Below are 56,661 nucleotides of genomic sequence, written 5' to 3'. Positions count from 1 at the left end.
CGCCGGGCCACGGAACGCACGGGATGCCGGCCGGCCCCGGCTGGAACGCCGCCCCGGACCCGGGCGCGTCGCGCAGGAGCGGTGACGGCCGGGTCCTCGCCGGCATCCTGGCCGGCGTGCTGCTGCTGGCCTGCGTCGGCGGCGGCGGTCTGCTCGCCGCCCACTCGGCCGGCGCGTTCGGCGACGCCGAGGGTGACCGCACCGCCACGCCCACGTCGGACGCGCCGGCGCCGGAGCCGTCCGCGGACGTGCCCGCGTTCACGCTGCCGGCCGGCGACCCGCTGATCGCGGACGCGCTGACCAGCGCCGGGCAGTGGAACGGCACGTACATCGTGGACGAGGAGGACTCGAACTGCGACGTGCGGGACGGCGCGTTGCGCGTGCAGCGGGTCACGCCGGGGTCGTACATCTGCGCCGGCCCGGAGGAGAAGGTCGACGGCGACCACACGATCGCGGTCACCGGCACGATCGAGAAGCCCGGTTCCTGCCTCGGCATCTGGCTGTTCTGGGAGATCCCGCGCAGCTACCGGCTGACCGCCTGCGAGTCCGCGTTCCGGTTCGAGGTGGACCGCGAGGACGGCAGCGGGTACTCGATCCGCGAGGTGCGGCTGGACCGCGCGCTACCGCGCAACGAGCCGGTGCGCCTGCAGGTCGTGGTCGAGGACGGCACGGTCCGGTTCGGCCACGACGGCGTGCTGATCGGCGAGGCCGACCTGCCGGAGGACGACATCACCGAGGGCGTCGCGGCCGCGATCGGCATGATCAGCGCCCCGGGCGACGAGAACCCGCCGTACGGCGCCCACTTCAACGACGTCGAGGTGCGCACGCTGGAGGACTGATCAGCGGCGCACCCGGCAGCGCTGGGTGGCCGTCACGGCCGGGTCGCTCTCGGACGTGGCGTTCAGGAACACCTCGGCGGTACGGGCGGCGCCGCGCGCCGGGTCGATCGCGACCGTGACCGTGGTCCGGGCCCCGGACCGGGCGACCGCGAGCGCGTTCGGCAGTTCGGCGCGCCAGCCGCGGCCGTCGACCGAGGCGGAGAGCCGGTACACGTCGGCGCCGAGGTAGGCGGTCGCGTCCTCGGGGTGGGCGCCGCCCGGCACGTACCGCCCGGTGTTGGTCAGGGTGAAGGTGCACGTGGCGGGCGTGGTCTGCCGGCCCGGGGAGAGCGACGCGCCACGCGCCGACGCGCCGGGCCCGTCGAGCGAGCGGACCGCCACCGTGTAGGACAGCACGCGGCCGGCGGACCGCTGGATGTCGAGCACGTAGAAGTGCAGCCGGTTCGCCTCGTCGACGTACTCGTAGGCGGAGCCGGACCGCGTACCGGCGTGGAACAGGGCGTCGGAGAGCTGCCGGTAGTCGCCCATCGTGATCATCTGCGGGGTGCCGTCCGGCCGGACGAAGTCGACCATGCCGATGTCCTCCGGGTGCGCGTCGACCACCCACTGGAACGGTGCCCGGTCCTCGTCCTTGGTCTTGCTGATCAGGACGCCGTGGTCGGGCGTGAACGAGTCCGCGCCCATCCGGTCGACCACCTCGACCGTGTAGTTGTCGTAGCCACCGCCGTCGCACAGCACGTCGGCGGCGACCGAGCAGGCGGGCGAACGGTCGGTGCCGAGCGCGATGTGCAGCCCGTTCAGGCCGGGCGTGGCCACGGCGCGGGCGGTGACCCGCGCGACCACCGGACCGGACGCGGCCAGTTCCGCCCCGGACAGCCGCAGCACCTGGTCCTCGCCGATCAGCTCGATCTTGAGCTTGTCGCGGATCGTGTGCAGCGAACCCATCGCGCCGCCGTTGACCGGCGGGATCTGCCAGCGCGTGTGCGGGCCGCCGGGCCCGTTGAACGAGCCGCGGGACATCATGCTCCACGGTCCCGTGTAGGCGCGCCGCAGCGGCGTACCGTACGGGTTGTTGTAGTTGTCGCCGATGCTCAGCAGGTGACTCAGCTCGTGGGCGTAGACGGCCTGGCCGGAGCTCTCCGCCTGGGTCGACGATCCGCCGCCCGCGTTCGGCCAGATCGTGGCCGCGGACGCCCAGGACGTCCACGGTACGTAGCGGGTCGCGGCCGAGTTCGGCAGCGCCGGATCGGGCGGCCCGAGGTCCTCGGTGACCGCCGCCGGCCCGGCGAACCGCATCTGGCCGAACTCCTGCCAGGTGGACGACTCGTCCTGCCCGGCGGAGAGGATGAAGACCAGCTCGTACCCGTCGGCCACGGCGCCCACGTCCGCGCGCCACGCACCCAGCCCGTCCGTGCGCAGGTTGCGGTTGCAGGTCTCGCCGGCCGGGCACGCGCCCGGGTTCATGTCGTTCGTGATCCCGTACTGGTGGGCGGGATGTGGCATCTCGTACGGCCCGAACGCGGTCAGGTCCACGCCGTACCGGCCGTACGAGTCCTCCATCCAGTACTCGTGCAGCGTGTGCCCGTGGTTGAGCGGGCCGGGCGTGTTGAGGAAGTCACGGTAGAACGCGGGCACGTCCGCGCGGGCGACGCCGGCCGCGCTCGGCTGCGGGTTGCCGAAGACGGTGGAGTGCGGCGCCTGGGTGACCACGAACGGCTGGTCCGGATAGTCCAGCGTGACCAGCGCGATCCGGAAGTTGCGGACCGAGCCGGTGGCCGGCCGGTCCGCGCCCGGCACCGGCACGTAGTCGTCCCACGTCATGTGGTCCGGGTTCTCCCAGCGCGGCGGGTCGATGATCCGGAACGGGTCGGCGGGCGCGGCCCGGACGGCGGTGGCGGGCACGACGATCAGTGACAGGGCCAGGGCCGCGACGATCGCACCGGCCGTCCGGGAACGCCTCATCCGCTTCCTCTTTCCACCCGATCGGACCTCTACCTGATCGAACGATCAGTCAGGCGGCGGGTTGCAGGGCCGGTACGGATTCCCGGCTGCGCCGGGTGAGGAGCGCGTCCAGCGAGTACGGCCCGGGGCCGAGCACCGCGATCAGGAAGAACGACCAGCAGAACAGCGCGGCGGACTCGCCACCGTTCGCGACCGGTGCGAGCGCGTCCGGCTGGTGCACCACGAAGTAGGCGTAGGCCATCGAGCCGGAGCAGAGCAGCGCCGCGACCCGGGTGCCGAGTCCGACGACGACCAGCGTGCCCGCGACGAGCTGGATGACCCCGGCGTACCAGCCGGGCCAGGTGCCGGCCGCGACGGCCTCGCCGGTGCCGCGGCTGCCGCCGAAGAGTCCCAACACGGTAGCGGCACCGTGCACCGCGAAGATCAGCCCGACGACGACCCGAAACAATGTCGTAACGGGTACGGACAGTCGCTCGAACATCATCACTCCCTAGCATGAGAACGGTTACCCACCGCGATCTCCACAGGGTGCCATAGATATAGATACAAGTCGATATGATGAATGCCATGCGGGGAACCGGGATCCGCGCGCGTCCACTGTGACTCGGCGCGGCGGGTCCCGAGCCGGGCCTACCGTTCGGCGCCGGCCGGGAGCAGATACTCCCCGCCGCACGACTCCGCCAGCGACGGGCCGAACAGCGCCGCCGGGGTGTGGGCGCCCGGCCGCCCCTCGCCCGCCAGCAGCCGCCGCGCCACCTCGGCCGGGATCGCACCGGTGTATCCCTGCGCCTCACCCACCCGCAACCAGCCCTCCCGTACGGTGCCGTCCGCCCAGCGCACCCGCGCGTAGCCCCACGAGTGCGCGCGCGGCCGCGGCCGGTCCGGGAACCGCACGCGGGCCAGCCGCCGGACCGCGAACCGGCGCAGCGCCGCGGACTCCAGCAGCACGGACGCCACCGGCAGGACGTGCCGCAGCGCCGCCATCTCGCTGGACGCGGCGGTCACGTCCGGCGCCCCGCTGGCCCGCTGCGCCGCGACCAGCTCGCCGAGCGGCACGCTCACGGTGCGCACCACGGTCCCGTCCGGCAGCGTGAGCCGGGTGGCGTCGCCGCCGAGCCGCGCGGGTGCCAGCCGCCCGCCCCGGAACCTGCGCCCCTGGAACCGGCGCCCGCCACCGACGCCCGGCAGCCCGTCGAGCATCGTGGCGGCCAGCGCCGCACCGACCGCGCCGGCCTCGATCGCCAGCGACGGGATCATGTGCACGCGCACCTCGGCCGGCACGGGACGCCCCGCGCACAGCGCGACCACCACGCTCTCGGTCGCGGTCACGCCGAAGCCGGCACCGGTCACCACGGTCCGCCCGGCCGCCGTCGCCGTGTCGTCGAGGTCCAGCACCGCGGAGAGCGACGCCACCTCGTTCGCCAGGTCGACGTAGTGCGCGCCGGCCGACAGGCAGGCCCGCGCGATCGGCACCGCAGTCGCGCGGAACGGCCCGACCGTGCTCACCACCACGGCCGGCCGCTGCCGCCGGATCTGCGCGATCGCCGCCTCGACCGTGCCGGCGACCACCGTGCGGGCGCCACCGCCGACCCGCTCGGCGGCCCGCTCGAGGCGTGCCGCGTCCCGGCCGACCAGCACCGGCGTGATTCCGCGAGCCGGCAGTTCGGCCGCGATCGCCCGGCCGCTGCGGCCGGTCCCGCCCAGGATCCAGGTCTCCACGCGCGTCTCCGTTCCTTGATGACATGACGTGTCATCAAGGTAGCGCGCGATGACACGTCATGTCATCACTAGGATCGGAGGCGTGGGACGATGGGAACCGGACGCACGGCAACGGCTGGAGCAGGCGGCGCTCGAACTCTTCGCCGAGCAGGGCTTCGCCGCGACGACCGTGCCCGAGATCACCGCGCGGGCCGGCCTGACCACCCGCACGTTCTTCCGCCACTTCGCCGACAAGCGCGAGGTGCTGTTCGCCGAGGACCAGGCCGCCGAGGCCGCCGAACGCCTGCTGACCACGGCACCACCGGACGCCGCCCCGCTGACGCTGATCCTCGACGGCCTGCGCGCGGTCGCCACCGAACGCTTCGAGCCCAAGCGCGAACACCTCCGCGCGCTGCGCGCCATCATCCGCACCGACGACGGCCTCCGCGAACGCGAGCTGCACAAACACGCCGCCCTCCGGGAAGCGGTCCGCACCGGCCTCCTGGCCCGTGGCCTCCCCTCCACCACCGCCGCGCTGCTCGCCGAAATCTGCACCACGCTGCTCTTCGTCTCCGTCGACGAATGGCTCGACCGCGACGACGACCGCCCCCTCGCCGACATCATCGGCGACACCCTCACCGCACTCCGCGCGGTGCTGAAGATCTGACCACCGGCGATCCCGCGGTACGACGGCGTCCGCCACGGAAGCCGGACGTAGCGACACTCGGACGGCACACCAGGAAATGCTGGCCGTCCGGCCGAGTGATTCCGGCTCCGAATCCAATAGCAATACGTATGCTGTTGGTCACCTTTTGAGACGGTCGCGCTGCGGAGGCCTCCTTTGACAGACCGGCTGGCGGTCCTGATCGGCGTGCCGTCGTGTGATCGTGATCTGTTCCCGGCCATCCCCCACGTCGTCGCGGCGGACGTAGCGCGGATGAGTGAGGCCCTCGCGTCGTCCGGCTACACGATCCGCCACTGCGGTGCCGGTGACGCCTCGGAGGCGGTGCCGAGCCGGAACCGGATCCGGGGCGCCATCCTGGAGGCCTGCGACCAGGTAGCCGACGGCGGCATCCTGTTGCTGTACTTCTCCGGTCACGGCGTGGTGATCGATGGCAAGAGCTATCTGGTACCGCAGGATCCCATCGCTCATCGCGACGGATCTCTCGATCCGGGCAGTCTCGTGCCGATCATGCCGCCCGGCATCGAATACTGCCGAGCCAAGATGGTCGTCTTCTGCGTGGACGCGTGCCGGGAGGATGCGGCCGGGTTGGTCGTACCGCCGCGGGACGAGCTGCCGCTACCGGCGAGCGGTGACTTCGCACTCGTCAGCAGCTGTGCGGCCGGGCAGTTCAGTGGTTACACGGACACCGGTAGCCACTTCACCCAGGCACTCGCGGACGTGCTCGGCCGCAGAAATCCCGCTCGGACGGTCGACGAGGTGTTCGATCGGGTGGTGCGGCGGCTCGCGACGACCGGCCTTCCGGAGGAGGACGGTCCGCAGACACCGAGAATGGCCATGACCCGGCGTGGTGGGCCGGGCAACAGGCCGCCGGGCACCGTCGTGATCTGCGAGGGCGAGCGGGTCAGTGAGCAGTGGCGTACCGCCGTCGCGTCCAGCACCCTGTGGAATCGGGTGACGTGCCGGCCCGAGGTGCGTGAACAGGCTCGGGACCTCGTCGTACGGGCCGTCGAAGCGGCCGCCGTGACCTGGCTCGACGCACACGCGCATTTCGCGTCGGTGGTGGGGTTCGACGATCCGTGGGCACCCTACGAGGTGCCCGTCCGGGTTCTCGCCTGCGCTGAACAGTGCCTACCGGACACCACCACGTTCACGTCGGTGGAGGTCGCTATGGTGGTGGCGGCACCCTTCCTGCGCGAGGTGGCCTACAGCGCAGGCATCCGTCTCGCCGCCGAGGTCGAGCCCACCGCGTTTCATCGCACCTACGCCGAGACCGTGCGGTACGACCTGGAGATCACCCACCAGGTGCACGAACATGTGTGCCGACGGGCCGAAGGTCTGGCCAAGCGCGGCCACGAGGAGCTGCGCAACGCGCTCGCGATGTGGCTGGTGCATCGTTGGCTCGGTGGCCGCGCGGCACTGTGGGACGAGCCTGCGGCCACCCATGCCTGCGACCAGTTGGCGGCAGCGCTTGCGCCGCTGGCGGGCGATCGCCTGAAGCCGGGTGAGCGTGCCACACTGCTGAAGGTGCTCGCCCGCTGCGCGGGCGCCGAGCCGGACGATCCCAGGCTCGTCGGCCGGCTCGGATACCGAGATTTCACCGAGACCAGCCGCCTCTTGGCGGCCGTCCTCTGGCTGGGCGGGTCGATGGCGGCCGATCCCCGGCGCATGCCGCCGGTCATCGTCGATCACCTGGGGGTCGGCTCGGACCTGACGGTGCCCGGGGTCCATGACGCCGCCCGGTCGACCCGCTGGGACCGCACCGTGAACGCGATGGAGCTGGGAGCGATCTGCGATCATCCCGCGATCCATGACGCCTTGACCGACGTCGTGTCCCGCGCCCAGTTCGTCAGGGAAAGGTTGGCGTCGGCCCTGGACGTCGCGGCGGAACTGCCGGGGCGTTTCGGCGACGCGGGCCTGCGCGCGGAGCTGTGTGACGGCGTCCCGGTCTACGTCACGCCGTTGCTGCGCTTCCAGCTGTCCGAGGACAAGGTCCGCGAGCTGCTGATGGGCCGGCAGCTCTACGGCGAGCCGGAGTTGGCGATCCGCGAGCTGTACCAGAACGCGCTGGACGCATGTCGCTACCGCAGCGTCCGACGCACGTTTCTCCGCAGCACCAACCACCGGCCCGGCGAGTGGCAGGGCCTGATCGAGTTCAGCCAGGGCCGGACGCCGGAGGGACGCGACTACATCGAGTGCACGGACAACGGTGTCGGGATGGACCGGGAGACGCTGGAGAAGACCTTCGCGAACGCGGGTGAGCGATTCATCTACCGGGCCGCGTTCCGGCAGGAGCAGGCGGACTGGCAGGAGCTCACCCCGCCCCTCCGCCTCGTACCCAACAGCCAGTTCGGGGTCGGCGTCTTCAGCTACTTCATGCTGGCCGAGGAGATCGAGATCTTCACCCGCCCGGTGACCCGGGACGACCTTCCGATGCCCACCGGATTCCGGGTCAGTATCGCCAGCAGCGGCAGCCTCTTCCGGATCACCGAGACCACCGACGCGGGTCCGGGCGGCACCCGCGTGCGCCTGTACCTGACCGGCGAGGACGACGTGTCGGTGCTACGGACGATGCGCGATCTCCTGCGCGTGGCCGAGTTCCGCGTCGACGTCGAACACGACGGCATCGGGCGGGACACCTGGCACCCGGACGAGTTGCACCACACCGACTCCGGGTTGCAGCCGCTGAAGGTGGGCGACGATTTCTGGTGGGTGCCCGGTGAAGGGTGTCTGGCCGCCGACGGTATCGCCACCGGCGAGAAGCGTTACGGCTTTCTGGTGAACCTACGTGAGGCGCGGCAACCGCAGTTCACCGTCGACCGCAAGAGCCTGCGCCGCTGGGACCGCGAGTGGGTGGCCGAGCGGGTGCGGTCGGCGCTGCCCGAACTGATGAACTGGCCGGGTCTCACCCTTTCCTGGCTGTGGGAGGTGGCGAAGCGGACGCCCGACGTCGCGAACGACATCTTCCAACGGCTGCGCCAGGACGGCCGAGAGCTTCCGGTGGAAGGTGCGGTCGGTCATGGCGTCCTGGCGCCGCTCTCCAGGGTCGGATGCCTCCCACTGGATGCCCAGCTGCTCAGCGGCGAGTTGTTCCGATACGGCGGGGACGACTGGCTCGTGCGCTGGCGCCTCGGCGTATGGCGCGATCATATTCAGCTGCCTCGCTGGTGGCAGGCCTCACCGCCCGAGCGGACCGACGGTCTCCCCGTCGTGGACCCCTTCGAGGCAGAGGTGATCGAAGCACTCTACGAAGGAATGCCGATCAGGGGCCGGGACGCACCCTTACCGGCTGAACTGCTCGCGGTCGCCGCAGCGGTCGAGCAGGCTCCCGCCGCCAGGCTGGCGCGGCTCCGTCGCTTCGCGATCGTCGGCATGGATCTGAGGGCCGCCCGAGATCTCCCACACATCGATCGCGCTCTGAGCAAGGAGGACCTCGCCCTGCTCCCGGCGGTGGCCGCATGGGCACGTCCCGGCGAACCACCCCGCGAGGCAGTCGGCGGACCTCTCGCAGCCGTTTCTCAGGCCATGCGGGCACCACTGCGCACGGTGATCGATCGAGCAGGCCGGTTGGTGCCCGCCGGCTGGGTGGCACCGCGTGTCGGATCCGAGACGCTCCATGACTACGTCTTCGCCGCAGGCGATGTGCGGCTCTTTCACGAGTCAGGCTTCCCCTACGCCCCCACGATCGGGGCGACCGTTTCACCGTCGCATGTCGCGGCACTGGCCACGGCGCTCAATCAGCCGGTAAACGAGATCCTGCAACGGTTCGACCGGTTCGCGGCACTCGGCTATCACGTAGAGGCACGCGACGCCTATCCAGAAGACGTCACGGCGACCGAGCTCGAGACGTTACGAGACGTCTTCACAGCCGGGCGAGAACTCACGCCTTTCGACATGTTTTTTCTCGCCGGCCGACGAAGCTGCACCGTGCGGAAGCTCAGAGAGGATCTGTCCCGCCTTGCGGACAGCGGACTGATCCGCCTGCCCGAGGTCGATCCGGTACCCGACCAGGTGCCGACATCGGACCAGATCGACGCGATGCGACAGGCTGCACAGGGCCAGTACAACGTCTGGAGCGGTGGATATCGCAAACCCGACGAGTCACGTGTATTCGTCTCCCTCATCAATCGCCTGCCCGCGCTCGACGATCATCGGTTCGCCGACGAGCTGGCCATAATGCGGCCATTGCTCGAAATCATCTGCGCCGGCCGGCGGATGACACCGCCGGAGATGGTGAGCGTCGCGTACCGCTACGAGTACTCGCTAGCGGATACAGTTGATTTCCTGGCCAAGGTGTTACCCGGTTCCGATGTGCTCAGTGGCCTGTCGGCCAACTTGCGCGGGTCATCAATCAGACTCAAGCGCTATGACGAGCGGCTCGCCCTGCTCGGAAGTCAGTACGGCATGGTTCTGGAAGGGCGGCCGATCGACTGGTGCCTGGACGCTCACAACCTGGTGCAGGCCGCGCTAGCCGGCCGGCAAACGGTTCCGGAGATCATCGACCGGATCGCGCCCTTCGGCGAGTTCGGTGCTCCGGTGCCGCACCTCGACGACGCCGAACGGGCGGCCATGCTCGCCATACCGGTGACGCCGCACGACTCCGAGATGCTCGTGCAGCGGGATGGGCACGGCGATGAGGTGCCGATCACCGAGTTCTGGCCGTTCGACCTGGTCCGCATCGCGGGCCGTTACGGCTGGACGGTGCAGCATGCCGACACGCGCCTGCGTCGTTTTGCACCGCTCGGCTTGACGCTGCACTTCGACACCGACGACTGCGCCGATCAGCTCGTGCACTGGCAGGACCTGCTTGCACTGACCACGTACCTCGACGGGCAGCCACCGACCCTGTCCGGCCCGGTGACCGACGACCACCTCGCCGCCGCCGCGGATGCGGTGGGCGAACCGACCGTACGCATCCGGGAACGGCTACGGCCGTACGCGAACCTGATCGGCTTCACCGTGCCGGACATCGCTTCCGAGGAGACACCGGATGCCTGACGACACTCCACCCGTGCAGCACCGGCCGATCCCCTGGACCCGACATGATCATGCCGTCCCGGACGGTTTCACCGTCACGCCGATCGCGGAGAACAAGGGATTCGAAGTGAACGGTGTCTGCCCGGGCTGCGGCGGACGCATCCGACGGGAGTGGCGATACGGCTCCGGCAACGGCTACAAGGGCATCTTCAAACACCGTCAGCCGCCCCGGCCGAAGCCCGGCCCGCGGACCGTACGCTGCTGTTGCGGTCACTTCCACGCCGACCGGCCGGCCGAGGAGACGCTGGAGGGCTGCGGGGCCTACTGGATGGTCAACCTGCCGTGAGCGATCCGAGACTGCGGTGGGACGCGCTCGCTGACGACCTGGCCTTCAACCAGCTCCCGTCGACCCGGAAGCAGGCCGAGACGTGGCGGACCGGTCTGGCGGGTCTGACGAGCCTGCTCGGGGCGGTGCTGATCGTGAAGGGCCGGGACACCATCGCCGACCTGGCCCAGGAGCGCAAGGTACTGGTCATCGTGCTGCTGGCGTCGGCCTTCGCGGTTCTGGTGACCGCGACCCTGTCGGCGTTGCGCGCGGCATCGGGCAACCCTGGCGACGACACATTGCTCACCGGAGAAGATCTCCGGGACTGGACCGAGAGGGAAGTCGGAAAGGCACGGCGGGCCATCCGCCTGGCCCGGGCTCTGACATTGGGCGGCATCGTGCTGGTGGCCCTCGCCGTCGGGGTCGCCTGGCTGAGCCCCACCGCCAAGCCGGGACAGGCGCTCGTGCTGATCCAGTCGGCATCCGGCACGGTGTGTGGTGCGTTGGACTCCTCCCTCACCGTCGGCCACCTGAGTGTCGTCGTGAGCGAGAAGCCGCGTCTGACGACCACCGTGGCGTTGACCGCGACCACCCGGGTGACGCCGGTCGAGGCCTGCCCGTGACCGCGGATGCCGGAGTGGTCAGTGGAGGACGAGGAGGGCGCCGGCGCCGAGGGTGGCGAGGGCGTGAAGGGTGGCGAACTTGGTGCGCTGGGGCACCGGCCAGCGGCCGAACCAGATCCGGAGCAGGACCAGCCCGAATATCGCGGCGAGTACGGCGAACGGCCATGGGCGGAACGCCGGTGCGGCCCACCGCTGCTGGCCGAGGGTCGTCCAGAAGACCGCGAGCAGGCCCGCCGAGGCCAGGTTTCCGGGGTGGCGTTCGAGCAGCAGCGGCAGCACCTGTCCGCCGACGATCAGCGGGACCATGACCGCCAGGAACGACAGGAGCGGGTGGTACGGGTTTCCGGGCACCCACATCGGCAGGAGACCGCCGATCACGAGCCCGGTCAGGCCGGCGACCAGAATCTCCACCAGCGCCTCGGCGGACCCGGCCACGATGCCGGTGAACACCGCCCCGCTGATCAGCAGCAGCGCGTCGAGCCGCGGCACCACCGCGTCGAGCATGGTGTTCAGCACCACCACCTGGACCAGCAGCGCCAGGGCGATCGACTGGAGCGCCACGCGTCCCAGCGACCGTTGCAGGTTCACGTCGTCCTCGCGGGCGCGGCGCAGCCACAGTCCGAAGACGAGTCCGGCACCGGCGATCCCGGCGACGACCGACAGGTCGTACTGCGGGCGCCAGCCCAGGACCGGCAGGCTGCACACGGCCCCGACCACGCCGAGCAGCAGCGCGGTGGCGGTCCACCCGCGGAGCGTCTCCGGATCGGTCTCCGCGGCCTGCGTCTGGTCGTCCAGCGAGCCGTCGTCCGGGTTCATCGCTCCACGGTGACGCGCGCCGGGCCGGCCGGCCAGTCCCTGCTCAGGGGACAGTGGACCGGTCAGGAACAGTGGACCGGTCAGCCGGCCAGGGCGGCGTAGCGGCCGTTGCGGGCGAGCAGGGAGGTGTGGGTGCCGGACTCGATGACGCGGCCGTGGTCTATCACCGCGATCTGGTCCGCGTCGCGGACGGTGGACAGGCGGTGCGCGATGGTGATGGTGGTGCGGCCCTCGGCGAGCGTGTCGAAGGCGCGCTGGACCGCGCGTTCGGTGGACGTGTCGAGGGCGGAGGTGGCCTCGTCGAGGACCAGGACGCGGGGGTCGCGGAGCAGCGTGCGGGCGATCGCGATGCGCTGCTGTTCGCCGCCGGAGAAGCGGTAGCCGCGGGAGCCGACGACCGTGTCGTACCCGTCGGGCAGGGTCTGGATGTGGTCGTGGATCTGGGCGGCCCGGGCGGCGGCCTCGAGCTCGGCGTCGGTGGCGTCCGGTTTCGCGTAGCGCAGGTTCTCCCGGATCGTGGTGTGCAGCAGGTAGGTCTCCTGGCTGACGACGCCGATGATGCCGGCCAGGTCGTCGAGGCGCAGGTCGCGCAGGTCGACGCCGTCGATGGTGACGCGGCCGGAGTCGGGGTCGTGCAGGCGGGAGATCAGCGCGGCGAGCGTGCTCTTGCCGGAGCCGGTCTCGCCGACCAACGCGAGACTGCTGCCCGCGGGCACGTCGAGCGTCACGCCGGCCACGGCCGCGGTGTCGCTGCCCGGGTACGCGTAGGTGACGTCCTCGAGGCGCAGGTGGCCGCGCGGCGCGGTCAGCGTCACCGGGCGGGCCGGGTCGGCCACCTCGACCGGCAGGTCCAGGTATTCGAAGATGCGGGCGAACAACGCGAGTGACGCGGTGATCTGCACGCCCACGCTGAGCAGGCCCATCAGCGGGCGGAACAGGCCGTTCTGCAGCGCGGTGAACGCGACGAGCGTGCCGATGCTGACCGCGCCGGCGCTGCCCGGCAGTCCGGCGGAGAGGTAGATGAGCGCGGGGATCGCGGCGAAGATGATGCTCATCGTGGCCATCCGCCAGCGGCCGGCCAGTTCGGAGCGCAGTTCGAGGTCGATCAGGCGGGCGGACGAGCCGGTGAACCGGGCGATCTGGTGGCTTCCGGCGCCCATCGTCTTGCTGAGCCGGACGCCGCTGACGGACAGGCCCTCCTCGATGGTGACGTTCAGGTCGGCGAGCTCGCGCTGGCGTTCGGCGACGATCTCCCGGCGCATGCCGGCGACCTTGCGGGTGAAGTAGATCGCGGGCGGCAGCACGACCAGGGACGCGAGCGACAGCTGCCAGGACAGCGCGACCATCGCGACGATCGTGGCGACCGCGGTGGTCAGGTTCGCCGCGATGCCGGCCGCGGTGTTGGTCACCACGGTCTCCATGCCGCCGATGTCGTTGGTGATCCGGGACTGCACCTCGCCGGTGCGGGTGCGGGTGAAGAACCCGACGGACTGCCGTTGCAGGTGGGTGAAGACGTCGACGCGCAGCCGGTGCATGACCTCCTGGCCGACGCGGGTGGAGATCCAGGTCTGCACGACGCCGAGCGCCGCGGTCACGGCCGCGACCGCGATCATGCCGCCGACCAGCCAGGACAGCAGCGTCAGGTCCTGCCGGGGAAGCGCTGTGTCGATGACCTCGCGGAGCAGGAACGGTGACGCCATCCCGGCCGCGGCGGAGACCACGATGATCGCGGTGACGACCGTCAGGGACGCGCGGTGCGGGGCGAACAGTGCGGTGATGCGGCGCAGCGACACGGCGCGCGCCTGGGCCTTCTCGGCCTCGGAGGGTTTCTGTCGGTCTCGTGGCAACGCGTTCTCCTTTTACTGAGGTTACCTCATCATGAGGCTGCAACCCCATCACCCGCCACCGTTATTCCGGCTCGGCGCGCGCTTCTCGGCGGTCGGCACCGGGATGGCAAGCTGTCCCCCGTGTCCTCACCGTCGCCCGACTCGCTTCCTGAACTGTTCTGGGCCGTCGCCCGCCGGCTGCGGCACGCCAGCCGGGAGACGCTCGCGCCGTTCTCGATCACGCCCAGTCAGTCGCGGGCGCTCGGCGTGCTGTCCCACCACGGCCCGTTGCGGCTCAGCGCGGTCGCGGAACACCTGCACATCGCGCCCCGGTCCGCGACCGAGGTGATCGACGGTCTGGAGACGCTGGGGTACGCGGCCCGGCACCCCGACCCGGACGACCGGCGCGCCACGCTGGTCTCGCTGACCGACGCCGGCGCCGCGGCCGGTGAGGCGATCAAGGCGGCCCGCCGCGCCGAGGCCGACCGGCTCTTCGGCGCGCTCCCGGACGACGACCGCGCCGCGCTCGACCGGATCCTGCGTACGCTGCTCTGACCCGCTCTTGAGCATGTGCTCAAAACCTCGTACGCTCCGTTGAGCAACTGCTCAAACGGGGAGGCCGGCGTGCGTTCGATCTACGTGGAAGCGGTGATCTCGGCACCGCTCGACGACGTCTGGGCGGCGACTCAGGACCCGGTGCGGCACTGCCGGTGGGACGTGCGCTTCGGGCGCATCGACCCGGTCCCGGGCACCGCGCCGGCCGAGTTCCGCTATGTGACCACCGTGCTGCCCGGCGTCGAGATCGGCGGCTACGGCGTGCACGCCGGGCAGCGCGACCGGCCGGACGGCACCCGCACGTCCGCGCTGCGCTTCGGCTCCGCCGACCCGCGGTCGCCGATCGGGGACGGCCGCGGCTACTGGCGCTACGTGCCGGTCGCCGGCGGCGTGCGGTTCCTCACCGGGTACACGTACACGCCGCGGTGGCCCTTGATCGATCTGGTCTTCCGCCCGGTCTTCGGCTGGGCCACCGCGTGGTCGTTCGACCGGCTGCGGCTGTGGCTGGAACGCGGTGTCCCACCCGGGCGCGCGCTGCGCAACGCCTGGCTGGAGGTGATCGTGCGGGTCGCCGTCGTGGCCGGTGCCGCCGCTCTCGGCCCGCACCCGCTGATCGTCGCGCTGACCGCGCTCGCCGCCCTGCTGCTGCCGCCCGGCCGGGACACCCCGGCCGCCCGCCGCTGCCTCCGCCACCCGTCCGACCGCCGCGCCGCCACCGCGCCCACCCTGCTGGAGACACTGTGACCGACATCTTCGCCCGCGCGCTCGGCGCCGACTTCGACCGCCTGCACCCGCGCCTGCGGGAACGGTTCGGTGCGGCCCGCGGCTGCGTCGGCACCGGCGTGATGGACCGCGTCTGGCGCGGCCCCGCGTTCGTCACGCCGTTCCTGCACCTGGGCACGGCCCGGCACGTGCTCTTCCCGGAGACCGGCACCGACATCCCGTTCACCATCGAGAACTACGCCTACGCCGACTCGTACGGCCGGCCCACGCTCACGTTCGTGCGCACGTTCGAGGTCGCGGCCGCCCGCCGGCGCCGGTTCGACGCCACCATGGTCTTCAGCGAGCGCCGGCAGGTGCTCGTCGACTACCTGGGCACCCACCAGCACATCGCGGTCGACCTGCACCTGACCGTGGACGCGGCCGGTGGCCTGCACATCCGCAGCGGGCAGCAGCGCTTCCGCGGCGGTGTCCGCTGCCCGCGCCTGTTCAGCGGGGAGGCCGGACTGCACGAGTGGTACGACGAGGACGCCGGCCGCTTCCGGATCGAGGTCACCGTGGCGAACCGCCGCTTCGGCCCGATCTTCGGCTACTCCGGCAGCTTCACCACGCAGTACGTCGACGAGCACGCGCCGGTCCCGGCCGCGGTCCGCCCGCTCCGCGAGAATCCACGAGAATGAGGTGCCCGCTTCCGGCCCGGGCGCGTCACGGTGCTCCCGCGGGCACCGGTCGGCCGCGGGCGGCCTCCCTGCCGGTCAGCGCCGCCGGTCACCACGAACCGGCGCGGGCTACCGCTTGCGGGCGACCGCGCCGTACATGGCGATGTCCCGGTCCGCGACGCCCGCGTCCCCGCCGCCGTCCGGGCGCCACTTGTGCACCTGGACCAGGCCCGGCTCGACCAGGTCGAGGCCGTCGAAGAAGCCCAGCGCGGTCGCCCGGTCGCGGAAGACCAACGTCTCACCGAGCCGGTTGTACTCCCGCCGCACCTCGGCCAGCGGCACCGGGTCGAACTCGTCCGTGGCGATCGACATCGCCAGGTAGCTGCCGGACGGCAGCACGTCCAGCACCTGCCGGACGACGCGCAGCGCCTCCGCGTCGTCCTCGATGAAGTGCACGATCGCGATCAGCAGCAGTCCGACCGGCTCGTTCAGGTCCAGCGTCGCCCGGAACTCCGGCGCGGACAGGATCGTCCGCGGGTCCCGCATGTCCGCGTCGACGTAGGCGGTGCGCCCCCGCGCGGTGCCGGACATCAGCGCCCGCGCGTGCGCCAGCACCAGCGGGTCGTTGTCCGTGTAGACCACCCGCGCGGCCGGGTCGACCCGCTGCGCGATCTCGTGCAGGTTCGGCGACGTCGGCAGCCCGGTGCCGATGTCCAGGAACTGCCGGATCCCGCACTCGGCCGCCAGGTAGCGAACCACGCGGTGCATGAAGTCCCGGTTGGCCCGCATGTGCGGCCGCAGCGCCGGCCAGATCCGCAGCGAGTTCTCCGCGGCCTCCCGGTCGACCGCGAAGTTGTCGCCGCCACCCAGGATGTAATCGTAGATCCGCGCACCGTGCGCCCGGTCCGTCTGCAGATCCTCACCACGACGTTCCACCGCGAACCTCCGAAGCCGGCGTCCCCGCGACCTTACACCGATCTTCGGCTCCACTGTGGACGCCGTACCCTGTGGACCATGGGTTCGAAGACCGCGCTGCTCGCGTTCAGTGCCGGAGATCCGCGTCCCGCCCTGCGCGGCGCCGCCCGGCCGGATCCGGCGCAGGTCGTCGCCCGGGTACGCGAGCTGCACCCGGAATACGACGTGACCCCGCTCGGCACCGGCTCGCTGCCCTACTGGGCCGGCGAGCACCCGGTGCGATCGACGGTCACGGGTGAGCCGTACCCACTGCCGTTCCACCCGCTGGAGCTCGGCGGCGGCCCGGTGCTGCGCGCGCTGTTCGGCTTCGCCGAGGAGGGCGCCCCCGCGGCCGGCGACATCGACCCGTTCGGCGTGCCGCTGCTCGCGTTCCGCGTCGCCGACCCGAGCGGGCGCGAGCGGGCCGACCGGCAGGCCGCCATGGAACGGCTGGTCGCGCTGATGGACCCGCCCCGCCGTTACCGATTCGCGCCGGACGGCACGCTCCGGGAGACCACCGACGGCGGTTCCTGAAGCGGCTGGAATCCGATCGCCCGGGGCGGTGGTGCGGCGGTAGCGTCGGGGCGTGGTGGAGCACGAGGTGTTGCAGGCGGACGCGCACCGGCGGGTGGTGCGGATCGGGGACACCGTGCGGCGGCCGATGCATCCGTGGTCGGCGTCCGTGCACGAGGTCCTGGGGTATCTGGCCGACGTGGGGTTCCCGTTCGCGCCGCGGGTGCTCGGGATCGACGACCAGGGCCGGGAAGTGCTGTCCTATGTCAACGGTGACTCCGGCGGTGACGGCTGGGCGCGGGTGGTGGACGAGTCCGGGCTGCGGGCGATGGCGCGGCTGCTGCGCGACTACCACGACGCGATCGCGGGCTTCCGTCCCCGTACCGACGCGGTCTGGTCCTCGGGTTCGGCGCCGCCGCGGCCCGGCGAGCTGGTCTGTCACGGTGACTTCGGACCGTGGAACCTGGTGTGGCGCGGCACCCGGCCGGTCGGCGTCCTCGACTGGGACCATGCGGGGCCGCGCCGCCCGATCTTCGACGTGGCCTACGCGCTGGAGTACGTGGCGCCGTTCCGCGACGACGCGGAGAGCATGCGGTCGATGCACCACCCGAGTCCGCCGGACCGGCGTCGCCGCCTGGAGATCTTCGCCGCCGGGTACGGCTTGACCTCGCTGGACGGCCTGGCCGACGAGGTGATCGACCAGCAGCGGCAGGTGCTCGCGCTCGTCCGGCGGCTCGCCGCGGCCGGGCAGCAGCCGCAGGCGTCCTGGCTGACGGACGGCACGGTCGCGGCGACCGAGGCGCACATCGCGTGGAGCGTCCGCCACCGGGACCTGTTCGGCGGGTGAGCGGTCAGTCGAGGCGGGCCCGGGTGAGCGCCTCGACATACACGATCACGTCGTCGACCACGTCCAGCACGAACGTCCCGTCCCGCTCCGGCGTGACGGTGACGCACCGGTGACCCGGACCGTACGGCCCGTCCGGCGGTGGCGCGGTGTGAAAGCTCCGGCAGAAGTCGTCGCCGCAGTCGCACTCCCGCACGACACGCAGGCCGGCCACCTGATCCGCCAGCCGCCCGTCGCCCCGCGCCCGCAGTGCGGCCGCCAGCTCGGCCGCGAACCGCGGAAACCTGCTGCCCACCGCCTCGGCGTCACCATCATGTGCCATCACCGCCGAGGGTAACCGGTGACCGGCCCCGCGCTCAGGCCAGATCGAGCGTACGGCCGGCACCGGCCACGTCGACCGACCCGGTGAACTCCGCGGTGGCGGTGGCGGTGGCGAGCGCCGCGGTGGGGTCGGTGCCGGGCATCAGGTGGGTGAGCAGCAGCCGGCCGGCACCGGCCCGGGCCGCCCGGCGGGCCGCGATCCGGGCGCTTGACAGGCAGCAGCGCGCGTCGCCGGGCACGTCGTCCGCGTAGGAGGCCTCGGCGATCAGCAGGTCGGCGTCGCGGGCGAGGGCGGCGACCTCCGGCGACGGGCCGCCTATTGTCCGACGCGGCCGTCGATGCGTTCGCGGAGGAGGTCGGCGTGGCCGGCGTGGCGGGCGTATTCGTAGACGGTGCCGATCAGGACGTCGCGCAGGGACAGCGAGCCGCCGCCGCTGCCGTGCCGGTTGTCCGGGTCGTCGGCGGTGATGTCGAGGCTGGGCGCCGCGGCCACCAGACGGTCGGCGAACTCGATCTCCGATCGCCACGCCGACCACGCCTGCGTGACCACCGCCGGGTCCGCGACCGCGCCGTCGAAGTCGCCGTCCCGGTCGCCGGGCGTGCTGAACAGCGGCGGTGCGTCCTGGCCGGCCAGCAGGACGCGGAAGGTGGCGCGTTCGACGTCGGCGAGGTGCCGGATCAGCCCGAGCAGCGACATCGTCGACGGCGGGACGCTGCGCCGGGCCATCGCGGCCGCGTCCAGCCCGGCGCACTTCATCTCCACCGTCAGCCGCGCCACCCGCAACGATTCCATCAGCGTGGTGCGCTCGTCCGCCATGGTCGGCCCGTGCTCCCGCGGGTCGTCGTCGGACGGCCGCCCGTCCGCGGTGAACATGTCGGCACGTCGTGTCGTCCCCATCCCCGCATCATCGGCGGCACCGGCCGGCGGGACAAACCATTTCCGGTGTGGACGGTGCCGCACCGCGTAACACGGCTGAAACTGCTGGTTGATCCGGGTTTTCGGACAAAAACCATGTACAGCCGCACAACCTATCGAGAGCGGACGTTATAGTGCATCGGTGATCGATTTCGGAGGTACGGGCCGCGGCACCGGAGCTGTCTACGCGGCGAGCGTCTCCCGGGCGCCGTCGGGTGCGCCCGGCGACCATCCCCGGCCGGACGCCGAGGCCATGCGGATCGTGCAGCGGACCGCCGCGTCGGTGGCCGAGCGGCCGGTCGCGCTGGCGGAGGCGTTCTACCGGCACCTGTTCGCGATGGCTCCCGGGGTGCGGGCGATGTTCCCGGACGACATGACGGCGCAGAACGAGAAGCTGTGCCGGGCGCTGCTCGACGGCATCCGCGCGCTCGTGGAGCCGGAGCGGTACGCGGTGCAGATGGAGCGGTCGCTGCACCGGCTCGGCGCGCACCACGCGGACCGGTACGGCGTGCTGCCGGAGCACTACCCGTACGTCGGGCATGCGCTGGTCCGCGCGGTCGGCGACGTCTCCGACGACTGGTCGTCGTCGACCAGCGCGGCGTGGATCTGGGTCTACGACTGGATGGCCGCGCACATGCTGGGTCAGGCCGGGCACGGCGCCCGGTCATGAGTGCAGCGGCATGCTCGCCCGGGCGTGGCCGTACCGGGCGAGCAGCCGCGCCTCCTCGTCGAGGTAGAAGTTGGGGCGCTGGTCGGCCTCGTGGTAGTAGCGGTGGAAGACCGGCGTGGCCGCGCCGGACATCGGCGGCACGATCCAGCTCCAGTCGGCCGGCACCTCGCGGCCGGCCCGCTGTTCGCGGCGCACGTGCTCGAGGAACCGGGCGGCCTCGGTGTGATGGTCGGTGATCTTCACGCCGGCCCGCTCGTACGAGTGCAGCACCGCCCGGTTCAGCTCGACCAGCGCCCGGTCCCGCCACAGCGTGGTCTCGGAGCTCATGTCCAGGCCGAGCCGCTGCGCGACGACCGGGAGCAGGTCGTAACGGTCGGTGTCGGCCAGGTTGCGGGCGCCTATCTCGGTGCCCATGTACCAGCCGTTGAACGGCGCCAGCGGGTAGTCGACGCCGCCGATCCGGAGCCGCTGGTTCGCGATGGCCGGCACCGCGTACCAGCGCAGGCCCAGCTCGGCGAACCAGCCGTGGTCCGGGTGGGTCAGCGGGACCTCGAGGACCACGTTCTCCGGCAGGTCGTACATGTGCAGGCCGTGTTCGGGTGTCTCCACCATCAGCGGCAGCACGTCGAACGGCGTCTTCTCGCCCTTCCAGCCGAGCAGCTCCATCGACTCGGTGAAGTCCACCTGCGCCGGGTCGCCGAGCGTGGTGCCGTCCGGCATGCGGTATCCGGCGTACCGGATGAGCTGGTCGTTCCACACCCGGGCGTACGGCCGGCCGGGCTTCGCGGGGGCGAACACGCTGAGCACCGGCCGGATCGCGCCCTGGCGAACCGCGCGGGCGCCGGGGCGGACGTCGGTGCCGCTGGCTATCTCCAGGTGCCGCACCAGGCCGGCGTAGATCTCGTGCGGCGTGCGGGCCGAGCGCCGGTCCAGCACGTGCAGGCTGCGCCAGTAGAGCCGGCCGATGCACCGGCTGGCGTTGCGCCAGGCCAGCTTCGCGCCGTAGGTGACCTCGTCCAGCGTGTGCTCGTAGGTGCCGGTGGCCGCGATCTCCGTGCGGACCTCGGCCAGCCGGGCCGCCACGTCGCCCACGCCGGGGTTCTCGGCGTGGTACTGCACCAGGAACTCCTCGGCCTCCGCCACGTCGATCGGCGCGTCCGGATCCCAGTCAGCAACGGGATGGTCCCGATAGCCGGGTGTACCCACGTTTGTCCCACCGTCTCGCACTAGATCGTGTTAAGAGCGATGAGGATCGTAAATTTCCGACACATTACCGTCAAGCGGACCGACACCGCCCAGCCCGCCCGAAGCGGCCCCCGGGGCAGGTCAAGGTCCATTTCGACCAGGTTACGAAACGCGACGCAGATTCCGCACCAGCAGCGCGCCGGTCGCCTCGAGGTGGGCGTGCATCGCGGTGAAGGCGGCGTCGCCGTCCCGGGCCAGGACCGCGGCGACGACCGGCTGGTGCTCGGCGTGGATCTGGGCGAGGGTGCGCCCGCTCGCCGTGGTGGGCGGGCCGAGCAGCGCGGTGGTGGAGCGCAGCCCGTCGACGATCGCGGCGGTGCGCGGCTTGCCGGCGGCGCGCAGCAGCAGGTCGTGCAGCGCGCGGTCGGCGGCCCAGAACGCGGCCTCGTCGTCGTGCGCGGCCGCGCCGGCCATCTGGTCCAGCGCGGTCGCGACGGCCGCGTGCTGCGCGTCCGTGCCGTCGGACGCGGCCCGGCGTGCCGCGTCCGGCTCCAGCGCGAGCCGGATGCCGATGATCTCCTCGACGTCCGCGACCCGCGGTGGCAGCACCCGGAAGCCCCGGTTGCGGCGGATCTCGATCAGCCCGGCCTCGGCGAGCCGGAGCAGGCCCTCGCGGACCGGGCTGCGGGACACGCCGAGCAGCTCGGCCAGCTGGTAGACGGAGTAGGTGGTGTCCGGCACGAGCTGGCCGGCGGCGACGCCGTCACGGACCGCGCGGGCGACCGCGTCGGCGAGGGTGGGGGCCTCTGGCGGCAGGCTGAGCTGGGGCACGAGTAACATGTTACCTATGACTGATGTAGTGGCGGCGCTGGAGCGGGCCGGGCTCGAGGTGCGTGCCGACGCCGGCACGCGTGGCATGTACGCGTCCGACGCCTCGCTCTACCGCATCCCGCCGCTGGCCGTGGTCCGCCCGCGGCACACCGACGAGGTCGCGGCCGCGCTCGAGGTGGCCCGGGCGGCCGGCGTGCCGCTGACCAGCCGGGGCGCCGGCACGTCCGTCGCCGGCAACGCGGTCGGCCGCGGCATCGTGCTCGACTTCTCCCGGCACCTCAACCGGGTGCTCGGCGTCGACCCGGAGGCGCGGACCGCGGTGGTCGAGCCCGGCACCGTGCACGCGGTCCTGCAGAAGGCCGCGACGCCGCACGGGGTGCGCTTCGGCCCGGACCCGTCCACCCATCCGCGCTGCACGATCGGCGGCATGATCGGCAACAACGCGTGCGGCTCGCGGTCGCTGGCCTACGGCCGCACCTCCGACAACGTGGCCGGCCTCGAGCTGCTGACGGCCGGCGGTCAAAAGCTGATCACCGGGTACGACGGGAGCGGCGCGTTCGCCCGCGGTGCCGACGCGGTGCTCGGCGCGGTGCGGCAGACCATGAACCGGCACCTCGCCACCGCGCGCACCGAGTTCGACCGGTTCGGCCGGCAGGTCTCCGGCTACGCCGTGCAGCACCTGCTGCCGGAGCGCTTCGACCTGACCCGCGCGCTGGTCGGCTCCGAGGGCACGCTCGCGGTGATCACGCAGGCGACCGTGCGGCTGGTCGTGGACGCGCCGGTCCGGGTGGTGGTCGTGCTCGGCTTCCCGGACATCGTCGCGGCCGGTGAGGCCTCCCCCGCCGTGGTCGCGCACGGCCCGACGTCGTGCGAGGGCCTCGACTCCCGGTTGCTGGACGTGCTGCGCGCCCGCCGCGGGCCGGACGCGGTGCCGCCGCTGCCGTCCGGTGCCGCCTGGCTCTTCGTGGAGCTGGCCGGCGACGACGCCGGCGAGGTCGAGTCGCGCGCCCGCACGCTCGCGGCGGACGGCATCGGCGAGTCCAGCCTGGTCGTCACGGACCCGGCCGTCCAGGCCCGGCTGTGGCGCATCCGGGAGGACGGCGCGGGCCTGGCCGGGCGCGCCCCGTCCGACAAGCCGGCCTGGCCCGGCTGGGAGGACGCGGCCGTCCCGCCGGAGCGGCTCGGCGCGTACCTGGCCCGGTTCGACGAGCTGGTCGCGTCGTACGACATGACCTCGGCGCCGTTCGGGCACTTCGGCGACGGCTGCATGCACGTGCGCCTGGACCTGCCGCTGGACCAGCCCGGCGGTACGAAGATCATGCGGGAGTTCCTGACCGACGCGGCGAAGCTGGTCGGCGAGTTCGGCGGGTCGCTGTCCGGTGAGCACGGCGACGGCCGGGCCCGCTCCGAGCTGCTGCCGCACATGTACTCCGCGGACGCGATCGCGCTGTTCGCCGGCGTGAAGGCCGCGTTCGACCCGGACAACCTGCTCAACCCGGGCGTGCTGGTCGACCCGGACCCGATCGACGCGGACGTGCGCCCGGCCGGCCGGTTCCCGCTGACGACGCTCGCGATGGCGTACCCGCACGACGACGGTGACCTCGGCCAGGCCGTGCACCGCTGCACCGGCGTCGGCAAGTGCCGGGCGGACAACTCCGCGGCCGGTGGCGTGATGTGCCCGTCCTACCTCGCCACCCGCGAGGAGAAGGACTCCACCCGCGGGCGGGCCCGGGTGCTGCAGGAGGTGGTGCGCGGCGAGCTGGCCTGGTCGCACCCGTCCGTGCACGACGCGATGGACCTGTGCCTGTCCTGCAAGGGCTGCGCGTCGGACTGCCCGACCGGCATCGACATGGCCACGTACAAGTCCGAGGTGCTGCACCAGACGTACCGGGGGAAGATCCGGCCCCGGTCGCACTACACGCTCGGCAAGCTGCCGTTCTGGGCGCGGCTGGCCGGGTGGGTGCCGCGGCTGGCGAACCTCGGCGTGCGACTGCCCGGCGTCGGGCGGCTCGCGCTGTGGCTGGCCGGGGTCGACGGGCGGCGGTCCGTGCCCGCGTTCGCCCGCAAGCCGTTCCGGCGCACGTTCCGGCCGGCGGAGACGGACCGGAAACCGGTCGTGCTGTTCGCGGACTCGTTCTCGGACGCGTTCTCCCCCGAGGTCGCGGACGCCACGGTACGGGTGCTGCGCGCCGCCGGGTACGAGCCGCGGCTGCCGTCCGGGTCGGTGTGCTGCGGCCTGACCTGGATCACCACCGGCCAGCTCGACTCGGCGAAGAAGATCCTCGGCCGTACCGTGGCGGCGCTGGCCCCGGACGCCCGGGCCGGCGTGCCGATCGTCGGCATCGAGCCGTCCTGCACCGCGGTGCTGCGCTCCGACGTGCGCGAGCTGCTGCCCGGCGACCCGGACGCGGAGGCCGTGGCCGGCTCGGTGCGCACGCTGGCCGAGCTGCTGTCGCAGACGCCCGGCTGGACGCCGCCGGACCTGTCCGACGTGGAGGTGGTCGCGCAGCCGCACTGTCACCACCACGCGGTGATCGGCTGGAAGACCGACGCGGACCTGCTCGCCACGACCGGCGCCCGGGTGACCCGGCTGGCCGGCTGCTGCGGCCTGGCCGGCAACTTCGGCGTGGAGATCGGCCACTACGAGGTCTCGGTCGCGGTCGCGGAGCAGAACCTGCTGCCCGCGCTGGACGCCGCCCCCGGCGCCGTGGTCCTGGCCGACGGCTTCTCCTGCCGCACCCAGGTCGCCGACCTGCGCGACCGCCCCGCCGTCCACCTGGCCCAGCTGCTGGACCGCTGACCCCGGCCGGTGGGTCGCGCCACCGTTCGGAAGCGACCGCAACAGCCGAGCCCGACGCGCGCTCGCCCGGGTACAGGCGATCGCGCGCCGGGCGTACCCGGAGCCCTGACGCGCTCGACGCGCGGCAAGGTCACCGTTGGTAGCAGCGCGGCGTTCGGAACGGTAATTCCGACAAAACCATGGACCCGCACACCGTGCCGGACCGGATACTCGCTCAGGTGCCGGCCAATCCGCACGGATTCCCCGCCGTCCATGATGGACGCCCGCGACGTTCCGAGCCGATGGCCGGGTCCGTCCTCAGTAGACCCAGACCCGGGTGCCGACCGGCATCTCGCCGCTGCTCCACACCCAGTCCATCGCCGCGATCGACAACCGCGCGCAGCCGTGCGACGCCGGGTAGGGCGGGATGTCGTGCGCGCCGTGCACCGCGATCCCGCCGTTGAAGTACTTCGGCCGGTAGAGCGGGCCGAGCGGACCGTACCGCCAGCCGTCGATCTGCCGGCCGACCGTGAACCGCCCGGCCGGCGTGTCCGCGAGGTAGCGCCGCCCCCGGTGGCGGTAGTACTCGTCCGACCCGGTCGAGGTGTTGAGGATCCGGGTGACCGCGCCGTCGTCGACCAGCATCAGCAGCTGCCGCTCCAGGTCGATCTCGACCTTGTGCCCGCTGCGGCTCCGCGCGACCGGCCGCACGCCACCGGCCAGCGCCGCGAGCGTCTCGGCGTCGGCCCGCCCGGTGCGCGCGATCCCGGCCGCCTTCTGCACCGCGTACACCGCCTGCAGCGTGAGCGCGCCGAACCGCCCGTCGGCCGGCCCGTTCCAGTAGCCGAGCGCGTCCAGCCGCCGCTGCAGCGCCACGATCTCCGGCCCGCTCTCGCCCCGCTTCAGCACCCCGTCGCCGCCCGCGGTGGGCGTGCCGCTCGGCGTGCCCCCGGGCGCCGGTGTCGCCGTCTGCCCCGGCACGGGCATCCCGGGCGGCACCGGGGTTCCGGTCGGCACGGGCATCCCGGGCCACACCGGGGTTCCGGTCGGCGCCAGGGTGCCGGTCGACGCCGGGACACCGGTCGGCCAGGCGGTGCCGCCCGGTGTCGCGGCCGGGAGGGAGGGAGCGGCGGAACCTGCCGGCGGCCGGACCGGCGTGGGCGCACCGGTGAACCGCGGCGGGCCGCTCGGCCACGCCTGCGGGCCGGCCGTGGCGCCCGGCTGCGCGACCGGCGCCCCCGGCCCGCCGCCGCATCCCGCGGCCATCGCGACCGCGAGGCCGAGCACCGCCGACCGCCGCATCCCCCGCCGCACCGTCATCCCGTCATTCTCGCTGATCAGGGCACATTTCAGACCCGAACACCCCGAAACCGGCACCGGTACGGCGGACCCGCTCGCCACCGCGCCCGCACTCCCCCGGCCCGCTGCTCGACGCGCGCGTCAGCGATCATCACGTAGGGTGGCTGCGGACACGGGAGGCGGGGCACATGGGTTTCCGGCGGCATCGACGGCCGATCACGATCGAGGTGGCCGGCGCCGGCCCCGCCGAGGTGATCGCCGCCGTCCGCGAGCGGGGCGCCGTCGTGGTGGGCGGCACGCGCGTGTCGTTCCACGTCTCCGACGCGGGCCGGGTGCGCGCCCGGCTGCCGGTGCCCTCGCCGACCCACATGGCGCCGCACCTCACCGCGCGGCTCGTCGCCGCCGACCGCGGCACGGTGCTGACCGGCCAGATCCGCGAGTCCTACCTGGAGGTGGCCTACTCCTACCTCTACTACGGCCTCGCCGGGCTGCTCGCGCTGGCCGTGCTGCCGATCCTGGCGTTCGAGGGCGGCCCGCGCAATCCCGGTCTCTACGTGTGCGGGGTGGGCGCGCTGCTGCTCGGCCACGTCGGCTTCCTGACCACCCGCCACCGTCGCGTGGCGTTCGCGGCGAACGCCCCCGACCTGGACCGCGCGGCTCACCTCCTGCTCGCCCTCCGCGACCGCCCCCGGCCCGGCGGCCACCCGGAGCCCACCCCGCCGCTCCCCACCGGGCCGTCACCCGACGGTCCGCCGGCACCGCCCGACGGTCCGGCACCACCCGACGGTCCGCCGCGCGACGCACGCGAGCATGCGGCGGCGCCGGGCGACCCGGCACCGGGGCGTCCGCGCCCGTCCGGCCTGCGTCCCGCGACGCCGGAGTGACCGCTCGCCCGGACGGGCCTCGACCGCGGCGCACCGACGGCGGGCGCACGGCGGCGGCGCCACCGGCAGCGGTGTCGTAGGGTGGCGGGACGATCGAGGGGGCGGCGAGGGTGAGTGTCCGGCGAATACGGCGGGCCGTCGAGATCACGGTCCGCGGCGCGACGCCCGCGGAGACGATCGCCACCGTCCGGGAGCGTTCGGCTCGGCTCCGGGAGAGCACGGGGCTGTCGTCCCGGGTCTCCGACTCCGGCCGGGTCCGCGCGCGGATGCCGGCGAACTCGTCGACCCACCCGTCGCCGTACCTGACGGCGCACATCGGCCCCCGCGCGCGGAGCACGGTCGTGACCGGCCGGATCGTCGAGTCCTGGTACCCGCTGTTCTACGGGCACATGTACTACGTCCTCGCCGCGATGGTCGGGCTGCCGACACTCCCGCTGCTGGCCTTCGTGACCGGCTTCGGCAACCCGGTCCCGTACCTCGCGCTGGCGCTGGCGGCGGTGCTCGGCTGGTGCGGTGTCGGGATGACCCGGCAGCGTCACCTGTCGTTCGCGCGCGAGGCCGACGAGCTGGAACGGGCGCTGCGCCCGCTGTTCGCCCCACCGGGGCAGCGCCCGCGCGACGATCCGTCCCGCCACCGTCCCCGCCGTCCCGAGCGCCCCGCCGCCGCTCCGTGACCACGGCGCCGCTCACGTAGCCACGGGCGCCGCCCATGTGACCACGGGCTCAGGCGACCACGGCGCCGTTCACGTCGCACCGGCGACGTGAACGGGCGCCGCGGGGTCGCGGGGGCGGTTCGCTAGCCGGCCGCGGCGGCCGCGAGTTCGTCGCGCAGGACCAGGCGGTGCTTGCGGCGGATCTCCGCGAGGTGGAACGCGTGCCGTTCCTCGTCCGTGGTCAGTTCCAGCGGCGGGACCGGGCGGGGCCTGCCCCGGTCGTCGACCGCGACCATGACCAGATGCGCGGTCGCGACCACGGTCGGCGGCACCGCGCGGTCCCAGCGGTCCGCGGTGCAGCGCACCGCGACCTCCATCGAACTGCGCCCGGCCCAGGTGATCCGCGCCCGCACGTGCACCACGTCGCCGACGCGCACGGCCTGCAGGAACGCGGTCTCGTCGATCGCGGCCGTGACCGCGGGGCCGTCGGAGTGGCGGGCCGCGACCACACCGGCCACGGAGTCGATCAGGTTGAGGATGCGCCCGCCGTGGACCGTACCCATCAGGTTGGTGTGGTGTTGGTCCATGATCTGCGAGAGCGTGAGCTCGGACGCGGACGGCGGTCGGCCGGCGAGGTCCGGGAGGGTCATCGAAGAGTCCGTTCCGTTGTGCAGACGTGCCACGTGCCCCTTGATCGTCTCAAAGGGCACGTGGCGGCCGCATCAGAAGTCGTCGTCGAACGCGACGGAGCCGGTCACGCCGACCTGGTACGCCGAGACCCGGCGTTCGAAGAAGTTGGACAGCTCCTGCACGTCCTGCAACTCCATGAACGCGAACGGGTTCGCCGACCCGTACATCGGCGCGATGCCGAGCAGCGCGAGCCGGCGGTCCGCGACGTGCTGCAGGTACTCCCGCATGTCGCCCGGTGACATGCCGGACACGCCCTGGTCGAGCAGGTCGGCCGCGAACTGCACCTCGCACTCGACCGCCTCGGCGAGCATGTCGCGCACCTGCCGCTCCATCTCCGCGTCGAACAGCTCCGGCTCCTCCGCGCGGACCGTGTCGACCACGTCGAACGCGAACGCCATGTGCATCGACTCGTCGCGGAACACCCAGTTGGTGCCGGACGCGAGGCCGTGCAGCAGACCGCGCGAGCGCAGGAAGTAGACGTACGCGAACGCGCCGTAGAAGAACAGGCCCTCGATGCAGGCGGCGAAGCAGATCAGGTTGAGCAGGAACTTCCGGCGGTCGTCCCGGGTGCGCAGCTCGCGCAGTTCGAAGACCGAGTCGATCCACCGGAAGCAGAACTCGGCCTTGCGGGCGATCGACGGGATGTTCTCCACCGCCGCGAACGCCGCGAACCGCTCCTTCTCGTCCGGCACGTAGGTGTCGAGCAGGTTCAGGTAGAACTGGACGTGCACGGCCTCCTCGAACAGCTGCCGGGACAGGTAGAGGCGGCCCTCCGGCGAGTTGACGTGCTGGTAGAGATTGAGCACCAGGTTGTTCGCCACGATGGTGTCACCGGTCGCGAAGAACGCGACGAGCCGCGACACCAGGTGCTGTTCCGCGGGCGACAGCTTCGCGAGGTCGGCGAGGTCGGAGTGGAGGTCGACCTCCTCGACCGTCCACGTGTTCTTGATGGCGTCCTTGAAGCGGTCGAAGAAGTGCGGGTACTTCATCGGCCGCAGGGTCAGGTCCATTCCAGGATCCAGGAGCATTCTGCAAGTCCTTCGGGGGTACGGCGGGCGGGCGCTACTGGCAGGCTTCGCAGGACTCGGGGTTCTCCAGCGAGCAGGCGAGCGCCTCCGGGTCGGCAACCGCGACGGCCGGCGCCGCGACGGCCGGCGCCGTGACCGCCGGCGCCGTGACCGCGACGGTCGCCTGCTGGATCCGCGTCGCCGGTCGCGAGCGCAGGTAGTAGCTGGTCTTCAGCCCGGACTTCCAGGCGTGGAGGTACATCGAGGAGAGCTTGCCGATCGTCGGCGCGCTCATGAACAGGTTCAGCGACTGCGACTGGTCGACGTACGGCGCACGGGCCGCGGCCAGGTCGATCAGCGCCCGCTGCGGCAGCTCCCACGCGGTCCGGAACAGCTCCCGCACGTCCGCGGGCAGCTCCGTGATGCCCTGCACCGAGCCCTCGGCGCGCTTGATCCGCTCCCGGATCGGCGCGGTCCACAGCCCGCGGGCCTTCAGTTCCCGTACCAGATAGGTGTTGATCTGAAGGAACTCACCGGACATCGTCTCGCGTTTGAACAGGTTGGACACCTGCGGCTCGATGCACTCGTAGGCGCCGGCGATCGACGCGATCGTGGCGGTCGGCGCGATCGCCACCAGCAGCGAGTTGCGCAGCCCGGTCGCGGCGACCCGGGCCCGGACGGCGGCCCAGCGCGCGGTCTGCACCGGCGTGGCGCCCCACAGGTCCGGGTGCAGATCGCCGCGGGCGGCCCGGGTCTCCGGGAACGCCGGATGCGCGCCGTGCTCCTCGGCCAGCCCGGCGGAGGTCTCCAGCGCGGTCAGCAGGATCTCCTCCTGCACCCGGGTGGACAGCTCCCGCGCCTCGGCCGAGTCGAACGGCAGCCGGAGCGTGAAGAACGCGTCCTGCAGACCCATCAGCCCGAGCCCGACCGGCCGCCAGCGCGGGTTCGACGCGGCCGCCTGCGCCGACGGGTAGTAGTTGATGTCGATGACCCGGTCCAGGAAGACGACCGCCGTCCGTACCGTGGCGCGCAGCCGTGCCCAGTCGACGCCGGCCGCGGTCACGTGCGCGCCCAGGTTGACCGAGCCCAGGTTGCAGACCGCGGTCTCGTCGTCGGAGTTCACCTCGAGGATCTCGGTGCACAGGTTGGACAGGTGGATGGTGTTGCCGGGCGCGCCGGTCTGGTTGGACAGCCGGTTGGCCGGGTCCTTGAACGTCATCCACCCGTTGCCGGTCTGCGCGAGCGTGCGCATCATCCGGCCGTACAGGTCACGGGCCCGGACGGTCCGGACCGCCTTCCTCTCCGCCGCGCGGTACGCCTCGTCGAACGCCGCGCCGTACAGGTCCGGCAGCTCGGGCGCGTCGGACGGGTCGATCAGCGACCAGTCCGCGTCCGCCTCGACCCGGCGCATGAACTCGTCCGGGATCCAGTTGGCCAGGTTCAGGTTGTGGGTGCGGCGGGACTCCTCGCCGGTGTTGTCCCGCAGCTCCAGGAACTCCTCCACGTCCGGGTGCCACGGCTCCAGGTAGACGCAGGCCGCGCCCTTGCGCCGGCCGCCCTGGTTGACCGCGGCCACGCCCGCGTCCAGCGTCTTCAAAAACGGCACGATCCCGTTCGACCGGCCGTTCGTGCCGCGGATCAGCGCGCCCCGGCCGCGTACCCGGGACCAGGAGATGCCGATCCCGCCGGAGAACTTCGACAGCTTCGCGACCTGGTGGTAGCGCTCGTAGATCGAGTCCAGTTCGTCGCGCGGCGAGTCGACCAGGAAGCACGACGACATCTGGGTGTGCCGGGTGCCGGAGTTGAACAGCGTCGGCGAGCTGGGCAGGTAGGCCAGGCCGGCCATCAGGCGGTAGAACCCGATCGCCTCGTCCACCGTCCGGGACAGGCCGCAGGCGACGCGCAGCAGCCAGTACTGCGGTGTCTCGACGACCCTGCGGGTGTGCGGGTGGCGCAGCAGGTAGCGGTCCGCGACCGTGCGCACCCCGAAGTACTCGAACCGCAGGTCGTTGGTCCTGTCGACGGCGGCGTCGAGCCGGTCCCGGTGCGCCGCCACGAACGCGGCGGTGGCGTCGCCGATCAGGCCCAGCGCGTGCCCCCGGCCGATCGACTCGGCGAACGTGCCGATGTCCTGCCCGGCGACCTCCTCCTCGACCGCCGTGATCAGCAGCCGGGCCGCGAGCCGGGAGTACTGCGGCTCCTCGCCGATCAGCTCCGCCGCGGTCCGGATCACGAGCTCGCCCAGCTCGTCCGTGGTCGCGCCGTCGTACAGGCCGCCGATCGTCCTGGTCGCCACGCGCAGCGGGTCGACCTCCCCCAGGTCCGCGACCCACCGCGCGACCGCCCGCACGATCCGGTCGGCGTCGACGGGTTCGAGCGCGCCGTCGCGCGTGCGTACCCGCGTCGGTGTTGGTGTTCGTGTGGTCCGCGCCGGTACCGCGGTCTCGGTGGCCGTCATCCTCATTCGCTCCTCGCGAGTCCGAATCCCTCGACAGGGTCCGGGGCCGCGCGGGCGCAGGCCACCACCGGGCACGCGTGGATCGCGGCCGCAGCGGCTGGTCGGCGTCGGCCGTCCCGCGCGGCCTCGGACCACCGCGCCTCCCCCGAGGGGCGACGCGGTGCGCTGGCAGGTCTTCGGACTCGCGGGCGTGACCGTGCCGGTCGCCTACCGGCCGTCGCTTCCCAGGCGCCTGTGACGACACCCAGTGCTTGTGACGGCTTTCGTTCCCACTCACCGCTGCGGGGCAGTCCCGGACTCACACCGGGTTCCCTCTTGCCTCGGACGCCACGTTTCCACGCCGCCCGAACCAGCTGCGTGCAACACCATATCTGGGTACGCGTCCCACGCAACCCACTAGATCTCGTGTCGGCGTGTCGGCAACAACACAGCCGATCACTCCGCGTCGACCGCCGTCCCCATCGCGGCGGCCGGAAGTGCTCTCATGAGCGACGGCCGGCACAGCGCGGCACCGGACAAGTTCGACGCGGTCCACCCGATGGCGGTGCGGGACGGGTTCATCGGCGTGACGCCGCCGTGGGTGGGGCGGCGGATGCGCTGCGGGCGGGCCGGGTTCGAGGTGATGTCCGTCGAGACGACGGACATCACCTCCGCGATCCGGGGCCGGCTCCGGCGGCCGATCGCGTCGCTCGAGCCGGCCTGGCGGCTGGACATGCCGATGGTCAGCGGGTGAAGCGCTCCCGGCGCACGGACGGGCGGCGGCCGCGGATGAAGCTGTGCTGCAGCGCGTCGATGATCATCTCGGCGGCCGACTCCGGCACCTCGACCAGGGAGAACCGGTCGGTGATCTGGATGGCGCCGATCTCGCGGGAGCTGATGCCGGACTCGCCGGCGATCGCGCCGACCAGGTCCTGCGGGCGCAGCCCGGCGCGCCGGCCGAGGCCGACGAACAGCCGGGTCACGCCGGCGTCCGACGAGGAGTCGCGCGCGGGCCGGCCGCCCTCCCGGCCGCCCGGCTGACCGTCGCGGTCCCGGCCGTGACCGCCGGTGCGGCCGTCCCGGTCCCAGTCCCGGCCACCGGCGCGGCCGTCCCGGTCACGGCCGCCCGGGCGGCCGTCGCGGTCGCGGGGGGTGCGCTCGCGCAGCGGCACCGGCGACGGGATCTCCTCCTCGTCCTCGTCGCCGCCGGCCGCCTCGTGCAGCAGCTTGATCGCGGCGAGCGCGACGTTCTCCACGTCGTGTTCGCCGGTCAGCGACTCGAGGACGACCCGGAACCGCTCGAAGTCGTCCGCCTCCAGCCCGGCCTCCAGCGACGCGCGGGTCAGCTCCAGCCGCCGGGCGCGCAGGTCGGTCACGGTCGGCAGCTTCTCCACCGCTATCCGCTGGCCGGTGAGCCGCTCGATCGCCTTCAGCATGCGCTGCTCGCGCGGCTCCGCCAGGGTGATCGCGCAGCCCTCGCGGCCGGCCCGGCCGACCCGGCCGATGCGGTGCACGTACGCCTCCGGCGCGACCGGCACGTTGAAGTTGATCACGTGGGTGAGCTGCTCCACGTCCAGGCCGCGGGCGGCCACGTCCGTCGCCACCAGCAGCTCGGTGGTGCCGGCCCGCAACCGGTTCATCACCCGGTCGCGCTGGTCCTGGCTCATCCCGCCGTGCAGCGCCTCGGCCCGGTACCCGCGCCCGTTCAGCGTCTCGGTGACCTGGTCGACCTCTTCCCGGGTCCGGCAGAAGACGATCGCCGCGGTCGGCGCCTCCACGTCCAGGATCCGGCCGAGCGCGGCCGCCCGGTGCGGCCGGGCGACCATGTAGGCGCTCTGCCGGACCAGCGGCATCTCGCCCGGCTCGACGGTCTTGCGGCCCATCGTGATCCGGACCGGCTCGCGCAGGTGCCGGCGGGCGATCGCGTCGATCCGGGGCGGCATCGTGGCGGAGAACAGCACGGTCTGCCGCTCCGCCGGCGTCTCCGCCAGGATCGCCTCGATGTCCTCGGCGAACCCCATGTCCAGCATCTCGTCGGCCTCGTCGAGCACGACCGTGCGCACGTCACCGAGCTGCAGCGTGCCCCGGTCGATGTGGTCGAGGACGCGGCCGGGCGTGCCGACGACCACGTCGACGCCGCGGGCGAGGGCCTGCAGCTGCCGGCCGATCGGCTGCCCGCCGTACACCGGGAGGACACGGACGCCCAGGTCACGGCCGTAGCGGTGGACGGCCTGGGAGACCTGCTCGGCGAGCTCGCGGGTGGGGACGAGCACCAGCGCGCACGGTTCGTTCTCCCGCCGGTTCGCGTCCAGCCCCTGCAGCAGCGGCAGCGAGAACGCGGCGGTCTTGCCGGTGCCGGTCGCGGCCTGGCCGACCAGGTCGTGACCGGCGACGAGCGGCGGGATCGCCTCCCGCTGGATCGGGGTCGGCTCCTCGTAGCCGAGGGTGGTCAGCGCGCGGAGCAGTTCCGCGCGCAGACCCAGCCCGGAGAAGCCTGCCTCGGTGTCCAACGGTTCGTGTTCCATGAGGTCAACGATAGGAGACCTGCCGGGCCGTACCCGCGATGGGGTGTTTGTCAGTTCTTGAAGGTGTTCAGGAACGTCAGCAGGTCGCTGTTGAGCCGGTCCTTGTGCGTGTCGGTGATGCCGTGCGGCGCGCCCGGGTAGACGATCAGCTCCGCGTCCTTGATCAGCGCGGCGGACGCCTTCCCGCCCACCTCGAACGGCACGACCTGGTCGTCGTCGCCGTGCACGACCAGCGTCGGCACGTCGAACGCGGCCAGGTCGGGGCGGAAGTCGGTGGCCGAGAACGCGGCGATGCACTCGTACGCGTTACGGTGACCGGACGCCATGCCCTGCAGCCAGAACGAGTCCCGCATGCCCTGCGACACGGTCGCGCCGGGCCGGTTGTTGCCGAAGAACGGGCCGTCCGCGAGGTCCCGGTAGAGCTGCGACCGGTCGGCCAGCGAGCCGGCCCGCAGACCGTCGAAGACCTCCAGCGGTACGCCGCCCGGGTTGTCGTCGGTCCGGAGCATCAGCGGCGGGACCGCGGAGACCAGCACGGCCTGCGCGACGCGGGCGGTGCCGTGCCGGCCGATGTAGCGGGCCACCTCGCCACCGCCGGTGGAGAAGCCGATCAGCGTCACGTCGCGCAGGTCGAAGGCCTCGATCACGGCGGCGAGGTCGTCGGCGTACGTGTCCATCTCGTTGCCGTGCCAGGTCTGGGTGGACCGGCCGTGGCCGCGGCGGTCGTGCGCGATCACCCGGTAGCCGTTCGCGGCGAGGTGCAGCGCCTGCGACTCCCAGCTGTCCGAGTTGAGCGGCCAGCCGTGGCTGAGCACGACCGGGCGCCCGGCACCCCAGTCCTTGACGTAGATCTGGGTGCCGTCGGGCGTGGTCACGTAGGTCATGATGCTCCCTGAGTGCGTGGTGCGACTGCGTCCATGCAATCAGCGGTACGGTCCGGCAGTCCACGCAGGAAGTTACGCAGAAAGCTCCGCGCGGGCCATCGCCTCGTACTTGTGGTACCCGGCGATGTCCATGTGCTCCAGCGCGCGGTGCAGGTCGTCCCGGCCGTCCGTGCCGAGCGCGTTGCGGGCCCGGCCGCGCACCAGGTGGACGATGCTGAGCATGCTGTTCCCGCCGAACTCGGTGGCGAGCGGCAGCGCCCGTTCCGCCTCGCGCAGCGCCTCCGGCCAGCGGCCCGCCTCGGCGAGCGCGAGCGCGGCGAACGTGTGCGCGCCGGTCCGGGCGCCGAGCGCGGGCCCGGGTGCGACCGGGCGGCGGTCCAGCTCCCGCAACGTGGTCCGGAACGAGTCGAGTGCCTCGTCGTACCGGCCGAGGTCCATCAGGGCCACGCCGATCCGCTGGAAGAGCTGCACGTACGAGTCGTGGTCACCGGCGGCGTCGGCCAGCGGCAGCGCGCGGCGGACCGTCTCCAGCGACCGCGCGGGCTGACCGCCGTGCCGCCACGACTCGGCCGCGTACTGCAGCGCCCACGCCTGCTCACGCAGGTCGCCGAGCGTCACCGCGAGGTCGTACGCCGCCATCGCCAGGCGGGCGCCCTCGTCCGTGCGGTGCACGCAGGTCACGGCCGCCCACGCGAGATAGTTGAGGTGGGTGACCTCCTGGCGGCGGTCCGGCAGCCGGGCGGCCGCGGCCCGGGACAGGGCGTACACCTCGTACCAGCCGGTCCAGACGTGGGTGCGGTCGGAGTACCAGTGCATCGCCTCGGCCGTGTCCACGACGAGCTGGTCGTCGCCGGCCGCGGCCATCACGCGCAACGCGCCGAACCAGTTCTCCGTCTCCAGGTGCAGCCAGGCGGCCGCGTCGTCCTGGGACGGCAGCGGAACCAGCCCGGTCCAGCCGTCCGGCGGCGCGCCGTAGCCGGGCTCGAACCAGCGGCCGGCGACGATCGCGGTGTCCAGCAGCCGCCGGGACATGGCCTGCTCGGTGGCGGCCCGGGCACCGGCCGGCTCCTCCCGGCGCAGCCGGTCGCGGGCGAACAGCCGGATCAGGTCGTGGAACCGGTAGCGGTCCGGGCCCGCGTCCTCGATCAGGCCCATCTCCACCAGCTCGTCCAACGCGGCCAGCGGGTCGGCGCGGGACTGCCGGGCGGGGTCCCGGCTCGGATCGCTGCCGGGTTCGCGGGCCGGATCGCGGGCCGGATCGCTGCCGGGTTCGTCGATGAGCAGGGCGGCGATCGGCACGCCGAAGTCGGGGCCGGGCACGTGGCCGAGGCGGCGGAACAGTGCCCGCCCGGCCGGGGAGACCTGGGCGTGCGACAACGCGAACGCGGCCTCGACCGAGGTGTCGCCCGCGGTCAGCGTGGCCAGCCGCCGGTCCTCGTCGGCGAGCCGCGCGACCAGGTGCCCGACGGTCCAGGACGGGCGGCTGGCGAGCCGGGTCCCGGCGATGCGCAGCGCGAGCGGCAGGTGGCCGCAGAGCGCCGCCACGGTGTCGACGTCGGCGGCGCAGGCGGGGTCCGCGGCCTGCCCGGCGATCCGGGCGAGCAGCGCGGCCGACTCGGCCGGGGCCAGCGGCGCGAGCGGGATCCGCAGCACGCCCTCCAGGCCGGCCAGCGCGCGCCGGCTGGTGACCAGCGTGAGGCTCGGGCCGTCCGCGGGCAGCAGCGGGCGGATCTGGGCCTCGTCCGCCGCGTCGTCCAGCACCAGCAGGCATCGGCGGTCGCGCAGCACGTCCCGGAGCTGGCCGGCGCGCTCGTCGTCGTCACCGGCGATCCGGCGCGGCGCGACGTCCAGCGCGCGCAGCACCCGCACCAGCGCCTCACCCGGCGGCAGCGGCTCGGTGCCGGCACCGCGCAGGCCGATGTGGAAGCGGCCGTCCGGGTACTCGCCGGCCAGCTCCCCCGCGACGTGCAGCGCGAGCGCGGTCTTGCCGAGGCCGCCCTGGCCGTGCACCACCACGACGGGCGCGGGCCCGGTCCCGGCGGTGGCCGCGTGCGCGCGTACCCGCCGGATCTCGTCGTCCCGGCCGACGAAGTCGGTGATCGCGCGGGGCAGGTCGTGCGCGCGGGGGCGGCCGTCGGTCCGGGCCGGCAGGTCGCCGGCGAGCGCGTCCGCACCGGCACCGAGCGCGGCAGCCAGCGCGGCGCGGGTGCGGGCCTGCGGCGCGCGGCTGTGCCCGCGTTCCATGTCGCTGATCGCTCGCGCGCTGACCCCGGACGCCTCCGCCAGCTGCTCCATGGTCAGCCCGGCCGTCCGCCGCAGCGCGCGTAACCGGGTCCCGAACGATTGATCCGGCACCTCGCTGTTCTAGCAGACGCCGCCTCCCCGGGCGGACACCGGTCACGTCACCCGCTGCCGTTCCCGGCCGACGCCGGCCCGGCCGGACGCGGACGTTTCGGCGGACGTCCGGCACGCCACACGCCGCCGGGAGATCGGGTACCACCGGGTGTCCGCGCCGCGCACGACCGCGTCCGCCTCCACCCGCGGGTCGGCCGCCTGCTCCTCCGTGTCAGCGGTGCGCGCCCGGACACCGTTCGCGCTGTCTCGTCAGGACGCCGCGTACCGGTGCCTCGTCGTGGTCAGGGCAGCCACTCGACCGTGGTGAGTGCCAGCGAGCTGTCCGTGTCGTCCGCCGGGAGCCAGTACCCGGACGAGACCCGGTACCGGCCGGCGGGGAGGGCGACCGGCAGGCCGTCCCCGTCGTGCACGCCCCGGCCGCACCGAGCCGAGTCGAAGAGCAGCCCCGGCCCGCCGCACGACCACTCGGTGACGCGGGCAGGTTCCAGCCGGGGCAGCACCTCGCGCGCCCGGTCGAGCGGCGGGGTACGGCCGCCGTGCGCCAGCACCTGGACCAGCAGCCCGAGGTCGGCCATGAAGGCGGTGGGCGCCCGGCCGTTGGCCAGCACCAGCGCCTGCACCCCGGCCGCGTCCACCGGTTCCGCGTAGTCCCGCACCAGCTCACTGACCCGCCAGTACTCGGTCTCCTCCTCGTCCACCTCGTCCTCGCCGCCGGGCCCGCAGGACCCGGTCCACGACCGGACCGCGTCGTACGGCAGCAGGATCAGCGGTCCGCCGAGGGACTGCACGCTGCGCATCGAATTCTCCCGTCCCGTGCCCGCGGCGCCCGGCCGCCCGGGTGTCGCACCGTTCAGGTCGCCGTCACGGTGAGCCGGAACGGCACACCCTGGTCCTCGTGCATCAGGTTGATCCCGGCCGATCCGGCGCCGAGATGCCATCGCGCGGCCTCGACGGCCTCGGCCTCCTCCGCCGGGAAGCCGTCGTCGCCCCAGACCCCGCGGAAGTCGGCCGGGCCGAGATGTTCCTCGGCCGCGGCCAGCCGGTCCGGCAGCGCGGCCGGTCCGGGCAGGCGCGCCACCTCGGCGAGGCTCCGCAGCACGGCGATCGGCCCCATGTCGTCCTTTCCGCTCGCTATTGCTTCGGACGCTTCTTCCGGCCGGCGAATTGATGCCGGTAATAGCTTCGGCGGGCGGAATCGGATTCGACCGTCTCGGCGATCGCCTCCGCCTCCTCATGGTTCTTGCCGAATCCCTCCCGCGGCGGCAGCCAGATGCCCTCACGCATCAGCGCCCGGAGCATGGCCGGCACGTGCGTCTCCGCCGTACCGGCCGCACAGCCACAGCGGAATCGACCCCGGTCGTGCCGGTCCAGTTCCGCCAGCGCCAATGTCCCGGCACTCATTCATCACGCTTCTTTGCGTCAGTGGAGAACGCCGGACACGAAATTACCTTCGTCGAACATGCCCTGGCAAACGGGTCAGACCTCCTTGTCCTGCACCACCTTGCCAAACCCGTCCTTGAGGTCCTGGCGCCGCAACGCACGGGTGAGGATGACGTGGTCGGACTTCCAGCCGAGGCCGGCCCGGCCCTGCTCGCCTGCCTGAAGCCGGCCACCTGACCCGCGTCCCGGCACGGCGCCGGCCACCGGGACGCCCGGCGGCGGCCGACCGCCATTCGGCCGACCGCCCCGCGCCACCGGCCGGCCGCTCGCGTTACCGGCCGGCCGCGACCGGCTGGAGCAGCCGGTTCCGGGCGGCGATCGCCTGCGCGGTGGGCGGCACCAGGAGCGCGCCGCCGCCCTCGACCGTGCCCTGGGCGAACGTGACGTAGGGCCGCTGGCGGGCCTCGTAGCGCGGGAACGCCGTGACGTGGTCGCCGTCCGCGCGCTCCAGTTCCTCGGCGAGGAATTGCGCCCCGGTCAGCGCCAGCGACGTGCCCCGGCCCGCGAGGGGCGACGCGCAGTGCGCGGCGTCGCCCACCAGCGCGACCCGGCCCCGGTGCCACCCGGGCAGGTGGATCTGACTGATCGAGTCGAAGTAGACGTCGGGGTCGGCGCGCACCGCGTCGAGGATCGCCGGCACCTTCCACGCCCGGCAGTCGCCGAACCGGTCGGCCAGGATCGCCTTCTGCGCATCCACGTCGCGGTGGTCGTAGTCGATCGGGTCCGACGCGAACATCAGCAGACCGATCGCCCGGTCCTTGAACCGGGCGACGCCGGCCAGGTGCCCCGGATAGCTGTACATCGGATTGATCCGCTCGGCGCCGGCGTCGGCCTCACCCGGCATGTCGGCGATGGCGACGTAGAGCCCGAGATGCCGGATCCAGTCGCGCTCCGGGCCGAACACGAGCCGCCGCACCGCCGAGTGCACGCCGTCGGCCCCGAGGACGAGGTCGAAGCGCTCCGCGGTGCCGGAGGCGAACCCGACGTCCACGCGGTCGTCGTGCGCGGCGATCGAGGTGACCGACTCGCCGAGGCGCAGGCGTACCGTCTCGGGCTGCGCGTCGGCCAGGATCCGGGACAGGTCCTCGCGGGCGATCTCGAGGTCGTCGGGCGAATCGCCGATGTCGGCGGGGAGCCGGCCGACGGCCACGCCGTTCTCGTCGACGAAGTGCACCTGCTCGGTCATCCGGATCCGCGCGTCGCGCACCGCGGGGAGGATGCCCATCCTCCCCGCGACCTCGATCGCGTCCCCGCGGATGTCGATGGGCGACCCGTTGCCCCGGAGCCGGCCGGCCCGCTCGACGACGGTGACGTGGTGGCCGCTCGTGCCGAGCACGCGTCCGAGAGCGAGACCGGCGACGCCCGCGCCGGAGACCAGAATTTTCATGCGTACCCCACAAACGGTGACGACGAGCCGGGAGCTACCGCGCCGGCTGCGATGGACGGGCGAGCACGACGTCGCGGGCGGACGGCCCGCCGAAGCCCGACCGCCCCGTACGCCGTTAAAGAGAATTTATGTCTCTTTAAGGCTAGGGCGGATCCACCGTGGTGTCCAGAGCGAGCGCGGTGTGAGAATCAGGGGCGTGCCGGAGAACGCGGGGATCGCTGGGACGGACGACGCCGGTGCACGGCAGGCGGCGCGGCCGGGCGGCCGCAACGCGCGGGTCCGGTCGCAGATCCTCGCGGCGACGACCGAGCTCGTCGCCCGCGACGGCGTGGCCGGCCTGCGCTACGAGGAGGTCGCCGAGCTCGCCGGGGTCAACCGGAACAGCGTCTACCGCAACTGGCCGGACCGCGCCGAGCTCGTCAGCGCCGCACTGTCGCAGTACGCGGACGACGCCGCGCCGCTGCGTGACTCCGGCGATCTGCGCCGGGACCTGGTCGACTTCCTGCTGCTGTTCGCCGAGCGCCTGGCGAGCCCGGTCGACCGGGCCCTGTTCCAGGCCACCGTCTCCGCTCCCGGGAACGCGGAGCTCGACGAGGCCGTCCGGGCCGCTCACGACCAACGGCTCGCCACCGTGCGCCGGCGATTCGACGATGCCGTGGCCACGGGAGAGATCCCGCCCGTCGACGGCTACCTGCTCACCGAGCTGCTGTCCGGCCCGGTGTTCCTCTACGTCAACCGGCGACGCCGGCCCTTCACCCGCGAGGTGGCCGAGACGATCGTCGACGTCGTGCTGGCCGGCATCCGCGCCACCGCGCCGTAGGCCCGGCGGGATCGGGGCCGCCGGCGGGCACCCACGTGCCGTCGCCGGGCACGTGGGCGCGTTCCGTCAGGGACCCGGGTCGGGCCGGGAACCGGCACGGCCGGCGTCGCGTCGCCGGCCGGCGGCTCGCGCGGCCGCCCGGCGAGCGGCTTCGCGCACGATCAGGTGCTCAGCCCCGCACCGGTGCGGTGTGGTCGCCGCGGAACAGTCCGTCCGGGTCGGCGGCGCGCCGCACCCGGTCGACCCGGTCGCGGACGTCGTCGTCGAACGTCCGCTGTGGAGCGTCGGCGTGTTCGACGAAGTTCGGCGCGGTGTAGCCGGTGCGGTACGGCTCGATCGCGGCCCGGACCGCGCGCAGGTCGCGCGCGGTGTCGTCGCCGGCCAGGCCGACCGCGTAGTGCAGCAGCGGCGCGGCGAACCGGTCGAGCGCGCCGCCGCCGGCCGCAGGTGCGGCGAACGCGCCGCCGAGCTGCCGGAACTCGAGCGCGAGCAGGCTCGGCCCGGCGTTGCACACCGCCGCCCAGCCGGCCTCGTCGAGCTCGTCGACCAGCGCGGACCCGGACCGGAACGGGACCGGGCGCGGCGGGTCCAGGTGGACCAGCGGTACGGCCGCCGGTGCCGCCGGTGCCCAGGTGTTCGACACCGGCGCGGCCAGCGCGGTCAGCGGCGACAGCAGCTCGTCCGCGACGCGTACCGCGGCGGGCAGGTCGGCCTGGGTGGTGGCGGTGACCGCGCCGTCCAGCGCGAGCACCCGGCGGCCGGCCAGGTGCGGCGGCAGCGTGGGCAGCGGTGGCAGCGACAGCATGCGCAGCGACGTGGTGATCTCCGGTGGTGCGGTGCGCGCCCACCGTTGCCAGGCCGGTGCGATCCGGGGCGCGTCGGCCGCGTCCCAGACCGCCATGCCGGTGACGACCGCGTGCATCGGCACCAGGTCGATCTCCGCCGCCACCACGACGCCGAATCCGCCTCCGCCGCCGCGCAGCGCCCAGAACAGCTCCGGGTGGCGGGTCGCGTCGGCCTCGACGACCGCGCCGTCCGCGCGCACGACGGTGAACGACCGGACCGCGTTCGCGGCGAGGCCGAAGCGCCGACCGTAGAAGCTCAGGCCGCCACCGAGCAGGTACCCGATGACGCCGACCGTGCCGGACGAGCCGTGCAGGCCGGTCAGCCCGTGCGGCAGCGTCTCGGTCAGCACGTCGGCCCAGGTCTTCCCGGCCGGCACCCGCGCGGTGCGGGTGCCGGGGTCGACCTCGACCGGCGCGTCGATGATCGGCCGGACCAGCAGCGATCCGGTCAGCGGCGCGGCCCGGCCGAGCGCGTGGCCGGTGGTGTGCACGCGCAGTGGCCGGCCGGCCCGGCGGGCCGCGGCGACCGCGTCGGTCACGTCGGCGACCGAGCGGGCAGTGAACGCCCCGGCCGGGTCGACCGGCGCCGCGAGCTGGAACGCGGCGCCGGCCGCCACGTACTCCGGCGTGCCGGGTGCGCGGAACGGTGTCACGCCGGCACCGTCAGCTCGGCGCGGTGCGCGGCCAGGAAGTCGGTCAGGGGACGCCAGCCCGGGTGCATCTGCCGCGCGACCGTGGTGTCCCGCCGTCCGAGGTAGGACTCGGGGAACTCGGCGTAGTACTGGAACATGTTGCCCAGTTCCTCCGCGCCCGGGAAGCCGAAGCCGCGCAGCTGGTCGTGGGTCGGCGGCCGGTAGGCGACCGGCTCGCCGAGCACGGTGCCGAACGCGTCCGCGATCTGCTGCCCGGTCAGGTGTTCGGTCGCCACCGGGACGGTGGCGCCGATCGTGGTGGCCGGTTCCCGGAGCGCGCGGACCGCGATCGGGCCGAGGTCGTCCACCGAGACACCGGCGATCGGGGCGTCACCGGCCGCCAGGTGCAGGGCGAGCGTGCCGTCCGGGTCCCGCTGCGGCGCGAGGTCGCCGAGCAGGTTCTCCCAGTAGAACGACATCAGCAGGTACGTGACGGGCAGGCCGGACGCGGCGAACAGCGCGTCGGCCGCGCCGCCCTTCACGTCGAAGTGCGGCACCCGGTAGCCGCCGTCGAGCATCGGCATCCGGTCGTCGCCGGCCGGGATGGCCTCGCGGGTGTCCTCGAGCGTGGACCACAGCACGTGCTGGAGGCCGGTCTCCTGGGCGGCGGCGATCAGGTTCGCCACCTCCACCAGTTCCCGTTCGGGCGAGCGGTGCTCCCAGTACGGGGTGACCAGGAACGCGCCGTACGCACCGTCGAACGCGGCGCGCAGGGTGTCCCGGTCGTCGAGCGTCGCCTCGGTCACCTCGGCGCCGAGCGCGGCCAGGGCCTGCGCCTTCGGTGACGAGGCGTCGCGGGTGACGGCCCGCACCGCGAATCCGCCGTCGGCGAGCAGCGCCCGGGCGACGCCGCCGCCCTGCGCACCGGTCGCGCCGAGCACCGTGATCAGTTTCTTGCCGGACATGGTGGTCTCCTGCCGTACGAGGTGGTGCTTCCGATTCGAAGCACTCACGAACCATAACGCGTTTCGAATTCAAAGCAAGTAGGATGACGTGGTGAGTGATGCGACATCCGGCCTGACCCCCGAGGAGCTCGGCGCGTACTTCGCGCTGGTGGAGGTCGCCAACCTGCTGCAGTACGCGGTCGACGGGCACCTGCGCGCCGAGGGCGACCTCAGCTACCTGCAGTTCCAGATCCTGGCCACGCTGACCGACGCGCCCGGGGGCCGGCTGCGGATGACCGACCTGGCCGACGGGCTGGTGCACAGCCGGAGCGGCCTGACCTACCAGGCCGGGCTGCTGGACAAGCGCGGCCTGATCACCCGCGCGCCGTCGCCGGACGACGAGCGCAGCGTGATGGTGACCGTCACCGACGCCGGCCGCGCCCTGGTCGGCCGGGTGCTGCCGGGGCACGTGGCCGACGTCCGGCGCCTGCTGCTGGACCCGATGACGGCCGGCGACCTGGCCACGCTCAACGACGTGCTCGGCCGGGTCCGCCGGCACATGCGGGCCACGCCGCCCCGGTCGGCCAGGCCCCGGGTCAAGCGGAAGAACTAGATCACGATGACCGTCTTGCCGGAGACCGCGCCCGGCTCGGCGTGCACCGAGGCCAGCTCGGCAAGCGGCACCCGGCGGGCGACGTCGACGCGCAGCTCGCCGGCGTCGACCCGGGCGGCCAGGCCGGCCAGCTGCGCGGCGTCGCCCTGGACGAACAGGTTGATCCCGCGCACGCCGCGCGCCTCGTCGGACGGCGCCGGCATCCACACCGTGGTGTTCACCAGCACGCCGCCGTCCGAGATCAGCGCGACCAGCGCGGCCAGCCGCTCCGGGGCGACCGGTGCGAGGTTGAGCACGACGTCGACCGGCTCGGTGCCCGCGTCGCCGTCGAGGACCTCGTCGGCGCCCGCGGCCCGGGCCCGGTCCGCGCTGCGCGGGCCGACCACGCCGATCACGTACGCGCCGGCGCGCTTGGCCAGCTGCACCGCGTAGGCACCGACCGCGCCGCCGGCACCGTTGATCAGCACGCGCTGGCCGGTGGTCAGCTTCGCGTGGTCGAACAGCGCCTGCCACGCCGTGAGGCCGACCACCGGCAGCGCGGCCGCGTCGGCCAGCGGGATGCTCGTGGGCGCGGGTGCCAGGATCTCGGCCGGGGCGAGCACGTACTCGGCGGACGCGCCGACCGCGGCCAGCCCCAGGAAGCCGATCACCGCGTCGCCGACCGCGAAGCGGTCCACGCCCTCGCCGAGCGCGTCGACCGTGCCGGCGACGTCCGAGCCCGGCGTGTGCGGCAGCGCGACCGGGATCGGGCCCTGCATGTAGCCGGCGCGGATGTTCGCGTCGACCCCGTTGAACGAGGTGCCGGCCACCCTGATCCGAACCTGCCCGGCGCCGGGGACCGGCTGCTCCACGTCCTCGAGGCGCAGGACGGACGGGTCGCCGTACTCGTGGAATCGCATCGCCTTCATGACGGACCTTCTCTCGCTTTTGCTTCGATTTCGAAGCTGTTTGAGACCGTAGCACGCTTCGGATTCGAAGCACTGCGGTCGGGGGTGTGACGCCGGTTACGCGCTAGACGGCGGCCAGCAGCCGGAGCTTCTCGTCGCTCGCCGAGCCCGGCACGGCGGTGAGGACCAGCAGGTGGTGCGACTGGACCGGATCGAACAGCCACGTGCGGCGCAGCTCCAGCTCCCCCAGCTGGGGATGCCGGAGACGCCAGACGCCGTCCTGCCGCGGATCGGCGCCCGGCGGGCCGGTGGACCCGGTCCGGTCACCGAGCAGCGCCACCGCCGGGCGGGTCTGCAACAGCACCGCCCCACGGCGGGAGAACAGCAGCGCGGGTACGTCCGCGAGGCTGTCCACCACGCGCATCACGATCGGGCTGGGATGGTCGCCGGGGTCCGGCGCCGGCAGCCCGGCGAGACGGAACACGTGGTCCCGCTCCGCGAGGGTCAGCCGCAGCCCGCGGGCCAGCCCGGCCAGCATCCGCGCGGACGGCACCGAGCCGCGTTGCCGCTCGATCCGGTTGTAGTAGTCCGCCGACATGCCGGCCAGCGCCGCGACCTCCTCGCGGCGCAGCCCGCCGGTGCGCCGCCGCGGCCCGCGAGGCAGCCCGACGTCCTCCGGCCGCAACGCCTCGCGCCGCGCCCGGAGAAAACCGGCCAGTTCCGCCCGGTCCGCCATCGTCCACCTCCCGTCCTCGACGGATCAATGGTGTCCGGGGGCGATCACCGGTTGAAGGCCGACTTCATCCAGGGAGAGATCATCCCGGGATACCGGCGGCGAGGCGCTGGAGCTTCTCGTGGCTCGGCGAGCCGGGCACGGCCGTGAACACCAGCAGGTACTGGTCCTTGTCCAGGTCCAGCAGCGGCTGGGCGTAGAGCTCCAGCTCGCCCAGCTCGTCGTGCCGGTACCGCTTCAGGTCGTGGTGGTGCGCGACGTCGACCTCGTGCCGCCCCCACACCTCGGCGAACTCCGGGCTGGCCGCGAGCAGCGCCGTGACGATCTCGCCGGGCACGCCGTCCGGATCCTTGCGGTACTCCACCCGCAGGTCCGCGGTGAAGACCCGGCCGCGCTTCTCCTGGTCCGCGACCGGGTAGAGCTCACGCGTGGCCGGATCGGTGTAGTAGCGGTAGACCAGGTACCGGGACAGGCCGGTGAACCGGGTGTAGTCGCCGAGCAGCGCGACCGCGGGCGGCGTCTGCACCAGCGTCTCGCCGAGGTCCGTCATCACCAGCGCCGGTATGTCCGACAGGCTCTCCACGATCCGCGCCATGATCGGGCTGATCCGGTCGTCCCGGACCCGCTGCGGCGCCGGGTGCCCGCCGAGGTGGAAGAGGTGGTCGCGCTCGCTCAACGTGAGCTGCAGCGCCTGGGCGAGCGCGGCGAGCATCGGCTCCGACGGGATCGACCCGCGCTGCTGCTCGATCCGGTTGTAGTAGTCGGCCGACATGCCGGCCAGCGCCGCGACCTCCTCCCGCCGCAGCCCTCCGGCCCGGCGGCGCGGGCCACGGGGCAGGCCGACGTCCTCCGGCTGCAACGCCTCCCGGCGCGTCCGGAGGAAGTCGGCGAGCTGTGCCCGGTCCATCTGTGCGGCCTCCCCGTGGTGTGATCGTTCCAGCCTCGCCTGAAACGATCACCGGGTAAAGGCCTCGGTCAGCCCGCGGGTGTGAGCGCGGCCGCACCGAACGACACGGAGAACCGGATGCACCAGATGGCGACGCTGCCGAGGTCGTCCAGGTCGGTGCCGGCCGGGATGTCGTACGTCTGGTCGCCCCGGTTGCCCTTGAGCGCGCCGAGCTCCACCCGGTCGCCGTCGTCGAAGACGTACCAGCCGCCGGTGCCGGGACGGACCGGCTGGTCGGAGAGCCAGACCCGCAGGTCGGGGCCGTCGGACGTGTCGAGGCCGACGATCTCGAGCGTGTGCGAGCCGTCCGGGTGGCGCACGACGCGGGCGCTGCCCTCGGTCGCGTGCTCGTGGCTGATGAACGTGCCCTGGCGCACGACCACCGGCCCCGCCGGCGGCGCCGTCGGCGTCATCGGCTCCCCGGACATCATCGGTTCCCCGGACATCATCGGTGCCGCGGACGTCATGGGTGCCGGGACGGCCGCGAGCCGGTCGTTCACCTCACGGTCGGTGAACGCCTTCCAGGGCTGGAACCAGTAGAGGGCGGCTCCGGCGACGACCGTCAGGCACACTGCCACGGCCCAGGTCGCCGGCGCGCGAAGAAGTCGGATCAGCATGTCCTCAGTAGATCGCACGCCGGCCGGCACCGACCCTTACCGTTCGATGACGGCGGCCGGCAGGCGCACCTCGAACCGGCAACCGCCCCCGGTGTTGCGCACGCCGACCCGTCCGCCGTGCGCCTCGACCAGCCCGCGGACGATCGCCAGCCCGAGGCCGCCGCCGGTGTGCGCCGGGTCCGGGGTGCGCGACCGCTCACCGCGGAAGGCGACGTCGAAGACCCGGGCCAGGTCCGGTTCCGGGATGCCGCCGCAGGTGTCGGAGACCGCGAGCCACACGTCGGCGTGGTCCCGGCCCGCCTCGACGCGGACCGTGCCGCCGGCCGGCGTGTACCGCACCGAGTTGACCAGCAGGTTGCTGATCACCCGGGCCAGTTCCCGTTCCGAGGCGTGCACGACCGGCCAGCCCGTCTCCAGCGCGTCCAGCGTGATCCGGCGGCTCACGGCCAGCGGCGCCACCCCGGCCAGCGCGTCCGAGACCAGATCCCGCAGCGGTACGGCGGTGAGCGCCAGCCGCAGCGCGCCCGCGTTGATCCGGGACAGCTCGAACAGGTCGTCGACCAGCTGCGTCATCCGGTCCGCCTCGACCCGGATGCGCCGGTGGTACTCGGCCGCGGTGGCCGGGTCGCCGACCACGCCGTCCTCGAGTGCCTCCGCCATCGCGCGCAGCCCGGCCAGCGGCGTGCGCAGGTCGTGCGAGACCCAGGCGACGAGCTCCCGGCGGCCGGCCTCCAGCCGGCGTTCCCGGTCACGGGCCGCGCGGGCCCAGACCGCGGCCGCGGCCAGCCGGCGCCCGAACAGGCCGCCGACGAGCAGGCTGACCACGGCCGAGGCGCCGACCGTGACCAGCACGACGCTCAGGTCGTGGCCGGACAGGAACATCGCGTAGGCGACCGTGACCACGCCGGCGACGACCGCGAGCACGGTGACGGCCAGCAGCAGCACGATGTGCACCAGGATCGACCGGCCGCGCAGCAGGCGCAGGGCCAGCGCTCCGCCGGCACCGACGACGCCGCCGGCCAGCAACGCGTACCCGCCGATCAGCAGCAGGTCGGTCATCCGCCGGCCGTCTCGTAGCGGTAGCCGACGCCCCAGACGGTGTGGATGCGGCGCGGCGCGGCCGGGTCGTCCTCGATCTTCTCCCGCAGCCGGCGGACGTGCACGGTCACGGTCGACTGGTCGCCGAACCGCCAGCCCCACACCCGGCTCAGCAGGTCGGTGCGGGACCAGGCCCGGCCGGGGCTGCCGAGCAGGAACGCCAGCAGGTCGAACTCGCGCACGGTCAGCGACAGCGGCGCGCCGCCGCGGGTGACGATCCGGCGCGCGGTGTCGACCACCAGGTCGCCGTCGGTGAGCACGGCCGGCCCGTCCGGCGCGCCGGCCGCGGACCCGGTGGTGCGGCGCAGCACGGACCGGATGCGCAGCACCAGCTCGCGCGGCGAGAACGGCTTGGTGACGTAGTCGTCCGCGCCCACCTCCAGGCCGAGCACCCGGTCGGCCTCCTCGCCGAGTGCGGTCAGCATGACGACCGGCAGATCGGGCAGGTCACGCCGCAGCCGGCGGCAGACCTCGAGGCCGTCCACGCCCGGCATCATCAGGTCGAGCACGACGAGGTCGGGCCGACGCGCCTCGATCGCGGCCAGGCCGGCCGCGCCGTCGGCGGCGAGCCGCACCTCGCAGCCGTCCTGCTCCAGGTAGCGCCGCACGACGTCGCTGACGATCGGATCGTCGTCGACGACCAGCACCAGGTGTCCCACCCGGGTCAGGCTACCCAGCGCGGCCGGCCCCGGGTCTTTCGGATTCCTTACGTCCACCGGCGGAGCGCGTCCCGGTCCGGTTTCCCGGCCGGGGTCAGCGGCACCCGGTCGATCACGGTGATCCGGTCCGGTACCGCGTCCGCGCCCAGTTCCGCGCGGACCAGGCCGCGCAGCAGGGCCAGATCGAGGTCCCCCGCCGCCGGTACGACGTACGCGTGCACGGCCTCACCGGTCGCCGCGGACGGCACGCCCACCACGCACGCCTCCGCGACCGACGGGTGGGCCGCGAGGACCCGTTCGATCGGGACCGCGTACTGCACGTTCGCGTTCACGATGATCACGTCGCGGGTGCGGCCGGCCAGGTGCAGATAGCCGTCCGGGTCGACCCGGCCGAGGTCGCGGGTGCGCACCCAGCCGTCCGTGAAGACCGCGGCGCTCTCCGCCGGGTCGCCGAGGTAGCCGCAGGCCTGCACGGGCGTGCGGACGAACACCTCACCGATGTCGCCGGGCGGCACCGGGTGGCCGGCCGCGTCCCGGATCTCGACCGTGTTCTCCGCCGGCGGCCGGCCGACCGAGGCGCGCACCCGCGGGTCCGCCATCTCCTCCGGCGCCGCCATCGAGATCATGCCGGCCTCGGTCTGCCCGTACCCGTGGAAGACCACCGGGCCGAGCACGTCCAGCGCCTCGGCGAGCAGCGCGGGGTCGAGCGGTGACCCGGACACCATCAACGCGCGCAGCGTCGCCGGGCCGGCCCGGGCCGCGCGGGCCGCCGCCACCACGGCCCGCAGCTTCGGCACGGTGATCACGGTGGACGTGGCGCGGTGCCGGATGATCGCGCCGGGCAGGTCCGGTGCCGCCGCGACCAGCGTGCCGCCGGCCGCGAGCGCCATCGTGCCGTACTCGAACATCACCTGGCTGGCGAGCGTGCCGAAGACCAGGTGCCGGCCGAGCCGCGGGGCCAGCCGGCGCAGCGCGAGCGGCCACCGTTCCGGGTGCGGTGCCCAGCCGGCGGCGAGCGCGGCGTAGGTCTGCAGCGCGCCTTTCGGCAGTCCGGTGCTGCCGCTGGTGTGGATCACCCGTGCGATGTCGTCCGGCCGCGCGAGCGGCACCGGCTCCTCGTCCGGGCCGTCCCGCAGCGACGCCACGGTGCGCAGGTGCGGCACGGCGGGCACCGACGCGGCCCGGCCCGCGTCCACGATCACGGCCGCGTCGCCCTGGCCGAGCACGTGCGCGAGGTGCCGGCCGGGCAGGCCGGGCCGGATCCCGGTCACCCGCGCGCCGGCCGCGTGCGCCGCGAGCACGGTGGCGAGCGCCTCGGCCGTGACGCCGACCGCGAGCGCCACGCCGTCGCCGGGCTTGATGCCGGCCCGCGCGAGCCCGCCGCCGATCCGGCCGGTCAGCGCCAGCAGCTGCGCGCCGGTGGTCACCCGGTCCGGTTCCTCGAAGACGACCCGGTCGCCGGCCGCGCGCAGCAGATCCAGCAGCACGCCGGGGTACGGCCGGTCAGCCATCCGCGAGGCGCTCCTTCACGAAGACCTCCAGCGGCATCCGGTGCACCGCGGGCAGGTCCCACTCGTTCTCCAGGTTCTCCGCCAGGTGGTGCTCGCCGGCCGGCGCGCCGTCGCGGTAGTGCCGGACGACCGGGTGCAGGTAGCTGGCGTCGTGCGCGGCGAGCGGGTCGTTCTCCGCGATCCGCGGCACGGTGATGTCGAACGGGTCGACCGTGTCGTGGTCCGGGCCGTACTCGAGCGTGACCACGAACGCGTGCGCGGGCGTGCCCAGCCCGCCGTCGCGGTGGTAGGCCACCGGAACCTCCTCGTGGTAGGCCGCGCCGGCGTCCGTCACCGTGATCACGTCGCCGAGCACGGCGAACTGCTGCCACAGGCCGGAGGAGCGGTTGACCCGGGCGATGATCGCGTCGCTGATCGCGTCCCGGGAGAGCGCGGTCGCGGGCCACGGCGCCCGCTCGTACCGGTGGGCCAGGATGCGGTGCAGCGCGCGCACCGCATACCGGAAGCCGTGGATGAAGCCGCTGGTCGACTTCTTGAAGTCGCGCTGCTGGGTGAGCGTGCCCGCGAAGAACAGGCCGGGCACGTTCACCGACTCGAACGCGGGCGTCTGTTCCGGGAACCGGTCGTCGATCACCAGGGCCGGGCGGGCGCTCGCGTCGAAGATCGAGGCGTCGAAGCGGAAGCCGGTGCACAGCACGACCCGGTCGTAGTGCAGCACCCGGACCGCCTCACGGGTGCGGGCGTAGCGGAACTCGACCCGGAACCCGCCGTCCGGTCGCGCCTCGATCCGCTCGACCGTGCCGTCCAGCACCGCGTTGCCGGACTTCAGCTGGTACGTGTCCAGGAAGTTGTTGTTCACGGCCCGCAGGTGCCCGACGTAGTGCGTCTGCCAGGCGAAGCGCACCGCGTGCGGCCCGGCCACGTGGGTGACCGCGGTCGTCTCCAGCAGCGCGTCCGCGGTCTCGAACGCGGAGTTGCCCTTGCCGATGATCAGCACCCGCTGGTTCGTGAAGTCCGCCGGGTCCACGCTGACCGTGTCGTAGCGCTCGGCCAGCTCCGCGCCCGGGATCGGCGGCACGTGGAGCTTCGGGACGCCGGTCGCGACCACCAGCGCGCGGGACCGGTGCACGGTGCCGGCGGCGTCCTCGACCACGAAGACGCCGTCCGCGCGGGACACCCGGACCACCTCGGTGTCGTAGCGGATCCGGTGGGCCAGCGGCGCCGCGAAGTCCGCGAGGTAGCGCAGCAGGTCGTCCGCGGCCGGGAAGTAGCGGCGGCTGTAGTTGCCGAAGCGCAGCGCCGGGTCGTCGGTCAGCAGCGAGTTCCAGTCCATCCGCAGGTTCCGCTCCGGGTCCGGGTGCCCGGTGTAGACCTTGTTGATGGAGATCAGCTGCCGGTGCCGGGGGTAGGTGGTGAAGAACGTGCCGGGCGCCGGGCCGGCCTCCAGCACCGCGAAGTCCCGCCCGTCGCGGTCCAGCAGCGCGGCGAGCTGCAAGCCGGCCGGACCGGCACCGATGATCAGGTAGTCGCGCGTCATGCCGGGCGACGCTAGTGGCGGGTTCTCAGAACCGTTCTGAGAAGCGCTCCCTAGCCTTCGCGCATGCCGATCTCGCTGCCCGGGCCGCTGACCGCCGACGACCTGCACGCGGCCGCCGCGCCGATCCCGGTGGACGTCCCGGCGCCGGTCCGGGAGTCCGTCGCCGCCGGCCGCCGCTTCCTCGCCGAGTCCCGCAACGGCGACACCCCGATCTACGGCCAGACCACCGGCTTCGGCGCGCTGGTCGGCTACGCCGGCCGAGCCACGGACGCGGACCAGGCCGACAACACGCTCGCCCACCTCGGCGCCGGTCAGGGCCCGGATCTGCCGGTGCCGCTGGTCCGGGCCGCGCTGCTGGTCCGGGCCGGTTCGCTGGCCCGCGGCCTGTCCGGCGTGTCCCCGCACGTGATCGACGCGCTGGCCGCCGCGCTCGGCACCGGTTTCACGCCGGCCGTGCCCCGGTACGGTTCGGTCGGCGCGTCCGGTGACCTGATCCCGCTCGCCTACGCGGCGCAGGCGTTGCGCGGCCGCGGCCACGCCTACCTGTCCGGTGAGCGGCTGCCGGCCGCGGTGGCGCTGGCGCAGGCCGGCCTGACGCCGCTGACGCTGGACGGCCGGGACGCGCTCGCGCTGGTCAACGGCGTCTCGGTGACCACGGCCGCGCTCGCGCTCGCCCAGCACGCGGTCCGCCGCTCGCACCACGCGCTGCAGCACCTGACCGCGCTGCTGGCCGACCTGCTCGGCTGCGACCCGCAGTTCCTGGACGCGCGGCTGATCGCGGCGTACGCGCACCCGGGCGCGGCCGTGGTCGCCGCCCGCATGCGGTCCCGGCTGGCCGGTGCGGCGCCGTCCGGGACGCGCCCGCTGCAGGAGCCGTACAGCATCCGCTGCGCGCCCCAGCTGCTCGGCGCCGCCGAGGACGCGCTGTCCTATGTCGACGGCGTGGTCGCCTGGGATCTGCGCGCGGTCAGCGACAACCCGTTGCTGTTCCCGGGCGAGGGCGTGGTGCACGGTGGGAACTTCTTCGGCCAGCCGGCCGCGTTCGCCGCGGACCTGCTGGCCGCGGTCACCGCCCAGCTCGGCACGCTCGCGGAACGGCAGCTGGACCTGCTGGTCGACCCGGCCCGCAACACCGGCCTGCCACCGATGCTGGCGGCCGGGCCGGGGCAGCAGCACGGGTTGCAGGGCGTGCAGCTGGCCACCACCGCGTTCGTCGCGCAGCTGCGGCGGGACGCGACGCCGGCCAGCGTGCAGAGCCTGCCGACGAACCTGCACAACCAGGACGTGGTGCCGTTCGGTACGCAGGCCGCGCTGCGCGCCTACGACGGGGCCGGGCTGCTGCACCTGCTGTGCGGCTCGCTCGCGCTCGGCCTGCGCCAGGCCGCGCACGTCGGCGCCCGGCAGCCCACCGCACCGGCCTGCGCGGCGCTGCTCGACCGGCTGGAGCACGCGATCCCGCCGGTCGACCCGGACCGGCCGCTCGACGGCGACGTCCGGCGCGCCGCGGACCTGACGGCTGAGTTTTTTCTGAATCGTGCTGCCTAGCGTCGCCTCTCGTGACCGAAGCGACGCGCGATTACCTCATCCTCGGTGCCGGGCCGGCGGGGCTGCAGCTGGCCACCCTGCTGGAGGCGAGTGGCGACGACCATCTCGTGCTGGAGCGGGCCGCGGCGCCCGGTGCCTTCTTCACCCGCTACCCGCGGCACCGGACGCTGATCTCGATCAACAAGCCGCGGACCGGGTCCGACGACCCGGAACTGAACCTGCGGTTCGACTGGAACTCGCTGCTGACCGACGATCCGGCGCTGCGCTTCACCCGCTACAGCGAACGCTACTTCCCGCACGCGGACGACATGGTGCGCTACCTCGCGGACGTGGCGGCCCCGCTGGCCCACCGGATCCGCTACGACACCGAGGCGGTCCGGGTGGGCCGCGCGGACGACGGCGTGTTCGAGGTGACCGACCAGCGCGGCGACGTGTGGCGCGGGCGGGCGCTGATCGTCGCGACCGGTGTGTCCCGGCCGTACCGGGCGACCGAGATCCCCGGCATCGAGCTGGCCGAGAACTACGCGGACATCTCCACCGACCCGAGGGACTACCGGGACCAGCGGGTGCTGATCATCGGCAAGGGCAACTCCGCGTTCGAGACCGCGGACGCGCTGATGGAGACGACCACGCTGATCCACGTGGCCGGGCCGAGCCCGGTGCGGATGGCGTGGCGCACCCACTACGTCGGGCACCTGCGCGCCGTGAACAACAACTTCCTGGACACGTACCAGCTGAAGTCCGCGAACGCGGTGCTGGACGGCACGGTCCGCGGCATCGAGAAGGACGCGGACGGATTCCGCGTCGCGTTCGCGTTCTCCCGGGCGAACGAGCTGGTCAAAGAGCTACGCTACGACCGGGTGATCGCCTGCACCGGTTTCGCGTTCGACGCCTCGATCTTCGACGCCGCCGCCCGCCCCGCGCTGGTGATCAAGGATCGTTTCCCGGCGCAGACCCCGGCGTTCGAGTCGGTCGACGTGCCGGGCCTGTTCGTCGCGGGCACGCTCAGCCAGGAGCGCGACTTCAAGAAGTCCACCAACGGTTTCATCCACGGCTTCCGTTACACGGTGCGCGCGCTGCACCGGATCCTTCGCCGCCGGTACGCGGGGGTGCCGTGGCCGGCGGCGGCGCTGTCGCCGGACCCGGCCGCGGTCACCGGTGCGATCATCGCCCGGGTGAACCGCTCGTCCGGGTTGTGGCAGCAGTTCGGCGTGCTCGGCGACGTGGTGACGGTGTCGGACTCCGGCGCCGCGTATCACGAGGAGGTGCCGGTTGCCCATCACCGGGAGGGCGGGCTGGGCCCGGCCGCGCACGCGTTCGTGGTCACGCTGGAGTACGGCCCGGACCACGACACGGTGGACCCGTTCGACATCGAGGTGTCCCGGATCGCGCAGGACACGCCCGGTGTGGCGCACGACGCGGCCTACCTGCACCCGGTGGTCCGCTACTACCGGGACGGCGCGCCGGGCGGCGTCCATCACCTGGCGGAGAACCTGGAGAACCGCTGGGACCGGCCGGACGTGCACGTCGCGCCGCTGCGCGCGTTCGTCGCCGACCGGCTCGCGGCCTGAGCACCGTGGCCGGCCTCGACCCGGTGCACCGGGACTTCTTCGCCGGCGGCGCGGGCGACGAGCGGACCGTGCACGCCAACGAGACCGCGTTCGACCGGCTGCGGCTGCTCCCCCGGGTGCTGCGCGCGACCGGCGTGCCGGATCCGCGCCTGACGCTGTTCGGCACCGTGCTGCCCGGCCCGGTGCTGATCGCGCCGACCGCGTTCCACCGGCTCGCCCACCCGGACGGCGAGACCGCCACCGCGCACGCGGCCCGGGACACCGGCACGGTCATGACGGTCAGCATGGCCGCGACCACGCCGATCGAGAAGATCGCGGGCACCGGCGCGCGGCTGTGGTTCCAGCTCTACCCGCAGCCGGACCGGGACTTCACCGCGCACCTGGCCGGGCGCGCGGCCGCGGCCGGCGTGACCGCGCTGGTGGTGACCGTGGATTCGCCGGTGTTCGGCCGCCGCGAACGCGACCTGCGCAACGGCTTCCTGGACCTGCCGTCCGGGCTGGCGTGCGAGAACCTGCGCGACCCGGTGACCGGCCGGGTCCGGGACATCGTGCTGGACCCGTCGCTCGGCTGGGACGACGTGTTGCGGCTGCGCGCCGTGACCCGGCTGCCGATCCTGGTCAAGGGCGTGCTGCACCCGGCGGACGCGGCCGAGGCGGTGGCCCGCGGCCTGGACGGCGTGATCGTCTCCAACCACGGCGGCCGGCAGCTGGACGGCGCGGTCGCCTCGATCGACGCGCTGCCGGCCGTGGCGGAGGCGGTCCGCGGCCGGGTCCCGGTGCTGCTGGACGGCGGCGTCCGGCGGGGCACCGACGTGGTCACCGCGCTGGCCCGCGGCGCCACGGCGGTCCTGATCGGACGGCCGGTGATCTGGGGGCTGGCGGCGGGCGGCCGGGACGGCGTCGCCACGGTGCTGCGCCGGCTGCACGAGGACGTGGTGCGGGTGATGGCGCTGTGCGGCGCGGCCACGCTCGCGGAGCTCACGCCGGACCTGCTGCGCGAGGTGCGGCCGTGACCGCGCCCGCCGTACCGCTGCTGCTGTTGCTGTCGTTGTTGCTCGGCGTGTGGTCCCTGCCCCGGTGGCTGCCGGCCACGGTGGTGCGGCTCCGGGAGTGGATCTTCGCGCGGGTGAACGGGACCGAGGGCGTGCCGGTGCCGGGCCCGCTGGTCGGCGCCGAGCACTTCCAGCGCGTGTACGAGCATCCGGCCGCGGACGGGCGCAGCCGCGGTGCCGGGCTGTCCGACCTGTTCTGGTACTGGCTCGCGCCCGGCCCGCAGATGCACCAGGAGCACCTGGAACCCGGCGAGCGCTACACCACGGTCGCCCGGGCCAGCCGGCGGATCCTGGCCGTGCCGCACGCGCGCGCCGACGAGCTGGCCACGGCCGCGACCCGGCGCATGCTGGACACGCTGCCGGCCGGCCGCACCGCCCACGTGCGGCTGCGCGAC

The 56,661-nt window shown here is 73.3% G+C and carries 54 protein-coding genes and 1 riboswitch (2 of these 55 cut by a window edge); of the genes, 21 read left to right on the top strand and 33 right to left on the bottom strand.

What is annotated here, in order from left to right:
• Positions 1-839 carry the end of a serine/threonine protein kinase gene (locus J2S44_RS40545; protein WP_310428580.1) on the top strand. Its footprint begins 1,453 nt before the window's first position, so the window shows 839 of its 2,292 coding nt (coding positions 1,454-2,292); its start codon lies off the left edge, out of view; the stop codon is at positions 837-839.
• Here J2S44_RS40545 and J2S44_RS40540 read toward each other — a convergent pair whose 3' ends face one another.
• The 3 genes from J2S44_RS40540 to J2S44_RS40530 form a co-directional block, all read right to left on the bottom strand.
• A complete protein-coding gene (locus J2S44_RS40540) occupies positions 840-2,801 on the bottom strand; it encodes a M6 family metalloprotease domain-containing protein (RefSeq protein WP_310428578.1) in 1,962 nt (653 codons plus the stop codon).
• 49 nt (positions 2,802-2,850) lie between these two features.
• Positions 2,851-3,285, bottom strand: a complete 435-nt coding sequence (locus J2S44_RS40535; RefSeq protein ID WP_310428576.1) for a DoxX family protein — start codon at positions 3,283-3,285, stop codon at positions 2,851-2,853.
• A 146-nt stretch (positions 3,286-3,431) separates the two neighbouring features.
• The gene (locus J2S44_RS40530; RefSeq protein WP_310428575.1) at positions 3,432-4,520 is read right to left on the bottom strand and encodes a saccharopine dehydrogenase NADP-binding domain-containing protein; all 1,089 of its coding nucleotides are present in this window, start codon (positions 4,518-4,520) and stop codon (positions 3,432-3,434) included.
• Between the two features lie 82 nt (positions 4,521-4,602).
• Here J2S44_RS40530 and J2S44_RS40525 point away from each other — a divergent pair, with 82 nt between their 5' ends.
• The 4 genes from J2S44_RS40525 to J2S44_RS40510 all read left to right on the top strand — a co-directional run bounded on the left by J2S44_RS40525 (position 4,603) and on the right by J2S44_RS40510 (position 11,106).
• On the top strand, positions 4,603-5,166 hold the full coding sequence (locus J2S44_RS40525) for a TetR/AcrR family transcriptional regulator (protein ID WP_310428574.1): 564 nt from the start codon (positions 4,603-4,605) through the stop codon (positions 5,164-5,166).
• 174 nt (positions 5,167-5,340) lie between these two features.
• Positions 5,341-10,179: an HD domain-containing protein gene (locus tag J2S44_RS40520; RefSeq protein WP_310428571.1), complete on the top strand. Its 4,839-nt coding sequence runs from the start codon at positions 5,341-5,343 to the stop codon at positions 10,177-10,179.
• Positions 10,172-10,504 carry a hypothetical protein gene (locus J2S44_RS40515; RefSeq protein ID WP_310428569.1) on the top strand — a complete coding sequence of 111 codons (333 nt, stop codon included), beginning with the start codon at positions 10,172-10,174 and terminating at the stop codon, positions 10,502-10,504. The genes J2S44_RS40520 and J2S44_RS40515 overlap by 8 nt, the downstream gene beginning before the upstream one ends.
• Positions 10,501-11,106, top strand: coding sequence for a hypothetical protein (locus tag J2S44_RS40510; protein ID WP_310428567.1), 606 nt, complete (start codon positions 10,501-10,503; stop codon positions 11,104-11,106). Before J2S44_RS40515 ends, J2S44_RS40510 begins: the two co-directional genes overlap by 4 nt.
• Before the next feature lie 18 nt (positions 11,107-11,124).
• Here J2S44_RS40510 and J2S44_RS40505 read toward each other — a convergent pair whose 3' ends face one another.
• Both J2S44_RS40505 and J2S44_RS40500 read right to left on the bottom strand, forming a co-directional pair.
• Entirely contained in the window at positions 11,125-11,922 is a 798-nt protein-coding gene (locus tag J2S44_RS40505; RefSeq protein ID WP_310428565.1) for a hypothetical protein, read from the bottom strand.
• Between the two features lie 80 nt (positions 11,923-12,002).
• Positions 12,003-13,769 carry an ABC transporter ATP-binding protein gene (locus tag J2S44_RS40500; RefSeq protein WP_310428563.1) on the bottom strand — a complete coding sequence of 589 codons (1,767 nt, stop codon included), beginning with the start codon at positions 13,767-13,769 and terminating at the stop codon, positions 12,003-12,005.
• 120 nt (positions 13,770-13,889) lie between these two features.
• Here J2S44_RS40500 and J2S44_RS40495 point away from each other — a divergent pair, with 120 nt between their 5' ends.
• The 3 genes from J2S44_RS40495 to J2S44_RS40485 all read left to right on the top strand — a co-directional run bounded on the left by J2S44_RS40495 (position 13,890) and on the right by J2S44_RS40485 (position 15,703).
• Entirely contained in the window at positions 13,890-14,303 is a 414-nt protein-coding gene (locus tag J2S44_RS40495) for a MarR family winged helix-turn-helix transcriptional regulator (RefSeq protein WP_310428562.1), read from the top strand.
• Positions 14,304-14,372: 69 nt separating this feature from the next.
• On the top strand, positions 14,373-15,047 hold the full coding sequence (locus tag J2S44_RS40490; RefSeq protein ID WP_310428560.1) for a hypothetical protein: 675 nt from the start codon (positions 14,373-14,375) through the stop codon (positions 15,045-15,047).
• Positions 15,044-15,703 carry a DUF4166 domain-containing protein gene (locus J2S44_RS40485; protein ID WP_310428558.1) on the top strand — a complete coding sequence of 220 codons (660 nt, stop codon included), beginning with the start codon at positions 15,044-15,046 and terminating at the stop codon, positions 15,701-15,703. Before J2S44_RS40490 ends, J2S44_RS40485 begins: the two co-directional genes overlap by 4 nt.
• A 108-nt stretch (positions 15,704-15,811) precedes the next feature.
• Here the strand turns inward: J2S44_RS40485 and J2S44_RS40480 are convergent, their stop codons facing one another.
• Positions 15,812-16,618, bottom strand: a complete 807-nt coding sequence (locus tag J2S44_RS40480; protein ID WP_310428557.1) for an SAM-dependent methyltransferase — start codon at positions 16,616-16,618, stop codon at positions 15,812-15,814.
• 78 nt (positions 16,619-16,696) lie between these two features.
• On the opposite strand from J2S44_RS40480, the gene J2S44_RS40475 reads away from it, so the two are divergent.
• Together J2S44_RS40475 and J2S44_RS40470 are read left to right on the top strand one after the other, a co-directional pair.
• Positions 16,697-17,170 carry a DUF6928 family protein gene (locus J2S44_RS40475; protein ID WP_310428555.1) on the top strand — a complete coding sequence of 158 codons (474 nt, stop codon included), beginning with the start codon at positions 16,697-16,699 and terminating at the stop codon, positions 17,168-17,170.
• Between the two features lie 52 nt (positions 17,171-17,222).
• Positions 17,223-17,996: an aminoglycoside phosphotransferase family protein gene (locus tag J2S44_RS40470; protein WP_310428553.1), complete on the top strand. Its 774-nt coding sequence runs from the start codon at positions 17,223-17,225 to the stop codon at positions 17,994-17,996.
• A gap of 4 nt (positions 17,997-18,000) precedes the next feature.
• On the opposite strand, the gene J2S44_RS40465 is transcribed toward J2S44_RS40470, so the two are convergent.
• The 3 genes from J2S44_RS40465 to J2S44_RS40455 form a co-directional block, all read right to left on the bottom strand.
• Positions 18,001-18,315, bottom strand: coding sequence for a hypothetical protein (locus J2S44_RS40465; protein ID WP_310428551.1), 315 nt, complete (start codon positions 18,313-18,315; stop codon positions 18,001-18,003).
• Positions 18,316-18,349: 34 nt separating this feature from the next.
• A complete protein-coding gene (locus J2S44_RS40460; protein WP_310428549.1) occupies positions 18,350-18,553 on the bottom strand; it encodes a hypothetical protein in 204 nt (67 codons plus the stop codon).
• A 77-nt stretch (positions 18,554-18,630) separates the two neighbouring features.
• Positions 18,631-19,212 (bottom strand): DinB family protein, encoded by a 582-nt coding sequence (locus J2S44_RS40455; protein WP_310428547.1) that lies wholly within the window; start codon positions 19,210-19,212, stop codon positions 18,631-18,633.
• A 160-nt stretch (positions 19,213-19,372) separates the two neighbouring features.
• On the opposite strand from J2S44_RS40455, the gene J2S44_RS40450 reads away from it, so the two are divergent.
• Positions 19,373-19,900: a globin domain-containing protein gene (locus J2S44_RS40450; protein ID WP_310428545.1), complete on the top strand. Its 528-nt coding sequence runs from the start codon at positions 19,373-19,375 to the stop codon at positions 19,898-19,900.
• Here J2S44_RS40450 and J2S44_RS40445 read toward each other — a convergent pair.
• Together J2S44_RS40445 and J2S44_RS40440 are read right to left on the bottom strand one after the other, a co-directional pair.
• A complete protein-coding gene (locus J2S44_RS40445; RefSeq protein WP_310428543.1) occupies positions 19,895-21,106 on the bottom strand; it encodes a nitric oxide synthase oxygenase in 1,212 nt (403 codons plus the stop codon). The genes J2S44_RS40450 and J2S44_RS40445 overlap by 6 nt on opposite strands.
• Before the next feature lie 141 nt (positions 21,107-21,247).
• Positions 21,248-21,916 carry a GntR family transcriptional regulator gene (locus J2S44_RS40440; protein ID WP_310428541.1) on the bottom strand — a complete coding sequence of 223 codons (669 nt, stop codon included), beginning with the start codon at positions 21,914-21,916 and terminating at the stop codon, positions 21,248-21,250.
• A gap of 16 nt (positions 21,917-21,932) precedes the next feature.
• Here J2S44_RS40440 and J2S44_RS40435 point away from each other — a divergent pair, with 16 nt between their 5' ends.
• The gene (locus J2S44_RS40435; RefSeq protein WP_310428538.1) at positions 21,933-24,716 is read left to right on the top strand and encodes an FAD-binding and (Fe-S)-binding domain-containing protein; all 2,784 of its coding nucleotides are present in this window, start codon (positions 21,933-21,935) and stop codon (positions 24,714-24,716) included.
• Between the two features lie 297 nt (positions 24,717-25,013).
• Here the strand turns inward: J2S44_RS40435 and J2S44_RS40430 are convergent, their stop codons facing one another.
• The gene (locus J2S44_RS40430; RefSeq protein WP_310428536.1) at positions 25,014-26,015 is read right to left on the bottom strand and encodes a L,D-transpeptidase family protein; all 1,002 of its coding nucleotides are present in this window, start codon (positions 26,013-26,015) and stop codon (positions 25,014-25,016) included.
• Between the two features lie 167 nt (positions 26,016-26,182).
• Here J2S44_RS40430 and J2S44_RS40425 point away from each other — a divergent pair, with 167 nt between their 5' ends.
• Both J2S44_RS40425 and J2S44_RS40420 read left to right on the top strand, forming a co-directional pair.
• Complete coding sequence (locus J2S44_RS40425) at positions 26,183-26,878, top strand: hypothetical protein (protein WP_310428534.1); 696 nt, start codon at positions 26,183-26,185, stop codon at positions 26,876-26,878.
• A 110-nt stretch (positions 26,879-26,988) separates the two neighbouring features.
• Positions 26,989-27,552, top strand: a complete 564-nt coding sequence (locus tag J2S44_RS40420; RefSeq protein WP_310428531.1) for a hypothetical protein — start codon at positions 26,989-26,991, stop codon at positions 27,550-27,552.
• A 122-nt stretch (positions 27,553-27,674) separates the two neighbouring features.
• On the opposite strand, the gene J2S44_RS40415 is transcribed toward J2S44_RS40420, so the two are convergent.
• From J2S44_RS40415 to J2S44_RS40405, 3 genes are all read right to left on the bottom strand, one after another.
• Positions 27,675-28,181 (bottom strand): acyl-CoA thioesterase, encoded by a 507-nt coding sequence (locus tag J2S44_RS40415; protein ID WP_310428529.1) that lies wholly within the window; start codon positions 28,179-28,181, stop codon positions 27,675-27,677.
• Between the two features lie 72 nt (positions 28,182-28,253).
• Positions 28,254-29,249 carry a ribonucleotide-diphosphate reductase subunit beta gene (locus J2S44_RS40410; RefSeq protein ID WP_310428527.1) on the bottom strand — a complete coding sequence of 332 codons (996 nt, stop codon included), beginning with the start codon at positions 29,247-29,249 and terminating at the stop codon, positions 28,254-28,256.
• A 34-nt stretch (positions 29,250-29,283) separates the two neighbouring features.
• The gene (locus tag J2S44_RS40405) at positions 29,284-31,686 is read right to left on the bottom strand and encodes a ribonucleoside-diphosphate reductase subunit alpha (protein ID WP_310428525.1); all 2,403 of its coding nucleotides are present in this window, start codon (positions 31,684-31,686) and stop codon (positions 29,284-29,286) included.
• 150 nt (positions 31,687-31,836) lie between these two features.
• A riboswitch (cobalamin riboswitch) is annotated at positions 31,837-32,055 on the bottom strand.
• A gap of 115 nt (positions 32,056-32,170) precedes the next feature.
• Between J2S44_RS40405 and J2S44_RS40400 the strand changes: the two genes are divergently transcribed.
• Positions 32,171-32,419, top strand: a complete 249-nt coding sequence (locus J2S44_RS40400; RefSeq protein WP_310428523.1) for a hypothetical protein — start codon at positions 32,171-32,173, stop codon at positions 32,417-32,419.
• Here the strand turns inward: J2S44_RS40400 and J2S44_RS40395 are convergent.
• The 8 genes from J2S44_RS40395 to J2S44_RS40360 form a co-directional block, all read right to left on the bottom strand.
• Entirely contained in the window at positions 32,409-34,244 is a 1,836-nt protein-coding gene (locus J2S44_RS40395; protein WP_374728054.1) for a DEAD/DEAH box helicase, read from the bottom strand. The two genes, J2S44_RS40400 and J2S44_RS40395, sit on opposite strands and share 11 nt — an antisense overlap.
• Complete coding sequence (locus J2S44_RS40390) at positions 34,241-35,074, bottom strand: alpha/beta fold hydrolase (protein ID WP_310428519.1); 834 nt, start codon at positions 35,072-35,074, stop codon at positions 34,241-34,243. The genes J2S44_RS40395 and J2S44_RS40390 overlap by 4 nt, the downstream gene beginning before the upstream one ends.
• Positions 35,075-35,146: 72 nt before the next feature.
• Positions 35,147-37,429: an ATP-binding protein gene (locus J2S44_RS40385; protein WP_310428517.1), complete on the bottom strand. Its 2,283-nt coding sequence runs from the start codon at positions 37,427-37,429 to the stop codon at positions 35,147-35,149.
• 281 nt (positions 37,430-37,710) lie between these two features.
• A complete protein-coding gene (locus tag J2S44_RS40380) occupies positions 37,711-38,226 on the bottom strand; it encodes an Imm21 family immunity protein (protein WP_310428516.1) in 516 nt (171 codons plus the stop codon).
• 53 nt (positions 38,227-38,279) lie between these two features.
• A complete protein-coding gene (locus J2S44_RS40375) occupies positions 38,280-38,543 on the bottom strand; it encodes a hypothetical protein (protein WP_310428514.1) in 264 nt (87 codons plus the stop codon).
• 17 nt (positions 38,544-38,560) lie between these two features.
• Positions 38,561-38,830, bottom strand: a complete 270-nt coding sequence (locus J2S44_RS40370) for a hypothetical protein (protein WP_310428513.1) — start codon at positions 38,828-38,830, stop codon at positions 38,561-38,563.
• 75 nt (positions 38,831-38,905) lie between these two features.
• A complete protein-coding gene (locus J2S44_RS40365) occupies positions 38,906-39,073 on the bottom strand; it encodes a hypothetical protein (RefSeq protein WP_310428511.1) in 168 nt (55 codons plus the stop codon).
• A gap of 67 nt (positions 39,074-39,140) precedes the next feature.
• Positions 39,141-40,256, bottom strand: coding sequence for an FAD-dependent monooxygenase (locus J2S44_RS40360; protein ID WP_310428509.1), 1,116 nt, complete (start codon positions 40,254-40,256; stop codon positions 39,141-39,143).
• A gap of 196 nt (positions 40,257-40,452) precedes the next feature.
• On the opposite strand from J2S44_RS40360, the gene J2S44_RS40355 reads away from it, so the two are divergent.
• Complete coding sequence (locus J2S44_RS40355) at positions 40,453-41,076, top strand: TetR/AcrR family transcriptional regulator (RefSeq protein WP_310428507.1); 624 nt, start codon at positions 40,453-40,455, stop codon at positions 41,074-41,076.
• A gap of 169 nt (positions 41,077-41,245) precedes the next feature.
• Here J2S44_RS40355 and J2S44_RS40350 read toward each other — a convergent pair whose 3' ends face one another.
• The gene (locus J2S44_RS40350; protein WP_310428505.1) at positions 41,246-42,574 is read right to left on the bottom strand and encodes an FAD-binding protein; all 1,329 of its coding nucleotides are present in this window, start codon (positions 42,572-42,574) and stop codon (positions 41,246-41,248) included.
• A complete protein-coding gene (locus J2S44_RS40345) occupies positions 42,571-43,518 on the bottom strand; it encodes an NmrA/HSCARG family protein (protein ID WP_310428503.1) in 948 nt (315 codons plus the stop codon). The genes J2S44_RS40350 and J2S44_RS40345 overlap by 4 nt, the downstream gene beginning before the upstream one ends.
• A 91-nt stretch (positions 43,519-43,609) precedes the next feature.
• On the opposite strand from J2S44_RS40345, the gene J2S44_RS40340 reads away from it, so the two are divergent.
• Positions 43,610-44,110, top strand: a complete 501-nt coding sequence (locus J2S44_RS40340; protein WP_310428501.1) for a MarR family winged helix-turn-helix transcriptional regulator — start codon at positions 43,610-43,612, stop codon at positions 44,108-44,110.
• On the opposite strand, the gene J2S44_RS40335 is transcribed toward J2S44_RS40340, so the two are convergent.
• The 8 genes from J2S44_RS40335 to J2S44_RS40300 all read right to left on the bottom strand — a co-directional run bounded on the left by J2S44_RS40335 (position 44,107) and on the right by J2S44_RS40300 (position 52,098).
• Positions 44,107-45,018: an NADP-dependent oxidoreductase gene (locus J2S44_RS40335; RefSeq protein ID WP_310428499.1), complete on the bottom strand. Its 912-nt coding sequence runs from the start codon at positions 45,016-45,018 to the stop codon at positions 44,107-44,109. The genes J2S44_RS40340 and J2S44_RS40335 overlap by 4 nt on opposite strands.
• A gap of 103 nt (positions 45,019-45,121) precedes the next feature.
• Positions 45,122-45,733, bottom strand: a complete 612-nt coding sequence (locus J2S44_RS40330) for an MmyB family transcriptional regulator (RefSeq protein ID WP_310428497.1) — start codon at positions 45,731-45,733, stop codon at positions 45,122-45,124.
• A gap of 79 nt (positions 45,734-45,812) precedes the next feature.
• Entirely contained in the window at positions 45,813-46,637 is an 825-nt protein-coding gene (locus tag J2S44_RS40325; protein WP_310428495.1) for a helix-turn-helix transcriptional regulator, read from the bottom strand.
• A gap of 68 nt (positions 46,638-46,705) precedes the next feature.
• Positions 46,706-47,293, bottom strand: a complete 588-nt coding sequence (locus J2S44_RS40320) for a DM13 domain-containing protein (protein ID WP_310428493.1) — start codon at positions 47,291-47,293, stop codon at positions 46,706-46,708.
• 36 nt (positions 47,294-47,329) lie between these two features.
• The gene (locus tag J2S44_RS40315; protein WP_310428491.1) at positions 47,330-48,352 is read right to left on the bottom strand and encodes a sensor histidine kinase; all 1,023 of its coding nucleotides are present in this window, start codon (positions 48,350-48,352) and stop codon (positions 47,330-47,332) included.
• On the bottom strand, positions 48,349-49,050 hold the full coding sequence (locus tag J2S44_RS40310) for a response regulator transcription factor (protein ID WP_310428489.1): 702 nt from the start codon (positions 49,048-49,050) through the stop codon (positions 48,349-48,351). The genes J2S44_RS40315 and J2S44_RS40310 overlap by 4 nt, the downstream gene beginning before the upstream one ends.
• A gap of 47 nt (positions 49,051-49,097) precedes the next feature.
• On the bottom strand, positions 49,098-50,561 hold the full coding sequence (locus J2S44_RS40305; protein ID WP_310428487.1) for a class I adenylate-forming enzyme family protein: 1,464 nt from the start codon (positions 50,559-50,561) through the stop codon (positions 49,098-49,100).
• Positions 50,554-52,098, bottom strand: a complete 1,545-nt coding sequence (locus J2S44_RS40300) for an NAD(P)-binding domain-containing protein (RefSeq protein ID WP_310428486.1) — start codon at positions 52,096-52,098, stop codon at positions 50,554-50,556. Before J2S44_RS40300 ends, J2S44_RS40305 begins: the two co-directional genes overlap by 8 nt.
• A gap of 63 nt (positions 52,099-52,161) precedes the next feature.
• Here J2S44_RS40300 and J2S44_RS40295 point away from each other — a divergent pair, with 63 nt between their 5' ends.
• The 4 genes in view from J2S44_RS40295 to J2S44_RS40280 are tightly spaced (at most 11 nt apart) and all read left to right on the top strand, a layout consistent with a single transcriptional unit that may run on beyond the window.
• The gene (locus J2S44_RS40295; RefSeq protein ID WP_310428484.1) at positions 52,162-53,643 is read left to right on the top strand and encodes an aromatic amino acid ammonia-lyase; all 1,482 of its coding nucleotides are present in this window, start codon (positions 52,162-52,164) and stop codon (positions 53,641-53,643) included.
• 11 nt (positions 53,644-53,654) lie between these two features.
• On the top strand, positions 53,655-55,214 hold the full coding sequence (locus J2S44_RS40290) for an NAD(P)-binding domain-containing protein (RefSeq protein WP_310428481.1): 1,560 nt from the start codon (positions 53,655-53,657) through the stop codon (positions 55,212-55,214).
• A 5-nt stretch (positions 55,215-55,219) separates the two neighbouring features.
• Entirely contained in the window at positions 55,220-56,227 is a 1,008-nt protein-coding gene (locus J2S44_RS40285; RefSeq protein WP_310428479.1) for an alpha-hydroxy acid oxidase, read from the top strand.
• Positions 56,224-56,661, top strand: partial view of a cytochrome P450 gene (locus tag J2S44_RS40280; protein ID WP_310428477.1) — the start only. The gene runs 906 nt beyond the window's last position; only the first 438 of its 1,344 coding nucleotides appear in the window; its start codon is at positions 56,224-56,226; its stop codon lies off the right edge, out of view. Before J2S44_RS40285 ends, J2S44_RS40280 begins: the two co-directional genes overlap by 4 nt.

Origin of the sequence: Catenuloplanes niger (assembly GCF_031458255.1) — a bacterium.
GTDB lineage: Bacteria > Actinomycetota > Actinomycetes > Mycobacteriales > Micromonosporaceae > Catenuloplanes > Catenuloplanes niger.
Note: the sequence above shows the minus strand (reverse complement) of the source record. Positions and strands in the feature narration are given on the sequence as shown.

Coding starts and splice junctions, on each gene's coding strand:
- J2S44_RS40540 (WP_310428578.1), bottom strand. CDS start 2,801: ATGAGGCGTTCCCGGACGGCCGGTGCGATCGTCGCGGCCCTGGCCCTG.
- J2S44_RS40475 (WP_310428555.1), top strand. CDS start 16,697: ATGGGTTCGAAGACCGCGCTGCTCGCGTTCAGTGCCGGAGATCCGCGT.
- J2S44_RS40370 (WP_310428513.1), bottom strand. CDS start 38,830: ATGAGTGCCGGGACATTGGCGCTGGCGGAACTGGACCGGCACGACCGG.
- J2S44_RS40515 (WP_310428569.1), top strand. CDS start 10,172: ATGCCTGACGACACTCCACCCGTGCAGCACCGGCCGATCCCCTGGACC.
- J2S44_RS40455 (WP_310428547.1), bottom strand. CDS start 19,212: ATGGGGACGACACGACGTGCCGACATGTTCACCGCGGACGGGCGGCCG.
- J2S44_RS40360 (WP_310428509.1), bottom strand. CDS start 40,256: ATGAAAATTCTGGTCTCCGGCGCGGGCGTCGCCGGTCTCGCTCTCGGA.
- J2S44_RS40325 (WP_310428495.1), bottom strand. CDS start 46,637: ATGGACCGGGCACAGCTCGCCGACTTCCTCCGGACGCGCCGGGAGGCG.
- J2S44_RS40295 (WP_310428484.1), top strand. CDS start 52,162: ATGCCGATCTCGCTGCCCGGGCCGCTGACCGCCGACGACCTGCACGCG.
- J2S44_RS40320 (WP_310428493.1), bottom strand. CDS start 47,293: ATGCTGATCCGACTTCTTCGCGCGCCGGCGACCTGGGCCGTGGCAGTG.
- J2S44_RS40430 (WP_310428536.1), bottom strand. CDS start 26,015: ATGACGGTGCGGCGGGGGATGCGGCGGTCGGCGGTGCTCGGCCTCGCG.
- J2S44_RS40380 (WP_310428516.1), bottom strand. CDS start 38,226: ATGCGCAGCGTGCAGTCCCTCGGCGGACCGCTGATCCTGCTGCCGTAC.
- J2S44_RS40400 (WP_310428523.1), top strand. CDS start 32,171: ATGAGCGACGGCCGGCACAGCGCGGCACCGGACAAGTTCGACGCGGTC.
- J2S44_RS40435 (WP_310428538.1), top strand. CDS start 21,933: ATGACTGATGTAGTGGCGGCGCTGGAGCGGGCCGGGCTCGAGGTGCGT.
- J2S44_RS40465 (WP_310428551.1), bottom strand. CDS start 18,315: ATGGCACATGATGGTGACGCCGAGGCGGTGGGCAGCAGGTTTCCGCGG.
- J2S44_RS40335 (WP_310428499.1), bottom strand. CDS start 45,018: ATGAAGGCGATGCGATTCCACGAGTACGGCGACCCGTCCGTCCTGCGC.
- J2S44_RS40345 (WP_310428503.1), bottom strand. CDS start 43,518: ATGTCCGGCAAGAAACTGATCACGGTGCTCGGCGCGACCGGTGCGCAG.
- J2S44_RS40505 (WP_310428565.1), bottom strand. CDS start 11,922: ATGAACCCGGACGACGGCTCGCTGGACGACCAGACGCAGGCCGCGGAG.
- J2S44_RS40315 (WP_310428491.1), bottom strand. CDS start 48,352: ATGACCGACCTGCTGCTGATCGGCGGGTACGCGTTGCTGGCCGGCGGC.
- J2S44_RS40410 (WP_310428527.1), bottom strand. CDS start 29,249: ATGCTCCTGGATCCTGGAATGGACCTGACCCTGCGGCCGATGAAGTAC.
- J2S44_RS40375 (WP_310428514.1), bottom strand. CDS start 38,543: ATGGGGCCGATCGCCGTGCTGCGGAGCCTCGCCGAGGTGGCGCGCCTG.
- J2S44_RS40415 (WP_310428529.1), bottom strand. CDS start 28,181: ATGACCCTCCCGGACCTCGCCGGCCGACCGCCGTCCGCGTCCGAGCTC.
- J2S44_RS40305 (WP_310428487.1), bottom strand. CDS start 50,561: ATGGCTGACCGGCCGTACCCCGGCGTGCTGCTGGATCTGCTGCGCGCG.
- J2S44_RS40300 (WP_310428486.1), bottom strand. CDS start 52,098: ATGACGCGCGACTACCTGATCATCGGTGCCGGTCCGGCCGGCTTGCAG.
- J2S44_RS40535 (WP_310428576.1), bottom strand. CDS start 3,285: ATGATGTTCGAGCGACTGTCCGTACCCGTTACGACATTGTTTCGGGTC.
- J2S44_RS40330 (WP_310428497.1), bottom strand. CDS start 45,733: ATGGCGGACCGGGCGGAACTGGCCGGTTTTCTCCGGGCGCGGCGCGAG.
- J2S44_RS40425 (WP_310428534.1), top strand. CDS start 26,183: ATGGGTTTCCGGCGGCATCGACGGCCGATCACGATCGAGGTGGCCGGC.
- J2S44_RS40405 (WP_310428525.1), bottom strand. CDS start 31,686: ATGACGGCCACCGAGACCGCGGTACCGGCGCGGACCACACGAACACCA.
- J2S44_RS40390 (WP_310428519.1), bottom strand. CDS start 35,074: ATGACCTACGTGACCACGCCCGACGGCACCCAGATCTACGTCAAGGAC.